The 57,671-nt window shown below is 48.9% G+C and carries 46 protein-coding genes, 1 tRNA gene and 1 riboswitch (1 of these 48 running past the window's edge); of the genes, 11 read left to right on the forward strand and 36 right to left on the reverse strand.

What is annotated here, in order from left to right; translation table 11 throughout:
• Nucleotides 1–111 precede the first annotated feature (111 nt).
• The 4 genes from lysA to Q4A89_RS00020 form a co-directional block, all read right to left on the reverse strand.
• On the reverse strand, nucleotides 112–1,272 hold the full coding sequence (gene lysA / locus Q4A89_RS00005) for a diaminopimelate decarboxylase (RefSeq protein WP_303182713.1): 1,161 nt from the start codon (nucleotides 1,270–1,272) through the stop codon (nucleotides 112–114).
• Between the two features lie 21 nt (nucleotides 1,273–1,293).
• Complete coding sequence (locus Q4A89_RS00010) at nucleotides 1,294–2,625, reverse strand: aspartate kinase (protein WP_303182715.1); 1,332 nt, start codon at nucleotides 2,623–2,625, stop codon at nucleotides 1,294–1,296.
• Between the two features lie 42 nt (nucleotides 2,626–2,667).
• A complete protein-coding gene (locus tag Q4A89_RS00015) occupies nucleotides 2,668–3,366 on the reverse strand; it encodes a cell division ATP-binding protein FtsE (RefSeq protein ID WP_303182866.1) in 699 nt (232 codons plus the stop codon).
• Nucleotides 3,367–3,659: 293 nt separating this feature from the next.
• Nucleotides 3,660–3,733 (reverse strand) — tRNA-Met (locus tag Q4A89_RS00020).
• A 165-nt stretch (nucleotides 3,734–3,898) separates the two neighbouring features.
• Here Q4A89_RS00020 and Q4A89_RS00025 point away from each other — a divergent pair.
• From Q4A89_RS00025 to Q4A89_RS00040, 4 genes are all read left to right on the forward strand, one after another.
• Nucleotides 3,899–4,579 carry a response regulator transcription factor gene (locus tag Q4A89_RS00025; RefSeq protein WP_303182717.1) on the forward strand — a complete coding sequence of 227 codons (681 nt, stop codon included), beginning with the start codon at nucleotides 3,899–3,901 and terminating at the stop codon, nucleotides 4,577–4,579.
• 24 nt (nucleotides 4,580–4,603) lie between these two features.
• Complete coding sequence (locus tag Q4A89_RS00030) at nucleotides 4,604–5,899, forward strand: cell wall metabolism sensor histidine kinase WalK (protein WP_303182719.1); 1,296 nt, start codon at nucleotides 4,604–4,606, stop codon at nucleotides 5,897–5,899.
• Nucleotides 5,900–5,971: 72 nt separating this feature from the next.
• Nucleotides 5,972–6,403, forward strand: a complete 432-nt coding sequence (locus Q4A89_RS00035) for a PepSY-like domain-containing protein (protein ID WP_303182720.1) — start codon at nucleotides 5,972–5,974, stop codon at nucleotides 6,401–6,403.
• 51 nt (nucleotides 6,404–6,454) lie between these two features.
• A complete protein-coding gene (locus Q4A89_RS00040; protein ID WP_303182722.1) occupies nucleotides 6,455–7,300 on the forward strand; it encodes a PepSY-like domain-containing protein in 846 nt (281 codons plus the stop codon).
• 84 nt (nucleotides 7,301–7,384) lie between these two features.
• Here Q4A89_RS00040 and Q4A89_RS00045 read toward each other — a convergent pair whose 3' ends face one another.
• Nucleotides 7,385–7,510 carry a LuxR C-terminal-related transcriptional regulator gene (locus Q4A89_RS00045; RefSeq protein WP_303182724.1) on the reverse strand — a complete coding sequence of 42 codons (126 nt, stop codon included), beginning with the start codon at nucleotides 7,508–7,510 and terminating at the stop codon, nucleotides 7,385–7,387.
• Between the two features lie 263 nt (nucleotides 7,511–7,773).
• On the opposite strand from Q4A89_RS00045, the gene Q4A89_RS00050 reads away from it, so the two are divergent.
• From Q4A89_RS00050 to Q4A89_RS00065, 4 genes are all read left to right on the forward strand, one after another.
• Nucleotides 7,774–8,583 (forward strand): hypothetical protein, encoded by an 810-nt coding sequence (locus Q4A89_RS00050; RefSeq protein ID WP_303182726.1) that lies wholly within the window; start codon nucleotides 7,774–7,776, stop codon nucleotides 8,581–8,583.
• A gap of 12 nt (nucleotides 8,584–8,595) precedes the next feature.
• A complete protein-coding gene (locus Q4A89_RS00055) occupies nucleotides 8,596–10,665 on the forward strand; it encodes a helix-hairpin-helix domain-containing protein (RefSeq protein WP_303182728.1) in 2,070 nt (689 codons plus the stop codon).
• Nucleotides 10,666–10,735: 70 nt separating this feature from the next.
• Nucleotides 10,736–11,518 (forward strand): radical SAM protein, encoded by a 783-nt coding sequence (locus tag Q4A89_RS00060; protein WP_303182730.1) that lies wholly within the window; start codon nucleotides 10,736–10,738, stop codon nucleotides 11,516–11,518.
• 39 nt (nucleotides 11,519–11,557) lie between these two features.
• Nucleotides 11,558–11,974: a secondary thiamine-phosphate synthase enzyme YjbQ gene (locus Q4A89_RS00065; RefSeq protein WP_303182732.1), complete on the forward strand. Its 417-nt coding sequence runs from the start codon at nucleotides 11,558–11,560 to the stop codon at nucleotides 11,972–11,974.
• A gap of 582 nt (nucleotides 11,975–12,556) precedes the next feature.
• Here the strand turns inward: Q4A89_RS00065 and Q4A89_RS00070 are convergent.
• The 10 genes from Q4A89_RS00070 to Q4A89_RS00115 all read right to left on the reverse strand — a co-directional run bounded on the left by Q4A89_RS00070 (nucleotide 12,557) and on the right by Q4A89_RS00115 (nucleotide 27,619).
• On the reverse strand, nucleotides 12,557–14,206 hold the full coding sequence (locus Q4A89_RS00070) for a SusD/RagB family nutrient-binding outer membrane lipoprotein (RefSeq protein WP_303182734.1): 1,650 nt from the start codon (nucleotides 14,204–14,206) through the stop codon (nucleotides 12,557–12,559).
• A gap of 14 nt (nucleotides 14,207–14,220) precedes the next feature.
• Nucleotides 14,221–17,343, reverse strand: coding sequence for a SusC/RagA family TonB-linked outer membrane protein (locus Q4A89_RS00075; protein WP_303182737.1), 3,123 nt, complete (start codon nucleotides 17,341–17,343; stop codon nucleotides 14,221–14,223).
• Between the two features lie 136 nt (nucleotides 17,344–17,479).
• Nucleotides 17,480–19,198, reverse strand: coding sequence for an FAD-dependent oxidoreductase (locus tag Q4A89_RS00080; RefSeq protein ID WP_303182738.1), 1,719 nt, complete (start codon nucleotides 19,196–19,198; stop codon nucleotides 17,480–17,482).
• A 13-nt stretch (nucleotides 19,199–19,211) separates the two neighbouring features.
• Nucleotides 19,212–20,618, reverse strand: a complete 1,407-nt coding sequence (locus Q4A89_RS00085; RefSeq protein WP_303182740.1) for a sugar porter family MFS transporter — start codon at nucleotides 20,616–20,618, stop codon at nucleotides 19,212–19,214.
• 3 nt (nucleotides 20,619–20,621) lie between these two features.
• Nucleotides 20,622–21,731 carry a DUF4434 domain-containing protein gene (locus Q4A89_RS00090; RefSeq protein ID WP_303182741.1) on the reverse strand — a complete coding sequence of 370 codons (1,110 nt, stop codon included), beginning with the start codon at nucleotides 21,729–21,731 and terminating at the stop codon, nucleotides 20,622–20,624.
• A gap of 527 nt (nucleotides 21,732–22,258) precedes the next feature.
• Nucleotides 22,259–22,717 carry an anaerobic ribonucleoside-triphosphate reductase activating protein gene (nrdG, locus tag Q4A89_RS00095; RefSeq protein ID WP_303182743.1) on the reverse strand — a complete coding sequence of 153 codons (459 nt, stop codon included), beginning with the start codon at nucleotides 22,715–22,717 and terminating at the stop codon, nucleotides 22,259–22,261.
• A complete protein-coding gene (nrdD, locus tag Q4A89_RS00100; protein WP_303182745.1) occupies nucleotides 22,711–24,846 on the reverse strand; it encodes an anaerobic ribonucleoside-triphosphate reductase in 2,136 nt (711 codons plus the stop codon). The genes nrdG and nrdD overlap by 7 nt, the downstream gene beginning before the upstream one ends.
• Nucleotides 24,847–24,918: 72 nt before the next feature.
• A riboswitch (cobalamin riboswitch) is annotated at nucleotides 24,919–25,128 on the reverse strand.
• Nucleotides 25,129–25,395: 267 nt separating this feature from the next.
• Nucleotides 25,396–25,797: an HIT family protein gene (locus tag Q4A89_RS00105; protein WP_124751380.1), complete on the reverse strand. Its 402-nt coding sequence runs from the start codon at nucleotides 25,795–25,797 to the stop codon at nucleotides 25,396–25,398.
• 13 nt (nucleotides 25,798–25,810) lie between these two features.
• Complete coding sequence (gene greA, locus Q4A89_RS00110; protein ID WP_303182749.1) at nucleotides 25,811–26,281, reverse strand: transcription elongation factor GreA; 471 nt, start codon at nucleotides 26,279–26,281, stop codon at nucleotides 25,811–25,813.
• A gap of 177 nt (nucleotides 26,282–26,458) precedes the next feature.
• Nucleotides 26,459–27,619: a TlpA disulfide reductase family protein gene (locus Q4A89_RS00115; protein ID WP_303182751.1), complete on the reverse strand. Its 1,161-nt coding sequence runs from the start codon at nucleotides 27,617–27,619 to the stop codon at nucleotides 26,459–26,461.
• Between the two features lie 83 nt (nucleotides 27,620–27,702).
• Here Q4A89_RS00115 and Q4A89_RS00120 point away from each other — a divergent pair, with 83 nt between their 5' ends.
• Nucleotides 27,703–28,332 carry an SIS domain-containing protein gene (locus Q4A89_RS00120; RefSeq protein ID WP_303182752.1) on the forward strand — a complete coding sequence of 210 codons (630 nt, stop codon included), beginning with the start codon at nucleotides 27,703–27,705 and terminating at the stop codon, nucleotides 28,330–28,332.
• Complete coding sequence (locus Q4A89_RS00125; RefSeq protein WP_303182753.1) at nucleotides 28,320–29,246, forward strand: carbohydrate kinase; 927 nt, start codon at nucleotides 28,320–28,322, stop codon at nucleotides 29,244–29,246. The genes Q4A89_RS00120 and Q4A89_RS00125 overlap by 13 nt, the downstream gene beginning before the upstream one ends.
• Before the next feature lie 31 nt (nucleotides 29,247–29,277).
• On the opposite strand, the gene uvrA is transcribed toward Q4A89_RS00125, so the two are convergent.
• Nucleotides 29,278–32,085: an excinuclease ABC subunit UvrA gene (gene uvrA / locus Q4A89_RS00130; RefSeq protein ID WP_303182755.1), complete on the reverse strand. Its 2,808-nt coding sequence runs from the start codon at nucleotides 32,083–32,085 to the stop codon at nucleotides 29,278–29,280.
• A 72-nt stretch (nucleotides 32,086–32,157) separates the two neighbouring features.
• Complete coding sequence (locus tag Q4A89_RS00135; RefSeq protein ID WP_303182757.1) at nucleotides 32,158–33,627, reverse strand: aminoacyl-histidine dipeptidase; 1,470 nt, start codon at nucleotides 33,625–33,627, stop codon at nucleotides 32,158–32,160.
• A gap of 267 nt (nucleotides 33,628–33,894) precedes the next feature.
• Between Q4A89_RS00135 and Q4A89_RS00140 the strand changes: the two genes are divergently transcribed.
• Complete coding sequence (locus tag Q4A89_RS00140) at nucleotides 33,895–36,120, forward strand: polyribonucleotide nucleotidyltransferase (RefSeq protein WP_303182758.1); 2,226 nt, start codon at nucleotides 33,895–33,897, stop codon at nucleotides 36,118–36,120.
• 311 nt (nucleotides 36,121–36,431) lie between these two features.
• Here the strand turns inward: Q4A89_RS00140 and Q4A89_RS00145 are convergent, their stop codons facing one another.
• From Q4A89_RS00145 to coaD, 19 genes are all read right to left on the reverse strand, one after another.
• Complete coding sequence (locus tag Q4A89_RS00145; protein WP_303182760.1) at nucleotides 36,432–38,894, reverse strand: hypothetical protein; 2,463 nt, start codon at nucleotides 38,892–38,894, stop codon at nucleotides 36,432–36,434.
• Nucleotides 38,895–38,939: 45 nt separating this feature from the next.
• Nucleotides 38,940–39,710, reverse strand: coding sequence for a glycosyltransferase family 2 protein (locus Q4A89_RS00150; protein ID WP_303182762.1), 771 nt, complete (start codon nucleotides 39,708–39,710; stop codon nucleotides 38,940–38,942).
• 3 nt (nucleotides 39,711–39,713) lie between these two features.
• Complete coding sequence (locus Q4A89_RS00155) at nucleotides 39,714–40,961, reverse strand: glycosyltransferase (protein WP_303182764.1); 1,248 nt, start codon at nucleotides 40,959–40,961, stop codon at nucleotides 39,714–39,716.
• A gap of 1 nt (nucleotide 40,962) precedes the next feature.
• Nucleotides 40,963–41,682, reverse strand: a complete 720-nt coding sequence (locus tag Q4A89_RS00160; RefSeq protein WP_303182765.1) for a bifunctional 2-polyprenyl-6-hydroxyphenol methylase/3-demethylubiquinol 3-O-methyltransferase UbiG — start codon at nucleotides 41,680–41,682, stop codon at nucleotides 40,963–40,965.
• Nucleotides 41,679–42,887: a glycosyltransferase gene (locus tag Q4A89_RS00165; protein WP_303182767.1), complete on the reverse strand. Its 1,209-nt coding sequence runs from the start codon at nucleotides 42,885–42,887 to the stop codon at nucleotides 41,679–41,681. The genes Q4A89_RS00160 and Q4A89_RS00165 overlap by 4 nt, the downstream gene beginning before the upstream one ends.
• Nucleotides 42,888–42,890: 3 nt before the next feature.
• Nucleotides 42,891–44,048, reverse strand: a complete 1,158-nt coding sequence (gene wecB / locus Q4A89_RS00170) for a non-hydrolyzing UDP-N-acetylglucosamine 2-epimerase (protein ID WP_303182868.1) — start codon at nucleotides 44,046–44,048, stop codon at nucleotides 42,891–42,893.
• 4 nt (nucleotides 44,049–44,052) lie between these two features.
• A complete protein-coding gene (gene wecC / locus Q4A89_RS00175) occupies nucleotides 44,053–45,258 on the reverse strand; it encodes a UDP-N-acetyl-D-mannosamine dehydrogenase (protein WP_303182769.1) in 1,206 nt (401 codons plus the stop codon).
• A 30-nt stretch (nucleotides 45,259–45,288) separates the two neighbouring features.
• Nucleotides 45,289–46,485 carry a glycosyltransferase family 4 protein gene (locus tag Q4A89_RS00180; protein ID WP_303182770.1) on the reverse strand — a complete coding sequence of 399 codons (1,197 nt, stop codon included), beginning with the start codon at nucleotides 46,483–46,485 and terminating at the stop codon, nucleotides 45,289–45,291.
• A 15-nt stretch (nucleotides 46,486–46,500) separates the two neighbouring features.
• On the reverse strand, nucleotides 46,501–47,445 hold the full coding sequence (locus tag Q4A89_RS00185; RefSeq protein ID WP_303182772.1) for an FkbM family methyltransferase: 945 nt from the start codon (nucleotides 47,443–47,445) through the stop codon (nucleotides 46,501–46,503).
• Nucleotides 47,442–48,578 (reverse strand): glycosyltransferase, encoded by a 1,137-nt coding sequence (locus Q4A89_RS00190; RefSeq protein ID WP_303182774.1) that lies wholly within the window; start codon nucleotides 48,576–48,578, stop codon nucleotides 47,442–47,444. Before Q4A89_RS00190 ends, Q4A89_RS00185 begins: the two co-directional genes overlap by 4 nt.
• A gap of 67 nt (nucleotides 48,579–48,645) precedes the next feature.
• Nucleotides 48,646–49,398, reverse strand: coding sequence for a DUF6261 family protein (locus Q4A89_RS00195; RefSeq protein ID WP_303182775.1), 753 nt, complete (start codon nucleotides 49,396–49,398; stop codon nucleotides 48,646–48,648).
• Nucleotides 49,399–49,490: 92 nt separating this feature from the next.
• The gene (locus Q4A89_RS00200) at nucleotides 49,491–49,712 is read right to left on the reverse strand and encodes a hypothetical protein (RefSeq protein ID WP_303182777.1); all 222 of its coding nucleotides are present in this window, start codon (nucleotides 49,710–49,712) and stop codon (nucleotides 49,491–49,493) included.
• Nucleotides 49,709–50,716 carry an FkbM family methyltransferase gene (locus Q4A89_RS00205; RefSeq protein ID WP_303182779.1) on the reverse strand — a complete coding sequence of 336 codons (1,008 nt, stop codon included), beginning with the start codon at nucleotides 50,714–50,716 and terminating at the stop codon, nucleotides 49,709–49,711. The genes Q4A89_RS00200 and Q4A89_RS00205 overlap by 4 nt, the downstream gene beginning before the upstream one ends.
• A gap of 32 nt (nucleotides 50,717–50,748) precedes the next feature.
• Nucleotides 50,749–52,200 carry a lipopolysaccharide biosynthesis protein gene (locus Q4A89_RS00210; protein WP_303182781.1) on the reverse strand — a complete coding sequence of 484 codons (1,452 nt, stop codon included), beginning with the start codon at nucleotides 52,198–52,200 and terminating at the stop codon, nucleotides 50,749–50,751.
• A gap of 7 nt (nucleotides 52,201–52,207) precedes the next feature.
• Nucleotides 52,208–53,182 (reverse strand): hypothetical protein, encoded by a 975-nt coding sequence (locus Q4A89_RS00215; RefSeq protein WP_303182783.1) that lies wholly within the window; start codon nucleotides 53,180–53,182, stop codon nucleotides 52,208–52,210.
• 27 nt (nucleotides 53,183–53,209) lie between these two features.
• The gene (locus Q4A89_RS00220) at nucleotides 53,210–54,247 is read right to left on the reverse strand and encodes a Gfo/Idh/MocA family protein (RefSeq protein ID WP_303182870.1); all 1,038 of its coding nucleotides are present in this window, start codon (nucleotides 54,245–54,247) and stop codon (nucleotides 53,210–53,212) included.
• Between the two features lie 259 nt (nucleotides 54,248–54,506).
• Nucleotides 54,507–55,751: an SO_0444 family Cu/Zn efflux transporter gene (locus tag Q4A89_RS00225; protein WP_303182784.1), complete on the reverse strand. Its 1,245-nt coding sequence runs from the start codon at nucleotides 55,749–55,751 to the stop codon at nucleotides 54,507–54,509.
• Between the two features lie 38 nt (nucleotides 55,752–55,789).
• The gene (locus Q4A89_RS00230; RefSeq protein ID WP_303182786.1) at nucleotides 55,790–57,388 is read right to left on the reverse strand and encodes a S41 family peptidase; all 1,599 of its coding nucleotides are present in this window, start codon (nucleotides 57,386–57,388) and stop codon (nucleotides 55,790–55,792) included.
• Nucleotides 57,385–57,671, reverse strand: the 3' portion of a protein-coding gene (gene coaD / locus Q4A89_RS00235) for a pantetheine-phosphate adenylyltransferase (protein ID WP_303182787.1). The gene runs 193 nt beyond the window's last position; 287 of the gene's 480 nt are visible here — the last part of the coding sequence; the start codon falls outside the window, past its right edge; its stop codon occupies nucleotides 57,385–57,387. The genes Q4A89_RS00230 and coaD overlap by 4 nt, the downstream gene beginning before the upstream one ends.

Consider the following 57,671-nt stretch of genomic DNA (forward strand, 5'->3'; position numbering starts at 1 on the left):
TCCGAAAGCACGAAAAAGTTCATCGGGAAGGTTTCGGAACTTTCCGAAAGTATAAAAAAGTACTCGGACAAGGTTTCGGAACTTTCCGAACACTTCGCCCGATGTGTATTTTCAACCCAAACGGTCGGAAAAGAAGGCTTTCGGCAACGACCGACAATTGTACTGCATGGCCATCACTTCGCCATACGCTCCCGCCGAACGGAACGCGATCAGGTCGTTACGACGCACTTCGTTCAGTTCAACGTCTTTGCCGAATACGTCGGACGATTCGCAAACCGGCCCGACGACGTCGTAACGCTCCGTCTGCCCGTCGCTCGTGATATTTTCGATACGATGGTAGGCGTCGTAAAAAGCCGGGCGCAGCAACTCGGTGAAGCCGGCATCGAGCACGGCGAACTTCTTCGCCTCCCCCTCCTTCACATACAACACCCGCGAAATCAGCGAGCCACACTGTCCGACGACCGACCGTCCCAGCTCGAAATGAATCTGTTGTCCGGGACGACGGCGAACGAGTTTGTGAAACACCGCGAAATAACTCTCAAAATCGGGCACATCGAGATGATTCGGATGATGATAGTCGATACCGAGACCACCTCCGAAGTTCACATTGTCGACCACGATACCCTGCGCTTCCAGCTCGTCCTGCAACTCGTTGCTGCGGATGCACACGTCGCGAAACGCCGACATGTCGGTGATCTGCGAACCGATATGAAAATGCAACCCGGTGAAACGAACATGCTTCATCGCGCGTATCTCGGCGAAGACGCCGGGCAGCAAACTCAGGTTGATGCCGAACTTGTTCTCCTGCAAACCGGTCGTGATTTTGGCATGTGTACGGGCATCGACATCGGGGTTGACACGCAGCGCGACCCTCGCCGTCTGCTTGCGTTCGGCCGCCAGCTCGTCGATGATCCGCAGTTCGGCCAACGACTCGACGTTGAAACACGCGATGTCGTGTTCCAGCCCCAGCCGAATCTCCCAATCGGCCTTTCCCACACCGGCGAAAACAATTTTCGATGCCGGAAAACCGCAGGCCAGCGCGGCCTCGATCTCTCCGCCGCTCACGCAGTCGGCGCCGAACCCACGCGCCGCGATCGCCGACAGGATGCGCGGGTTAGCGTTAGCCTTGATGGCGTAATGTTGATGATAGCCGTATTTTTCGGTCTCTGCCGTCAGCGCGTCGAGCGTCTTCTGCAGCAAAGCCATGTCGTAATAATAAAACGGGGTGTCCCACTGCCGGAACCGCGCTACCGGAAAAACTCCTTTGATCATGTTACGTCGCTTGTCCGAAAGTTAAACCTCCGACGCGTTTTCGTTAAACAGATGGTCGCTCAGCGCCTGCAACGCCCGTTGCTTATCCGACGCTTTGATGATGAGCGACACGTTATAGTTGCTTCCTCCGTACGAAATCATCCGGATCGGAACATCTTTGAGAGCGTGGATGATCCGGGCCTCGAACCCGACATTGTCCCACTCCAAATCACCGACCACGCAAACGATGACAAGGTCTTGATCGACCGTCACGGTACCATACTTTTTCAGATCGTCCACGATTTCTTCCAGATGTTTCGTGCTGTCGATCGTCACGGACACCCCGACTTCCGAGGTCGTTACCACGTCGATGGGCGTGCGATGGTTCTCGAACGTTTCGAACACTTTCCGCATGAAACCGGTGGCCAGCAACATTCGCCCGCTTTTGATCTTGATCGCCGTGATATGATCCTTGGCGGCAACGGCTTTGATTTTGCCCTTCTCCGTCACGTTCGAGATCGTCGTGCCCGGCGCATCGGGCTGCATCGTGTTGAGCAGTCGCACGGGAATGTTATTCTGCTTGGCCGGTAAAATACACGTAGGATGCAGAATCTTGGCGCCGAAATACGCCAGCTCGGCGGCCTCGTCGAAGTGCAACTGATGCACCGGCGCCGTATGTTCCACCATGCGCGGGTCGTTGTTGTGCATCCCGTCGATATCGGTCCAGATCTGAATTTCTTCGGCATGGATCGCCGCCCCCACGAGCGACGCGGTGTAATCGCTTCCGCCCCGTTGCAGGTTGTCGATCTCGCCATACGCGTTGCGGCAGATGTACCCTTGCGTGATGAACAGATTTACGTCGGGATATTGCTCCAGTAAGCCGTTCAATTTCTCGCGGATATAAATCGGATCGGGGTCTGCGTTCTTATCCGTGCGCATGTAATCGAGCGCCGGAAGCAAGGCGGACTTCACGCCCTGCTCTTCGAGGTAAAGACTCATCATCCCGGTCGACATCAGCTCGCCCTGCGCCAGAATCACCTTCTCCTCGAACATGGTAAACAAGTCTTTGATCAACGAGCGGATCTCGTCGAAGTGCGAGGCGACCAGTTCCAGCGCCTTCTGCTTGTACGGCTCGGTGCGATACAGTTCGTCGATGACGCCCGCATATTTGAGCGAGAGCATATTGATCACTTCGTTGGCACCGTCGGGATTCTTTTTGTAGAGGTAATCCGCGATTTCGACCAATGAGTTCGTCGTACCCGCCATGGCCGATAGAACGACGATCTTGGGAGTCCCGTCGCAGATTAGTCGGGCAACATCCTTGATCCGTTGCGCCGAACCGACGGAAGTGCCGCCGAATTTTAAAACCTTCATTTGCGTCGTGTTTTTATGCTGTTATTTGTTGATGTAATTCATTTACGAATGATGAAGCTCGTGCGGATTCGTTACGTCGTGCAGCCTTGCTTGTTCGCATTTGACGACACGTGCCGGAAAACGCTCCACGATGTTGTAATTATGGGTCGTCATCATCACGGCTGTGCCTCGTTTGCAGATGTCGTGCAGGAGTTGTACGATCTGTCCGCTCGTTTCGGGATCGAGGTTGCCCGTCGGCTCGTCGGCCAGAATGATTTCCGGCGTGTTCAGCAGTGCCCGCGCAATCGCCACGCGCTGCTGCTCTCCGCCCGATAATTCGTGAGGCATCTTGTAGCCTTTGTTCGGAATGCCCACCTGATCCAAAACCTCTTGAATGCGCTTGGCGATGTCTTGTTTTTTGCGCCAGCCCGTGACTTTGAGGACGAACTCCAAGTTCTTGAAGACCGAGCGGTCCGTCAGCAACTGAAAATCCTGAAAGACGATGCCCAACTTGCGACGCAGATAAGGGATATCGCGACGTCGCATGTTGCACAAGTCGTATCCCATGATCGTCGCTTCGCCCTCCGAGACGGGAATCTCGCAATACAAAGCCTTCAGCAGGCTGCTCTTCCCCGAACCGACCTTGCCGATGACATACACAAATTCGCCGTTGTGTAGCGTCAACGATGCGTTGCGCAAGACGATATTCTCCTCCATGCACAACATCACCTCTTCCAAGCGGACTAATGTTTTACGTTCCATATGCTCCCCGGTCTCTTTTTCCGCATCTTTCGCCATGGTTCCCCATGTGTTGCATGCAAGATGTTCCGACCTTCTCTTATCTGATTTGTTGCCAGTCGGCAAAGGTAATAAAAACTCGCAGGAAACGAAATCTTTCGACCGAAAATATCCTTGAAACCTCGCTCTGTTATGCTCGGAAACCGTCATGGAAAAACCTTGTTCGGCGTCACTCTTTTTCTCGGCAAAAAGATTTTACGCAAAAAATAAAATGATCAATGGAAAAAATAGATGGCTGCAGGCCGGAGGGGAAAGGGTAGCGAGACCCGGGATTGAACCGGGGACCTCATGATTATGAATCATGCGCTCTAACCAGCTGAGCTATCTCGCCATCGATGAAAAACGGTGCAAAGATAGTAAAAAAACAATTATCCGCAATCGAACGATGTTTTTTTTCGGGTCTTGTTTTTTTTCCCTACTTTTACCGCTGGCAAAAAGCATTTTCAGTTCTGTTTCAGAATCTGCGACTTCTTTTGCACCCCAAACAAACGAACCGATGAAGATACTTGTCATAGAAGACGATCCGTCGTTGCGCGAGCTGATCGTCAAGTCGCTGGAAAAAGAGCGTTATGTAGCCGAAGTAGCCGATAACGTACGCACGGCGCTGTTTAAAATCGAAGATTACGACTACGATTGCATCCTGCTCGACATCATGCTGCCCGATGGCAACGGATTTGACGTACTCGAACAGCTCAAGGCGATGAAGAAACAGGAAAGCGTGATCATTATCTCGGCCAAAGATTCACTTGATGATAAGGTCGAAGGACTTGAACTCGGCGCCGACGACTATCTGGCCAAGCCGTTCCATCTGGCCGAACTGCACGCACGTATCCGCAGCGTGATCCGCCGCAAGCAACATCACGGCAATACGGAGATCGGGCTGGGCAACGTGCGCATTATTCCGCAAACGTTTCAGGTATTTGTAGGTAATCAAGAACTGATGTTCGGACGAAAGGAATACAATATTCTGTCGTACTTCATCAATCGTCCCAACCACCTGATCAGTAAGGAAACCTTAGCCGAAGCCGTGTGGGGCGATCATATCGATCAGGTGGACAATTTCGATTTTGTCTACGCTCAGATGAAAAACATCCGTAAAAAGCTGAACGATGCAGGGGCGACCCTCGAAATCAAATCCGTCTATGGGTTCGGGTACAAGCTGGTCGTTCATGACTAATCTGCCTTCTTCTCCCACGTTCCGATGAAACTGATATACCGTATTCTGCTCCGCCTATCCATCGTCCTGTCGATCTTACTGACGGGATGGGCGGTTTATTTTTACGTGAATATCATCAACGAAGTAAATGACGAAACGGATGATTCGCTCGAAGACTTCTCCGAGATGATCATCAAACGGGTGCTGACGGGCGAAGACTTACCCGTGTACGATAACAGCACGAATAACAGTTTTCATATCAGCGAGATCGACGACGAATACCTCCGCAGCCACCCGATGCTCGAATACCTCGACGAGATGATTTTTATCCCCGAAAAGAACGAAACGGAGCCTGCACGCACCCTCAAAACCATCTTTAGAAACCGAAGCGGCCATTATCTGCTGCTCACCGTCTCTGTCCCGACGATCGATAAGGACGATTTGAAAGAGGCTGTGCTTTACTGGATCGTTCTTCTCTACATTATATTATTGGTGACGATTCTGGCGATCAATATATGGGTTTACTATCGCAGTATGAAGCCGCTGTACACGCTGCTGGACTGGTTCGATTCTTATATGATCGGCATGAAAAACCGCCCGTTACAAAACGACACCAACGTACAGGAATTCCGCCAACTCAACGAGGCCGTCACGCGGCACACGAAACGTACCGAAGCGGCATTCGAATTGCAGAAACAGTTTATCGGCAACGCCTCGCACGAGCTTCAGACACCGCTTGCCATCTGCCAAAACCGACTCGAAATACTGGCCGACAGTTCGCCGCTGACGGAAGAGCAATTGGGCGAAATCATCAAGACCCAGCAGACGATTCGGCAGGCTTCGCGCCTGAACAAGTCGCTGCTGTTCCTTTCGAAAATCGATAACCGGCAGTTTCCCGAAAGTACCCGAATCAGTATCCAGCAGCAGATCAAAACGCTGCTGGAGGATTTTGAGGAAATCTACGCCCACCGCAATATTTCCGTCATCTTATCTGAACATGCTCCTCTGCACGTCTTCATGCACGAAGCGCTTGCCTCGGCACTCGTCTCAAACCTGCTGAAAAACGCGTTCGTACATAATACGGAAAACGGCAAGATCATGATCGATATCACCGAAAGCCAATTATCCATCCGCAATACAAGCGACGACCATCCGCTCGATGGTACGCAAATCTTCGAACGTTTCTATCAAGGGAATAAAAAGAAAGGCTCGAGCGGTCTCGGACTCTCCATCGTCGATGCGATCTGTAAGATGTATCAAATCGCCATACGATACGACTTTCGCAACGGTCTCCATACATTTATTCTGACTTTTCCGAAAAAAAATCGCCCTTTCCGGTAAATTTCAAATTCATTTCAGATTTGCATCTCATCTTTGCATCGGATTAATAACAAGAAAGAATATTATTTTAAGATGAAAAAGATGATTTTATTCGTATGCTTCGTTGCCGTAACGGCCATGGCATACGCAGGGAACGATAAACCGATTCAGACGAACGAGCTGCCTAAGAATGCGCAGCAATTCATAAAACAACACTTTACGAATGTAGAAGTCTCCTATGCCAAAATGGAAAATGAACTGTTCGATAAGAATTACGAAGTCGTATTTGTAGACGGCAGTAAAGTAGAGTTCAAAAAAAATGGAGAATGGAAAGAAATCAACTGCGGCAATACGAAAGTACCTGATGCGATTGTACCGAAAGCTATTCTGGACTACGTAGCCAAGAAGCACGTATCACAGAGTATTACGAAAATCGATCGGGATAGCCGTGACTATGAAGTCAAACTGAACAACGGCCTCGGACTCAAGTTCGATTTGAAAGGAAATTTCATCGGACTGGATTAACCGACACACAAAGCTTTTCAGTTTAGTTTTAACATTTAAATAACAAAGAAGATGAAAACAAAGATTTTATTTGCTTTAGCAGCCGGAATGTTTATGATGCAGAGTTGTAACAACGACGACCATCCTTTGGCGCAGACCGACAACGTAGAAGCTGTTTTAGCAGCCAAGTACCCGTCAGCCAAAAACGTGGAGTGGAAAACGCAAGGCTCTTACAAAGTAGCCGATTTCAAATACGAAAACACCTCGACCGTTGCATGGTTCGACCAGTATGCCCAATGGCAGATGACCGAGACGGATATACCGTACAGAAGTCTTCCGGCAGCCGTCAAGAAAGCATTCGAATCAAGCGAATACGCGACTTGGAGAATCGAAGATGTCGATAAGATCGAACGCCTGAATATGGAAACGGTATATGTGATTGAAGTAGAAAAGGCCAACAAAGAAGTAGATTTGTATTATTCGCCGACGGGCGTACTGGTGAAAACCGTCGTAGATACGGATAATGATCAGGATGACAGCGATGATTACATCCACTATATCCCGCAACAGCCTACGACCGGTATAAACAAGATCATCGCACAAAAATATCCGAAAGCGAAGATCGTAGAAGTAGATCATGAGAATGGGAGAATCGAAGTTGAGATCGTAGACGGGAATGTTCGTCGCGACGTGTATTTCGATCATTCGGAAAAATGGCTTTATACCCAAACAGATGTGCGTGTATCTTCGCTTCCGCAGCTTGTCGTAAAAGCCATCTCCACCTCCTATCCGGGCTACCGGATCGACGATGCGGAGTATTGGGAGACGCCTGCCGGCAACTACTTCCTGCTCGAGATCGAGAGAGGAAAATCGGAAATGAAGGTAAGAGTAAGCCCTACAGGACAGATTATCCGATGAATCTATAAAGAATAATAGAGAAGACGGTGTGCTCAGAACGGAATCGAAATTCCTTCGTGAGCACACTTTCTTTTTTATTTTGATTCAAATCCATTTTTCTTCCATCGCTATTTTCACGAGTACCATCGAATTCTTCGCATCCAGTTTTTGGATCAGGTTCTTGTGGTAGGTCTTAATCGTTTCGATGCTCAGAAACGTTTTGCCTGCCACCCGACTCGATGCCTTGCACGACCTCTTTCGAGAGAGCGTTTTTCAGTCTCTTGTAAGCCCGAACAGGGGCTTTTGGTATTTTTTCGGGTATTTGAAGTCTGTTTGTTGAGTCGCTGATGGCTGATTGTCGAATGCTAACTAATAATTAACCATCAAATTATGATGAACGCTAAAAAAAGAATCCCTAAGGAACTAAACCTTTTATATCATTTAATTGTTTTTGTAAAAAGAGTGTATGGTGTTCTTATCAGACGGGCTTTATCATGAAAAAGGGAATGCTGATCATTGTTTTGGGAGCTGCTTGCTGCTTTGCGGAAGCGACCGACCGGCTCCGTCCGTCCGATACGCGTACCGCCGGCATGGGAGGACAAGGTGTCACCCGCGCGGCATTGCTCAATCCGTCGTTGTTGGCCTTGATGCCGAGACGCGAAGTACGAGCCGATTACCTCAACCGTTATGGGATCAAAGAGCTGGGTACGCTTAGCGGCGGACTGTGCTATCCGAATACGTTGCTGCCTTTCGGCACTCATCTGACGTCGTTCGGCTATGACGCGTACCGCGAGAGCCTGTTCCGCTTTTCGGTCGCGAGGCGGCTGAGTCGTCTCTGGTCGCTCGGTGTCAGTTTGCAATATGTCCTTTTGCAGTCGGAGTTGTTCGAGCGCGATGTGGCGCGAATAGCCGTCGATGTGGGGGCGACCTTTCATCCGTCCGACGACTGGCTGATCGCTTTGTCGGTTATCAATTTCCCGTCCGTTTCGCTTGGAGATCGTGAGACGAACGGCACGTATCTCGCGACGCGAAGCGTTTTGTTGGGAATGAATTATTGGGTGGCAGAGAAGGTGCTGCTAACCGTCGGGGCGGAGACTTGTGAAGAGACGCCGTTTTCTTTTTCCGCGGGTATGGAATATGAGGCGTTCGCTGATTTCCGGATCCGTAGCGGAATAAAGACTCATCCGCTTCTTCCTTCGGCCGGTGTGAGTTATACGCTCGTCGGTCTGACGGCCGATGTGGCCTTTTGGTATCATCCCGTACTGGGCGCGGGCTCCGGTTTCGGACTTTCTTTCTCGTTCTGAATATGACAGGCTATGGGACAACGAGGACTTATTATTGGACTGATCTTTCTCCTGATTCCCTGTTTCTGTGCCAACAGTCAGGATGATCGATCGAACGAGCGATGGCAGGAATATATTCGGCTGTGGGCCGAAGACGAAGAAGACGGCGATCGGTTTGAATCATTGTACTCCGAACTGTCTTATTTGTCCGAACATCCGATCGATCTGAATACGGCTACGGCTGAGTCTCTGCGACGACTACCCTTCCTTTCCGATACACAGGTGGAAGCGATCCTTTCTTATCGTCGGAGATACGGTGCGCTGCTGACCGTCTACGAACTGAAAAATATCGCGGCGTTAGACTATCGGACGATCGAATGGATGGTGCCTTTCGTGTACGTCAGCGAGGTCGGCCGGCCGCGACGCGCCATCCATGGCCGTAACCTCTGGAAATACGGTTCGCATCAATGGATTGCCCAGTATCGTCGCACGCTGGAGCAGAAGCAAGGCTACCGCTCGCAGCCCGACAGTGTATTGCAGCGTTACCCCAACCGGGTGTATCTCGGCGAGCCGTTTTACCATTCGTTGCGTTACTCTTATACGTTCGATGAACGTATTCAGGCCGGATTCGTTGCGGAGAAAGATGCCGGCGAGCCGTTTGGAAATGCCCGTCACAAAGGATATGACTACTATTCGGCTCATCTGCTGTTGCACGATATGAAGAAATGGTTCAGCACGTTTGCGGCGGGTGACTATAAAGCGTCTTTCGGTCAGGGATTGGTGCTGAGCCATGATTTCATTCCCGCGCGCAGCACCGTATGGTCTTCGTCCGGCTACCGCAACAACGGTTTCAGACGTCATTACTCGACGAACGAGCACGATTTCTTTCGTGGTGTAGCCGCTTCCTTCGTGTGGAAAAACTGGACAGCCCACGTGTTTTATTCACGCCGTAAGACAGATGCTTCGACCGATAGCACCATCATCACCTCCTTCAAAACCGACGGCTTGCATCGCACGGAAAGCGAACGTGGCAAACGGCACACGGTGACCATGCAAACCTTCGGTACGAACATACGCTATGCCGCATCCGGCTCTCATATCGGACTGACGGCGCTTACGTACGACTTCGGGCATCATACGGTTGAGCTTCCGGCGAAGCCTTACAATCGCTATCTTTTTCGCGGAAACCGGAACGTGAATGCGAGTATCGACTACATGCTTCGCCTCAATACATTGAGATGGTACGGCGAAACGGCCTTGTCGCGCAATGGCGCCTGGGCGACGCTGAACGCGTTGCAATGGACGCCGAATTCCTCCGTTAGGGGAGTTATTCTCTACCGCCGCTACGCGGCCGATTATCAGGCTTATTTTGCGCATGCGTTTTCGCAGAGCAGCGCCATACGCAACGAGGAGGGCGTGTACATAGGCTGGGAGCTTACGCCATCCGTCGGGTTCTGGAAGATAACAGGCTACGCGGATTTCTATCGTTTCCCGTGGATGAAGTTCGGGGTCGACGCGCCTTCGTCGGGTACCGATTGCCTGTTGCAGATCGATTATGCGAAGTTCGAACATCTGGACTTTTATGTACGTTATCGCTACCGGCGACGCGAGTCGAATCATACGGCCGATGGGCATCCCGAAACAAAAATCCTCCCGGCGCGCCACCATCGCCTGCGTGCCCAGATGTTGTATTATCCGACTCCCGAATGGTCGTGGAAAGCAGCCGTCGACGCTTCGTTTTTTACTCCCGAAGCCCAAGCAACGAGCCACGGCTGGATGATCTCGAATGCGGTCGGGTGGAAGCCTCAAAGACTCCCCATTCAAGCGGATTGGTTTATCGCTTGCTTCCGCACGGACAATTATCAGAATCGTATCTATGCGTACGAAAAGAGTCTGCTTTACGCCTTCCACAGCACTTCGTTTTACGGAAAGGGGATGCGCCTGTCGACCGTCTTACGTTATTCGGTAGGATACCGTTTCGTTATCGCTGCCAAAATCGGGTGGACGCATTATTTTGAAGGCGAGCATATCGGCTCGGGACTCGAAACGATCGACGGCCGGAACCGTACCGACGTTCATGCCATGATCCGCTGGAAATTCTGATGAAAAAACTTGCGTATATGCCTCCTATTGCTGAAATTTGCGCAATGTACAACCTGTAAAAGAAAGAAATTTGTCGACGATATTATTTCAACAGATCGTATATGGCCCGGTACATAGCCGGCGCTTGGGCGTCTCGCTGGGGATCAATGTGTCGCCTCTCGACGGAAAGCGTTGCTCGTTCAACTGTATCTACTGCGAATGCGGGCTGAATGAGGACTTCCCGGCGAAAAGACCGGCTCCCAAACGTGAAGACGTGCGGAATGCGCTCACGGCCAAGTTGCAGGAGATGGCTACAGAAGGCGTGCGACCTGACGTGATCACGTTCTCCGGTAACGGAGAGCCGACGATGCACCCGGAGTTCGCCGGGATTATCGACGATACGCTTGCCGTGCGCGACGCGCTCTGTCCGCAGGCCAAAGTGGCAGTGCTTTCGAACTCGACCATGCTGCACAAAGAAGACGTGATGAGCGCGCTGCTGAAAATCGACGAGAGCATCATGAAGCTCGACTCCGTCAACGATGAGCGCATGCGGCAGATCGACGATCCCGACCGGCGCGACTTCACCTGCGAAAAACTGATTCGTCAGTTGTGCCGCTTCGACGGACGACTCGTCATTCAGACAATCTTCCTGCGCGGCCATCGCGATGGCGTGGCCATCGACAATACGGGCGATGAGGAGGTGACGGCATGGATCGAGGCACTGAAGCAAATCCGTCCGTACAAAGTGATGATTTATACGATCGACCGGGAGACTCCGGTACGTACCCTCGAAAAGATTCCGAAAGCCGAACTCGACGCAATTGCCGAACGCATACGCGAAGAAACGGGAATCGAAGTTTCCGTATCCTACTGATATCGGCTTTTATATTACCAACAAACGGATAGAAAGAAGATGAAATCGTACAGAAAAGAATTATGGTTTGAGACACCGACACGCCGGGCGTTCGTGAATATCACGTCCGAAATCGAGCAATGCCTCGCTGAAAGCGGCATACGCGAAGGGCTGCTGCTCTGCAATGCGATGCACATCACGGCCAGTGTGTTTATCAATGATGACGAGAGCGGCCTGCATCATGATATGGAGCTGTGGCTTGAAAAACTTGCTCCCGAAAAGCCGTATAGCCAGTATCGGCACAACGGATACGAGGATAATGCCGACGCCCACCTGAAACGTTCGGTAATGGGTCGCGAGGTGGTCGTGGCCGTGACCGGCGGAAAGCTGGATTTCGGGCCGTGGGAGCAGATCTTCTACGGTGAGTTCGACGGTAAGCGGCGCAAGCGGGTGCTGGTAAAAATTATCGGAGACTGATTCCTCCCTCGCTCTTCCTTGATCGTTTTGCTTTCTCGGACATTTATGAGCAGAAACGATACGTTCGGAACGTAGTAAAATCACGTTCCGAACGTAATAAAGGTATTTCCGAAGTGGTCATCGGGTATTCAAGAACATATTATCGGGTGTTTCCGAACGTCGTCTCGAGTGTTTTGGAACGTATCGACGGGTAATACAGAAATACGCGCCAGGTATTCCCGAACCTGTCGGTGGCTACTTCAGAACGTATCATCGGGTATTACCGAACTGGGTAGAATCAGGCTCGGAACGTATCATAATGGATATCCGAAGTACTTTGAATACGTTCCGAACCACCCTAAATACTATCCCGAATCTATCGGAATATGGTTTCTGATGTATTACAGCGTAAAAAAATGGCGGTGTGTCATAACGGGCAAACTGCTTCGTTGCTTGCGGAATGAGAGCTCGGTCACATACCTTAGTATGCTCCCTCACCCTCATCCTTAGCGCCTTGCTTTTTACCCATTCTTACACACCTAAAGAGGGTGTGCCCAAACATTGCATTATGACACACCTCCTTTTTATTTGTGCTTCGTCGTATTATTTATATCGTCCTGTATCCCACCAAACACGAACATTCATGCTCTTCGGATCAGAGTTCTGTTTGTTATTGAGTGCAGGCTCGGACGCATGAGGATTGAGTTTGATTTCGTCGTCGAGGTAGCGTAGTCGCTTTACGAACTGTCCCTGCGGGATGGTCGTGCTGTTATTCACCTCGATCGGACGGATCCCTTGACGTTTTCCATCATACAACGGATAGCCTGTACGACGGAATTCTGTCCATGCTTCAATAGAATTGGGATAGATACCGATCCATTTCTGTGTAATGATCTTACGGAAATTATCTTCCTTATCCGTGCCCCACTTCACCTCTCCTCCGGCAATGTATTCGTCGTCTTTATCTTTCGAGTAGAAAGCGGCATCAACACCGCTGCGCGCTTCGGCAAACGAGGCTCGGATTCCGGCTTCGTAGTTCGCTTTCGCATCGCCTGCGCCGTTGTAGCCGAACAAGGCCGCTTCGGCTTTGAGGAAACATACTTCGGCATAATTAAAGATGATCATGGGGATGACTACTGTCGGTGATTTTCCGTTGAAGTCGGCAGCCGTGCTTCCGCTCTTCACCGTTCCCGCCTCCGATTTGTTCCATCCGGGATATCCGCGCGAACCCCATACACACGAGTTATTCAGGTAGTGATACTGATTCACGAACGTGTTACGTCCGTTGGGAACGCCCTGCCACTCGGCCACAGGTATTTTGTTTTCCGAATCCTGAAATTTAGTCCCATAGAGCCAGGCCTGTGTCTTGCCGAACCACAGTGAGATACGGGGGTCGGTCACGGAACTTTCATAAAGCATCATGTCGATCATCGTTTTGCTGACACGAAACTCATTCCAAAAAGCAATCGTGTATAACGAATGTCCACTGTTTGTTTTTGCCTGTGCTACTCCGGCATTGTCCTGGTTCCCTTCAAACAGGGGAGCTTTCAGTGCAGCTTCGGCCTCGGCTTTCGACTTCTCCGGGTCGATGTAACGCAGACGCATCGCAAAACGCAGGCGGCAAGCATTGGCCAACTTGATCCATTTTTTCACGTCACCTTTATAGATGATATCGTTCGCACCCGGATCCAGTTGGTTCGTATTGCTTGCCAACAAACCGGATGCTTCAGTCAGTTCCTTAAATATATCGTAATAGATATCCTTTTGCGAATCATATTTCGGGGTGATTTCGCCTGTTGCTGCCTTGAAATAAGGCACATCCCCGAACATATCGGTCGTACGCGCCGCTCCCATTGCCGAAATGATACGCATCATCTGATAAATATTGCTGTATTCGGGATGTCGATCCAGCATGGCTTTCGTCTCGTTTAAAGGTTTAGCCAGATACGTATAGTACGATTTCCAGAAACCGTCGTTCGCCCAGTTATCTTTCCATTCGTAATTTGCGGTGGCAAAATAGGTCGCTGTATTGGATACGTATTGCGCATAATCATTGGTGTATAGGTTATTCCCCACCTGATACTCCCATGAACGGCAATTGAAGCCGTATTCTTCCATCTTAGTCAGCAGCAAGGAAGGCGTTACTTCGGTAGCGGCCAAGGGGTTTTTATTCATACTGTCGAAGTTTCCGGTACAACCTGCGATCATTCCGGCCAGTATGCAAATGAAAATTATATTCTTTATTCGTTTCATAATCGTAAATACCATTAAAATTTAACATTAAGAGAGAAGCCCAAAGTGCGCGTCGGAGGCATCGCGGCATATTCGAATGCTTGTGCATAATCGGCACGAGAGAATGCAAACTCCGGATTCATCGGGGCTTTTTTGTAAAGATAAAACAAATCGCGTCCTACGGCCGAGATTTTCACACTCGATACCGGCAATCCCGAAAGCCATGCTTTGGGCAGCGTATAACCGATGGCCACTTCACGTACCTTCACGTAGGTTTTGCTGTAGAGATGCGCTTCACCCAGCCCGTAAGAGCCGCCAAGTCCCTGATAGTACTCTTCCAGTCCGATCTTCGTTGTGTTCTTTTTTCCGTTTTCGTTAATTCCGTCTACGATGATATGTCCTGTCGGGAAATCGGCCGAGACATTATCACGTTGTCCTGCACGTTCGGAATTCCCATAGAAATCGGCATAGGAGCTGGTAGCCGAAAGAAAGCTCCCTCCGTAATTGACATCAATCAAGGCATTTAGAGAGAAACCTCTCCAGGTCAGCAACGAAGCGAATGAGCCCGTCCAGTCCGGAGTCATATTGCCGAGTACCTGATTCGATTCTTTCTGCGGTAGTCCGCTCTTTTCGTTCACGATGATATTCCCGTTTACATCGCGTTTATACGCAGTCGAAACAATATCGCCGTAGCGACTGCCTTCACGAGCTACGACCTTACCCATACGTGTTTCGCCAATCACGAACTGGGTCAGTCCATCGGCCAGCTCAACACACTCAGTACGATTCTGTCCCCAGTTCAGCGTAACATCCCATGAGAAATCTTTCGTTAGCACGGGTGTACCGGTCAACATAATTTCCCAACCTTTACTGGTCATCTTACCGGCATTGATCAGTTTCGTGGTATACCCCGACGATCCGGGCATGGTAACGGAGAGTATCTGGTTGGTTGTGTTCGACGAATAATACGTCAAATCAAGTCCCAACCGGTTATTGAACATGCGCAGTTCGGTACCCAATTCCCACGATGTTGTATTCTCGGGTTTCAGATCGAACAGCGGGAAGGTAGAAGAAGAATTGGCATTGATGATGTTGCCGTTCGTCTTATTCAGTTCATAAGTGTTTACCAATTTGTACGGCTCGGTATCATTACCTACCTGTGCCCACGATCCTCGCACTTTCCAATACGAAACGGCTTCAGGAAGATGGAACATCTCAGACAAGATTCCCGACAGGCTGACTGACGGATAGAAGTATGAACGATTATCAGCCGGAAGCGTCGAAGACCAGTCGTTACGTGCCGTCACATCAAGATAGGCCATGCTCTTGTATCCTACGGTAGCATTTCCTAACACGGAATTTACGCGCTTTTTAGAGTAATTCTCCGACGTGGTCTGATTATTACCGTTGGCCAAAGCAGCCAGCCCGGGCAACGTGTAATATCCTGACGAACCGTTCAGTGAGCTGAGTTTACGACTTGTCGTTGCGGCACCGAAGTTCGCCAAGACACTGAAATCACCGAAATGTTTGTCGAAATTGAGGATCAGGTCTGCATTAAACTCTTCATAGTTGATCATACCTTTATGATATCCAGTCTCTGTAATCGTGTAATTATAGGATGTCTGACTGGTTGATTCGTCGTTATACCAGTCTAATCCCACACGGCCGGTCAGTCTCAGGTAATCCGTGATTTTTGCTACGGCCTGTACCTTTCCGAGTAAACGGTTACGCTGTTCTTTTGCCCCATTCTCCGGCATCACCAATGCGTAAGGGTTGAAAATCGTCGTACTCGTACCCGACCAGTTCGCCACATTGTTATTTATAATGCAATCTTCCAGATCCTGTAACCGGACATTGCGTGGCATAAATACAAACTGTTGCATCACCCCATATTCGCCCAGACGTGGCCGGTTCAACGCTTTCTGGCGCATAAAATTTACTTTGGCGCTCAGGTCAATGTACTTGCTGCTCCATTGCGAGCTCAGGTCGTAATACTGACGGTTTAGCGAATGATTGGGCGTGATGCCTTCATTGCGTGAGTCGGTAAACGAAAAGCGGGACTGCATTTTTTCCGTACCTCCGGACGCAATGATTGAGTTCGTATAATTCACGCCCGTACGGTAGAACTTGTCGATGTAGTTGCCTTGTGATTCGAGTGTGTAATCCGGGGCATCTGCTTGTCCATAAAGTGTTTTTCGCCAGTTCTGGACCATCTGACCTTCCATCTTTGGCCCCCATGAGCCTCCCACCGCTGCCGGATCATATTTTCCGGCCGAACCTTGTCCGTATGTATTTTGATACTTGAATGCATCATAAGCAGCAGAGAAGGTCAAGTTACCGTTGTATTCGATTCTCAGATCGCCGGATTGCCCTTTCTTTGTCGTTACGATGATAGCACCGTTCTGTGCACGTGAACCGTACATGGCAGCCGCATTCGCACCTTTGAGAACCGAGATCGACTCAATGTCTTCCGGATTAATTTCGGAAGCACCACCTTCGGCGTCACGACCTCCCCACTGATCGGCTTTCTGGTTTACATCATCGCTGATGGGAATTCCGTCTACCACCCACAACGGCTGGTTGTTTCCACTCAACGATGTCGTACCGCGAAGAACTACACGGGTAGAACCGCCAACCCCTGTAGCCGATTGATTAATTTGTACTCCCGCCACTTTGCCTTGCAACATGTTGGCGACACTTACGGAACGGTTCTCCGTGAGCCCTTCCGTTTTAATCTCCTGCATCGCATAACCTAATGCTTTCTTTTCGCGCTTAATACCCAGTGCTGTTACAACGACCTCATCAAGTAACTCCGAGTCTTCAGCTAACGATACATGTATAACAAGTTGATCTTTTACCGGAACTTCAACATTTTTAAAACCGATAAAAGAGATAACTAGTATGTCGCTCGAGGATACCTGAATGGAAAAATCGCCATCCACACCCGTTACGACACCATTCGTCGTACCTTTTACATACACATTCGCACCGATAATCGGTTCACCCGAACGGTCTTTTACCGTTCCCTTGATCTCTTTTTGCTGAGTTACGACCGTTACTCCAGCAAACTTTTCCGCATGCAATATCGAAACAGGAACCCCCATCAGACACGATAGGAGTAATACGCTCGATAATCGCTTTTTTACATTCACATTCATTTTCAATTCTTTTGCTATTAGTAATTTAGTTTCTTTTCTGTTAACCAGACTATTTATCAGTTTTTTGACATACAAAATATTAGCCGAAAAACAAATCGTTCTTCGGCCATATCTGAAAATCTTTTATTTACCCTACTTACGCGCTACTGTCCTTCCAGCGGATTTCCGCGCCTTGCGCCTGTATCCGTTGCTGGAATTCGGAGAGAAGCGTTCTGTCTTCGCGGACAGCGCGCGGAAGCACTTTCTTTTCCTTCGCATAGGCGAGCAGCATTCCGACTGCTTCGCCGATACTCCATTCAACCGGATGCAAACGGTAACAACCGTTCGTGATATGGGTCGTCCCGATATTTTTGCAGGCTGGCAATACGTTATCGACCCGTTGCGGGATCAAAGCGCCCAATGGTATCTGGAACGGCAGCGAATCCACATCGATGTAATTATCTCCGCCGAACGACGGATGGAGATCGATGCGATAGTAGCCGATGCCGATACTGTCGTAGAATTCGGCGGCTTTTGTCTCGCCCGTAGCGAGCTTGCGGTTTTCCTTCCCGACATGCTCTTCCGTGACGGTAAACATGGCCTTGATGCGTCGTGCTTCACGGATATACGGATATTTGGCCATCCCGTCGTCCGTACCGAGCACGTCGCCGCGCAGGCGTAATCCGGGCCATCCCGTGCCGCCGTCAGGACGCGGAGCCTCAGTCTGCAACCAATAGAACAGCGATAAATTCAGCTGTTTGGCCTGAGCCACATGTTTCTCAAATTCCATGTCGGACACATCGAGCAGGTTCCCGAGCAGGTAATCGTTTTGAGGCCAGTTGACGATCGTGATGTCTCCGCTGTACAATCCCGGCGTAAAGTTTTTACGGGAAATGATTTTCCGGTAGTTCCAGAGGTTGAACACGCTGAGTTCGTTTCCTTCGGGATGGAATCCGGCCTGTCGCGTTTTCAGCGTAATCGGATCAGGATAGCTCAGATCGATCAGACGCCCAGACCAGGCAGGTTTCAACGACGGGATATAATCGCGCCAAAAAGCATAATCTGCGGGTTTGTCGATCGTCAGATTTGCCCCCGGCACATAATCCATCGCGAAACATACGGTAAACGCCTGGTTGTTCGTCGGCATTGCTTCGGCTGCGGCATGCAGCTCGTTCGTTTCCGACTTCGCTTCTGCACCGGTCACATATTCTGTTTTTGTCAACGGCAGCAAGTCGCCGCATTCGGTGGCATCCACAAAATAGGGGGCGGAGAGCGTCATGGAGTGACCCGTCTCCTTGCAATATACCTCAACGGCACGTACCGAGTCGCCTTTTACTTCGGCTTGCCGTGCTTTGTAGCCAAGCAAGATTTTGAGTTTGCCGGCGCTCAGGTAAGGCAATAGCATCTCCGTCAGCACAGCTACTGACACGATGGGTTCGTGGCAGAGGTGGGACACGAGTCCGTCGCCGGGATTGAGGAATTGGCGGGCACGCGCTTCGTCGGTCAACGGGTAATTGCGCCGGTAGTATTCACGGACTTTATTCCGGAAGGTACGATACGAAGCCGGTGCGCCGTGCGTCTCGATCCACGGATGCTCATCGGGAGGAACGCCTTGTTGCGATACCTGTCCGCCGATCCAGTCGGTCTCTTCGGTCATGACGACGTTCAGTCCGTTGCGACATGCGGCCAGTGCCGCGGCACAGCCTCCGAATCCTCCGCCGATAATAACGATATCCGTTCGTTGCTCCTTCGTTGCTTCTTCGTTCGCCGGAAAATACGTTTTATTACTAAAATTCATTCCTCCCGCATTCGATAGAGACCATAAGCTACTGCCTCCGGCCAATGCGGCGTATGTCAAGAATTGTCTGCGTTTCATGAAATCTTTTCTATTATTTTTTCCAATATTTTTCAATTTCTTCCAGTGTTTTTCCGGTTGTTTCCGGAACCAGTTTCCATATAATTAAAATATAAGGTACACACATGATGGCGAAGAGGAAGAATGTCCCCGCCGGTGTCAGATTTTGCAACATCCACGGTGTCAGCTGTCCGATCAGATACGTCCCGATCCACAAGGCAAAGCCTGCTATCGACATGGCCAGCCCGCGTACTTTCGTCGGGTACATCTCGGAAAGTAAAACCCATACAACGGCACAAATCGAAACGGCACAACAGAAAATATACAGCAGAAAGAACGTCAGCAGGAAGAGGCTCGAAATGCCGAGCGCTTCACCGTAAATAAAATACAGCCCGATTAGCAGCAACGAACCGATCATTCCCGATACCCCATAATAAACGAGCTTCTTGCGTCCGACCCGGTCGATGATCACTAAAGCCAGCACGGTCGTCAGCATATTCACCAGACCTACCAGTACCTGATAGAACAACGAGTCGCCGCCGGACAAGCCCGCATTTTCAAAAATCGTCGGGCCGTAATACAACACGGCATTGACGCCCATAAACTGTCCCAGAATGGCAATGCCGACACCGATAACGACCGCTTTGAAGATACCCGGCGTAAACAGTACCGACCATTCGGACTTCCCTTCGGAGGCGACGGACTGTTTCGTTTCGCCGACCTGCATCCGCACATCTTCTTCCGAAACGTATACTTTCCGCAAAATGCCAGCGGCACGCGCCTCGTCCCCTTTCAGAATGAGCCAACGCGGACTCTCGGGGATCAGGAAAATGATCACGAAGAAAAGTGCGGCGGGAAAGGTTTCCATTCCCAACATGCCACGCCATACTTCCTCGATGAAAATCTTACCGAAAAACGTCCCGGACGACGTAGCCTGCAAATAGGGATTCTCCGCATATCCGAGAAGTCGGAAGTTAACTAAATAAGCAGCCAAAAATCCGACCGTGATGGCCAACTGATACAGTGAGACAAGCCTCCCTCGATATTCGGCAACGGCCAGCTCCGAAATGTATAACGGCGAAATAATCGACACCACACCGATCCCCACCCCTCCGATAATCCGGTAGATCACCAGCTGGTTGAAGTCGGCACAGACGGCACAGCCAATGGCCGAGACCGTAAACAGTACGGCGGCGAGCAACATCGTCTTTCTTCGTCCGATCGCGTCGCCCAATACTCCTGCGAATGCGACGCCCGTAATCGAACCGATCAGTGCGCAGCCTACATACCAGCCCTGCTGAATGGCATCGAGCCCAAACTGAAGGCTTACCTGCGAAACGGTACCGGAGATTACGGCCGTGTCGTACCCGAACAGAAAACCGCCGAGCGCCGCGACGACAGAGAGAAAAATCAAATATCCGAAATGAACGTTCGATTTCATGGCTTATCCGATCTCAAAATATTCCTTGTAACGGTTATACAGGTGTCCGGCTTGCAGATAGGCCGACTGCGGACTCATGAAATGAGAGAACTCGAACGTAATGGCCTTGTCGTATCCGGCGCGCGCTGCCGCTTCGAGCTTCATCCGCAACTTATCGAATTTGATCGGTAAGAAGCGGATCGGCATGTCACGGTCGAACGATTCGGCGTTCGTCCAGCACTTCATGCCGTATTTGTCAGCCATCTTTTTATTGACCTCAAAAAATGCGTCCAGTTCGTCGTAATCGATATGTCCATCCTGAAAGGCGCATGCGTCTACTACATCGCAGATACCGGAGAAAATCTCACTCCACTCTTTTTCATGCTCCTGTACCGAAACAGCGTCCGCCTTCGTCAGCTTGCCTCCACTGGCCATGACGGCCTTCTTTCCGTCGATCCATGGTGAAATAAACGTCGGCAGTCCGCCCGAAACGTCCTTACACTGCTTACCCATGGCATGAAACGCGTCGATTGCTCCTTTCGTCTGACGGCTGATTTCTCCGCTGATATACCAGCCGCCGAAACTTTTATATTTCCCGTAGTTTTGCCAGACTTCGTCAATCACATATTTATTGTCTTCGATCTCCCAACTCAGGTCGCCCGTATCCCAGTACCGTCCGGAGTCGTACAATCCGAAATAATATTTCATGCCGTACTTATCGGCGAGTCGCAGAAACATGTCCACCAGATCGACCGAAGGCATATAACAGCCTTTGCCCAGCAAGTATTTTGAGGGATAGGTGATAAACTTGCGATAACCGGAACGTATTTGAATGACGGTGTCGATTCCAATTTCCTTCATGTGGCGGAAATCTCTGTCCCATTCTTTTTCTCCCCAGTTTTGGTGGGGGATGTCATGCGAAATCTCGTCCAAAAAGGTACCTGTGATTTTTAACCCCTGCCCTTTCGGAACAATCAGACGGCTCTCAAGTGCTGATGTCTGTTCTTCATGATATTTATGGGATGATTCACTCTGCGACTGTTTTGTACATCCCGACAAAGCCGGGACGGCCATCGCCGAAGCTCCCGCTACAGCGGCCTGCTTTAAAAATTCTCTGCGATTATTTATCTTCATTGCTTTTTGTTTTTAGCGCAAATATAAATACTTTTTTATTAACCCCAGTCGAAATAATAAACAGGATTTCTATTTTTCAGATATAAAAATAAAATAATTTATTAACCAAGCCTTCATCATTAAGCTGTATCTCCTTTTAATGTTATGAACAAGACTTTTCCGGCACAGGTTAAGGCTCTGTTTGCAACGTAGAACAACTCGTCGCTGCTCACGTACCTTGTGGTTTTGTTCTCTTTCCTTCCATATTCTCCACCATATTTCGGCGAAGTTGAGATGTGGAGAGAATGTTTATCGTCGGATTGTTTTCATTCACCGTCGAATGATTTTCATTCTTTTGAGCGTATATGACACAAAGGGGTTAAAGTAGAAAAACAGTTGAGAATATAACCAATGAAAACAGAGTCCTGAAAGGGCATGTTCATTCAGCCCAATGCGCATCCTTAGGAAAAAAGCAATCCCCTCGATAGAGAGCTGAAAGCCTGAAATCTATTTATGGTAAACGGTTAAGAGAAGTGTTTTTGTGAGTTCTACCGTGACGGATACATCATGGGGATCATTTCTCCATCGTCGGTGATTCGATAAAGTTTCTGGTTCGTTGTCGGTGAAGAAAGAGGGCCTAAACGCTCGATGTACGGCCCTAACTTAATGTATTGAAAGTGGTGAACGGGAAAGTCGGACGGCAGTACGGAACGTCCCGAATACCATCCGACTTTGATTGTTGTTGTTTGTTTTAGGAATGCCGCAAGCCGTGCCACTTCGTACGGTTCTGCATCACCGCCCATAAAGCACAAGCAGGTCACAGCGTTTCCGTAGCAGCCGAGGAGCCCGGCTAATGTTTCTTCCGTCAGCGGTTCGCCCCGATCTTCCTGAAGCCACCAGCTGTGGCAGCCCGGACAACCGTTCGGGCAGTTCGAAAGATTCAGGGCGAGCGTCGTCTCATCGGGTATTTCACGAAAAACGATATCGTAGCTAACGTATTTCAACATGACATCTCATGGACAACCGGCTTCTTTCCCACCGACTGTTTCGCGGCATTGATATTTTCGTAATATCGCCTCGAAGCCTCCTTCTGCCGGGCGAGCGAGAAGTTGCTCACACGTTTCATATAGCCGATAACGCGCGTCAGGTAATCCACTTGCTGACTATGGCAAACGGGACAGGCCTTAAGATGACGCTTATCGATATGACCGCATTCTTTGCACAGCGTGTTCGGAATGTTAAATGTAAAATAATTACACCCTTCGGCTGCGGCAACACGCAAGAGCTGGCGATATTGCGTTTGTGAGAGATGCTCGTCCAGATTGGCATGGAGCGCCGAACCACCGGTCAGATGCTCGATGTATTTGCGTCCGTGCAGACGGAATTTATCGATCAGGTTCAACGACTCGTCTTCGACAATGTAGAAGTAACTGTTATAACACTCGCGCGGAACGACGAAGCCGTCTTCTTTGTCCCACTTGGCATGTTTGACGCCTACATTCTCGGCCGGGATCATCTCGCAGTTGAACATCACTTCGTTCGTGCGGTACTTCTTATTGTAACGTTCGATAAGCCCGAGTACTTCCTGCACGAATGCCGTGTATTGCGGGTTATCGCTGATTTCGATACCGAGGTATTCGGCCGCTTCGACAAGTCCGTTCACGCCGATGGTCAGGTATTGCCGGTTCATATTGATATAACCCGCATCGAAGAGAGGCAACATACCTTTGGAGTGTAACATCTTGAGGTTCTCGTTGTAACCGAGCTGCACCTTGTGTACCAGATCGACGATGTCTTCGAGATACATCATATAAGGGAGGCTCCGTTGGTGGGCGTACTGTATGCAACGATTCAGGTTAATGGTCAACACGCTTTTCGAGCCGGTCGAGACGCCTCCCGCTCCGAGCGTATAGCTGAACCCGTTGTCTTGTATTTCGTTGCGTAGCCGGCAACAGCTCGAAAGCGAATCGGCATTGTCGCTGATATACGTGAAGAAGGAGTGTCCTTCGGCATACATCTCGGCCGTGAAATCGCCGTATTCCTTATCTTTTACATCGCCATTTTCGGTAAGTAACGCCATCGTTTCGACGGGGAATGTCAACACGGTCTTGGTGCGTTCTTTATTGAACCATTTCATAAAGCGCTTCTGTAACCAACTGAGCGACTCCCAGTGCGGGCGGCTGCCGTCGGGGAAGACGAACTCACCGAAGAGACTCTCGAAATAGTACCGGTCGTAGTAGGCCACGTTCCAGAAAACAGCCTGAAAGTTACGCGCTCCCGTCGGCTGATTGATCGAATAGACGACCTGCTCGAAGCAATCGGTAATCACTTTGTCGATGCTCCGCCGTTTGAGCGACAAATCGGCATCGCGGTCGGGATGCAGGTAATAATCTTCGCCATATTCCTTTTGGATGAAATAGTTCATATACATCAGGAATTCGGGTGTGGCACACGCTCCGGAAAGCATGCTTGAGACGATGAAAACCATATTTACGAAGCCTCCGCAGAACGATTTCAGATTGCTCGGAGCCGTTGAGTTCCCATCGATCGATTTTGTGCCGCCGATCAGCCACGGATACATCGTGATACTCGCGCAGTAGTTGGCAAGGCTCGTTTCGTCGTTCTTGTAGATGAAATGACGGTTGAGCAACGAGAGGTATTTATCCGAAAGCTCTTTGCCGTACATCTCCTTGAGACGGTCGGTCAGCAGGCGGCGATTCAGGCGGATGAAGTTCTGCTTGGGCAGTTCGCCGATCAGCGTGGCGATGTTCTTGTGCTCCACATTGGCGTTGGCGTCGAACTTACTCCCTGTGGCGGCGTTTTTCGCGTCGCAGTAGTTCATCAGAAAAGCCAGCTTGTCACGCACTTCGCGGTCCTCAAGGTGTTTCTGTCGATAAAGGATATACGATTTGGCCACTTTATAGTAGCGTTCACACATAAGCGCCGTTTCGACTTGGTTCTGAATTTCTTCGACCGACATGCCGTCTTTGATCTGTACATGTCCGAGTATCGAGGTCAAGTCTTCGTCCGACGGGAAACAGCCGACCGAGAGGAAAGCCTTGGTCACAGCGTTCTTAATCTTGTCGATGGAGAAAAGCTCTTTTTTCCCATCACGTTTCGTGATAAATGTTTCCATCTGTTCCTGTATTATATAATGTATGCAAATTCTGCCTCTCTTTGTAAGTCCTTCCACCCGAGAACTTCCATATTTTGTTTCGTGTATCACGGCAGGTCTTCTGACTTGTTCCGGGCGGCACGCCTTCCCGCTCCGTCGCCGACGAGAGCAGTGGCCTTAGATGGTGCCGTCCGCGTATGGCGGAACTTACAGCTACGGGGATAGTTCCGGACTTGCACCGGATTCCCATTTTCATTCCTTGTTGCGTCGTGCAACGCGGAAACCGTTTACGTGTACAAAGATAGAAAATTACCCATAGCTCCTTTACAGTAGCTGCCGAAAAAGTTTTCAACAAATCCACAATCAATGTATTGATGCAGCTTCTAACGATTTTTTGGAGAATAAAGCGGTGCAGACAGAGGGTTACAGTAGGCAAAGAACAAGAGAATCACGGGTATTTTTGATCGAAGGTGCCCCAAATAACAATTCCTGCCCTAAGCCCTTCGAAGGCTTTAGACAGGAATGTTTTCTCGCGCCTGACAGGCGGGCGCGTGTAATTTTTCAGAGGGGTTATACTCCGCTGAGCTTCGAGCGGATTCGTGCAGCCACTTCTGCCAACTGTTCGGATGTCGGTTCGAGCTTTTCCTTCCCGAAGTGCATGTCGGACTCTTTCTGCATAGGTACCAGATGGATGTGCGCATGCGGCACTTCCAGTCCGATAACGGTCACCCCGATGCGCTTGCAAGGAATAGCCTGTTTCTGCGCGGATGCGATTTTCTTGGCGAAAGCCATCATGCGTCCCAACCGTTCGTCGTCGATATCGAAAAGATAATCGATTTCTTCCTTGGGGATGACAAGCGTATGTCCTTCGGCCAAAGGACGAATATCGAGAAAAGCGAAAAATTCATCGTTTTCTGCGATCTTGTGGCACGGTATTTCACCGTTGACGATTTTGCTGAAAATAGTAGCCATAATGGATGTCTTATTAAATCGATATTTCCATGATTTCAAACTTCATCATGCCCGAAGGGACTTGGATTTCGGCGATGTCGCCTACTTTCTTTCCCATCAGTCCCTGTGCGATGGGTGTACTGACGGCGATTTTGTTCTCTTTCAAGTTGGCTTCCGAATCGGATACGAGCGTATAAGTCATGACGGCTTTGTTTTGCAGATTTTTGATTTTCACCTTGTTCATAATCTGTACAACATCCGTCTTGATCTGTGCTTCATCGATAAGCCGCGCGTTGGAGATCAGCCCTTTGAGTTGAGCAATTTTCCCTTCCAAAATACCTTGCGCTTCTTTGGCGGCATCGTATTCCGCATTTTCGGAAAGGTCGCCTTTGTCGCGTGCCTCTGCGATCTGTGCTGATATCTCAGGACGTTTGACGCTTTCGAGATAATTGATTTCGGCCAGAATCTTGTTGTAGCCTTCTTCTGTCATGTACGTAACAGCCATTTGTATGTCCTCCCTCGTCGTTTAATTAAAAGATAAAAAAAGAATCCCGGTCAAGAAAGGCTCTGACCGGAATCCAAATGTTTATTACTTATTACTCGGGTGCAAAAGTAACGGATATTTTACAGATATGCAAATCTTGAAATGCTGCTTTATAACATCATACCGGATTCCTTTTCTTTACAGGAGAGCTTCGATTTCTTTCTCAAGAGCGTCCAGATCATCGATGCGCTTAACTAAAATGCCTCGCCGGTTAAGTAAAAAGATCGCCGGAAGTTGTTTGACATTATAGAGTGCCGCAGCCTGCGAGTAAACGGACTGGGGATCGCGGACGCATGTCCAGCCCATATTGGATGCCACGTTTTTCCAGTGATGAAGATCCGTATCTAAGGAAACCTGATAAATTTCGAGTCCTCTGGCATGATATTTTTCGTAGAGCGATCCCAGCGTAAGGTTAAGCGAAGGTGCCCATTCCGTTTCATAAGCCGTGAAATTGAGAATCGTCACTTTGTCTTTTGCCGTGTCCGATAATTTTACGGCAACACCCCGGAGGTCGGGCAGATCGATATCCAGCATATCGATCTCTTTCGTTTCCATCTGGTTTAAGTCGAGGGTCTGCCGGCTACGGATTACTTTCAGCGACTGTAATGCCAGATTATAGAGATGCTTGGCACGCGGACTTTCCGGATACAAATGATTGTAGCTTGTTGCTACGGCGCCGAAGGAGCGGGAATCGGCTTTGTCGTAGAGGTCGAAGAACAGGAGACCGTCGACTTGCTGGAAAAGGGCGTAGTATGCGGCAGTAGACATCGGGTTGGCGTAGATGTGTTTGCGTGCCACTTCCTTGTAAGCTTCAGCCATGTTGAGAGTTCGACGACGGTAGGCTGTATCGGAAAGGACGCCGGAACGGTACTCGCTGCGTATGCGATTGATTTCCTGATCGGCATCTAACTGGGCGAGTGTAATCTCTTTGATGGCGATGCAGTTCTCAGAGCCTTCCACGGTGTAGGACGTGGCGAACGTCGCGGCATCGGCCGTGAAAGTAACCGTCTCGGTTGAGTCAATGGCAAAATTAATCCATTGTTTTTTTAGCCTTAACCGATAGAAGTCCGGATATTTAGGCTGTTCGATTTTGAACGTGAATTTACCGGATGAGTTGAGTTTGACGGAGTCGATCAGTTGGATTTCCGAGAGACCGATGTTTTCGATGTACATGGTTTGGCCATCGGCTCCGGCAACGATTCCTGTAACCGTAAATTCGGCTGTGCTTTGTCGGCAGGCGGGCAGTGTGAGCAAAAGACCGCACACAACTGCCCAATAGCGTATTTTATCGATTCTCATATAGGGGTATTTTTTTATTCAACGGATGCAAATATACGTTATTTTATAGTGGCTGAAAAAAAATATCACTTACTTTTGCAATTATGATGACGGAAGAGATACGAACGATTATCGAACAGGAGGCGGAGGCCGTTCGCCGGATTCCTGTAACAGAATATTATACGGAGGCTGTTGCCTTGATTGTAAAACACGTTCACGAACAGGGCGGGAAGTTGATTACGAGCGGTATGGGGAAAGCCGGCCAAATCGCGATGAATATCGCAACGACGTTCAGCTCAACAGGCACGCCGGCATTCTTTTTGCATCCCAGCGAGGCGCAGCATGGCGATCTGGGCATTGTCTGTCCGAACGACGTGATGCTGCTGATCTCAAATTCGGGAAAAACACGCGAACTGCTGGAACTCGTACAACTGACACGGGGACTGGTAGAAGACATGCCGTTTATTGTAATCACGTCCGACCCCAAAAGCCAGTTAGCCCAAGAGGCGGCCGTATGTCTCTTGACCGGAGCACCGAAGGAGGTGTGTGTGCTGGGATTGACGCCGACAACGTCGACAACGGTCATGACGGTAATCGGCGATGTGCTGGTGGTAGGGACGATGAAACACATCGGATTCACGAATGCCGATTATGCCAAGCGACATCACGGTGGCTATCTGGGCTCGAAAAGTCGTCAGCAAAGTAAAATGGAGGAGGAATCATGCGACAGGTGATCGGTATCGGCGAAACGATTCTGGATATTATTTTTCAGGATAACCAGCCCCATGCCGCGGTGCCGGGCGGCTCGACGTTTAATTCCATGGTCTCATTGAGTCGGGTCGGGATTCCCGTTGCATTCACGAGCGAACTGGGAAAAGACCGGGTCGGTGACATGATCTGCGACTTTATGAAATCGAACGGGATGACAACCGATTTCATGGATCGCTCTCCGGATATGAAAAGTCCGGTCTCTCTGGCTTTCCTGTCCGAAAGTAAGGATGCCGAATATCTCTTTTATACCCAGCACTCATCCAAACGCCCGAATGGTCATCTTCCGACCATTCGTCCGGACGATATTCTAATTTTTGGTTCTTACTATGCGCTGAATCCGAGGATGCGCGAGCGGGTGACGGAGCTCGTCGAATACGCCAAAGCACAACGGGCTATCATCTATTATGATCTGAATTTTCGTAAAGCGCATGCTCACGAGGCTATTCAACTCCGCCCGATGGTAATGGACAATTATGAATTTGCCGATATTGTCAGAGGATCGGACGAAGATTTTATGAATTTATACCGAAAGTCGGACACGGACGATATTTATCGGAACGAGGTGAAATTCTACTGTAAACGATTGATTACAACACATGGGAAGGACGGGATCAATCTATACACGGAAGATGGACGGACACATTATGATGTGTTGTCTCTGACGCCGGTCAGCACGATTGGCGCCGGCGATAATTTCAATGCCGGCATTGTCTACGGCCTCATCAAATACGGTATCGGTTATCACGATCTGCCGCAGCTGAGCGAGATGGCATGGAGCAAAATCATTCGTTGCGGTATGGAGTTCGCGGCCGATGTATGCGGGAGCTTTTCCAATTATATATCTCCCGAATTTGCGAAGGAGAGAAGGCTTGATTGAGATTTCTTTGCCAGTCAAGCCTTTCTCGACATTATTTTTTGAGCTTTCCTTTCAGGTATTTCCCTGTATATGATTGTTCGCAGGCCGCAATATCGTGTGGTGTGCCGGTGCAGACCACTTGTCCGCCCGCTTTCCCTCCTTCGGGACCCAAATCGATGATGTAATCGGCGCATTTGATGACGTCGGGGTGATGCTCGATGATCACAGCCGTGTGCCCCCGGTCAATTAAGGCGTTAAACGCTTTGAGCAGCGTCTTGATGTCGTGGAAATGAAGCCCCGTCGTCGGTTCGTCAAACACGAACATGGTGGGCGCCTGCTTTTCCTGACTCAGATAATAGGCGAGTTTGACACGCTGGTTTTCACCTCCCGAAAGCGTCGAAGAGGTCTGTCCCAGCTTGATATATCCCAGTCCAACTTCTTGCAGAGGATTTAGTTTCTTTACCACCTTTTTGGCCTGCGCATCTTTCTGAGCCCCGAAAAACTCGATCGCCTGACTTACGGTCATCTCAAGCACATCGTAGATATTCGCTCCGTGATATTCGACCTCCAGCGTATCGGCATTGAATCGTTTGCCGTGGCAGACCTCGCATTCGAGCATAATGTCGGCCATAAACTGCATCTCGACCGTGATCCGCCCTTCCCCCTTGCACTCTTCGCAACGACCACCCTCTTTATTGAAAGAAAAATGTGCCGCCTGATAGCCCATCTGACGCGCTAAGGGTTGTTCGGCAAAGAGCTTGCGTATCTCGTCGTATGCTCCGATGTACGTCACCGGGTTGGAACGCGAACTTTTGCCGATCGAGTTCTGATCTACAAATTCGATGGCTTTGATCCGGTGGATATCTCCTGTGATCGACGTACATTCGACCGATGCCGGCGCATCATCCAGCAAACGCTTCATGCCTTCGTAGAGGATGTCGCGTACGAGCGAACTTTTGCCCGATCCGCTGACTCCCGTGACGACGGTCATCACATGCAACGGAAACTTCACATCGACCTGTTTCAGGTTGTTCTTGCGCGCGCCTTTGATTTCGATATACTCATTCCACGGACGCGTATAAAGAGGCACTTCGATCTGCTCCTCCCCTGTCAGATAACGTACGGTATGACTGTCGGTCTGTTGCTGTAATCCGTTTACGACACCCTGATAGACGACCTCACCGCCGAGTCTTCCCGCCGCCGGGCCGATGTCGATGATATAGTCGGCCGCGCGGATAATCTCTTCGTCATGCTCCACAACGACCACCGTATTGCCCAGCGCCTGCAATTGGCGAAGCACCTTGATCAGCATATCGGTATTACGCGAGTGCAGCCCGATACTCGGTTCGTCGAGGATGTAGAGCGACCCGACGAGACTGCTTCCCAACGACGTGGCCAGACTGATGCGCTGGCTCTCGCCTCCCGAAAGGGTGGCCGACAGCCGGTCGAGCGTCAGATAGCCCAGCCCCACATCGAGCAGGAATTGCAGCCGGTTGTTGATCTCTGTCAGCAAACGTTTGGCAATGACCGCATCGGCTTCGCTCAGTTCCAATCGATCGAAAAAAGCTTTTACCTCGGTCACCGGCATCGTGACCAGCTCGGCCATATTCTTCCCGCCCACCTGCACGTGAAGCGCCGATGGCTTCAGCCGGCTGCCCTTGCAGACCGGACATGTCGTTTTGCCGCGATATCGCGCTAACATGACACGATACTGGATCTTGTACTGATTGCTTTCGACAAACTTGAAAAAGTCGTCGATGCCATGCACCCCGCGGGCTCCGTGCCACAATAGTTCTTTCTCCTTATCTGTCAGCTCGAAGTAAGGCCGGTGTATCGGAAAACCGTGTTTGGCTGCGGCATGGATAAAGTCGCGCAACCACTCGCCCATCACTTCGCCTTTCCAGCATACGACAGCGCCCTCGTAGACCGACAGACTTTTATCCGGCACAACCAAGTCTTCATCGATACCCAGCACTTTCCCGAAGCCTTCGCAGGTGGGGCAGGCTCCCAGCGGGTTATTAAAGTTGAACATCATCTCGGTCGGCTCCTCGAAAACCATCCCGTCAGCCTCGAAACGTTTTGAGAATTCAAACACTTTCGGCAATTCCGATAGATATACTTTCAGCCGACAAGTGCCGTGTCCTTCGTAAAAAGCGGTCTCAACGGAATCGGCCAGACGGTTTTTCAGCAGTTTGTCGTCCGATACCTCTAACCGGTCAATCAAAATCTCGGCATCTTTCGCTTTCATCAGTTCGGCATCGTCGAGCACTTCCTGTATGCGATAAATCTTCCCGTCAATTTCGAGCCGTGTATAGCCTTCTTTCCGAAGGATTTCAAATTGTTCTCTCAGCGTCCGCCCTTCAGGCAGAACGATCGGGGCATAAACGGCGAAACGTGTGCCGGTAGGGTAAGACAAGGCCTTTTTCACCACGTCGGATACCTGATGCTTCTTGACCTCCTGTCCCGACACGGGCGAAATTGTTCGTCCCAGACGGGCATATAGCAGACGGAGATATTCGTAAATTTCGGTCGACGTGCCGACCGTCGAGCGAGGATTGCGGACACTGACTTTCTGCTCGATGGCAATCGCCGGCGGAATACCTTTGATATAATCGCATTCCGGCTTGCTCATGCGTCCCAGAAACTGACGGGCGTAAGCCGAAAGGCTTTCCACATAACGACGCTGGCCTTCGGCATACAATGTGTCGAAAGCCAGCGATGACTTGCCACTCCCCGACAGTCCGGTAATTACCACGAACTTGTCGCGCGGAATCTTGACATCGATATTTTTCAGATTGTTGACACGTGCTCCCTTGATCAGGATGTACCCGTTTTCTTCTTTCACCGTCTTCTTTGCCATTCTGCGATCATTCAAATTGAACCGACAAAGGTAACGATTTTTCAAAAAACAGAGGAGCGCGTTTCAGGCCTCTTACGACGACGCATGTGGCGCATCCTCGAGCGTTGCCGTCAGCAGTCGCCACACTTTTTCGACCGAAGCGATGCGAACGGCTTCGTCGGGAGAATGCGGGAATCGGATATCCGGGCCGAACGAAATCATATCCATTTCGGGATACGCCTCCTGAATGATGCCGCATTCGAGCCCCGCGTGCATCACGGACACGGCCGGCTTTTTCCCGAACAGTTTTTCGTACGTCGTTTCCATTGTCCGCAGAATGGGTGAGTCGATGTTCGGTTGCCAGCCCCCGTAGGCGTTGCCGTATTCTACTTTGGCGCCGGCCATCGAAAAGACACTTTCAATCGACGAACAAACGGATTCCTTACGGCTTTCCGACGAGCTGCGCACCAGTATTTTGACGTCGATTGTTCCTTTGTCCGATTTTACGACCGCCAGATTCGAAGACGATTCTACCGTTCCGGGAAAATCGTTCAACATGCTGATGACCCCATTCTGGCAACCTTCTACGGCATTGATCAGATCGTCCTGCATCTCTTCCGGGATCAGTGAAGACGGTGCTTCGGTCATCTCGGCCGTGAGGCAGATACCTTCTTCGATTCCCTTATATTCGGAGCGGAACAAATCCTGATAGTCGGCAATTAATTCCCAAAGAGGTTCGACATTGTCGGCAGGTAAGGTGATCACGGCTGTCGCTTCGCGAGGGATCGCGTTGCGCAGCGAGCCGCCGTCGATGGTGGCCAGTCGTGCGCCATAATCGCATACGGCGATTTTCAGTAAACGGAACATCAGCTTATTGGCATTGGCCCGGCCGAGATGGATATCGACACCCGAATGACCGCCTTTTAGTCCCGTGAGCGAAATTTTTACGGCCACATCGCCTTCGATAAGAGGTGCTCCATCCTGATAACGGAACGAAATATTCAGGTCTGCACCGCCGGCACAGCCCACACATAACATTCCTTCCTCTTCCGAGTCGCCATTGAGCAGAATACGCCCTTTCAGAAAGCCGGGTTTCAAGCCGAATGCGCCATCCATGCCTACCTCTTCGTCGATGGTAAACAAGGCTTCGAGCGGGCCGTGCTTCAAGGTCTTGTCTGACAATACGGCCATGGCTAACGCCATCCCCATGCCGTTATCGGCGCCGAGCGTTGTTTCACGTGCCGTCACCCAATCGCCATCGACGTATGCATCGATCGGATCGGTCAGAAAATCGTGCTGTACCGAGGCATTCTTCTGGGGCACCATATCCACATGAGACTGCATAATAACAGTCTCGCGGTCTTCATATCCCGCGGTAGCCGGCTTACGTATCAGCACATTGCCTGTTGCATCCTGAAGCGTTTCCAGTCCCTGTTCTTTGCCGAACGTTTTCAGATATTCCGTCACTTGCTGGGTATGTCCTGTCGGACGCGGGATTTGCGTCAGGTCATAAAAATATCCCCAAACGGCTTGAGGAGAAAGTAATTTGATTTCTTCTGCCATGATTTTAGATATTAATGATGTATTTTCCTGCAAACGTAAATAAAAAATCCGAGATATGCTAACCAAGTCTTGATGAAGATTCTCATGGGTCTGCTTAATAGTCTTTTCGCGGCATATCATCCTCCATATTTCAACGAGAGAGAAGGAGGCTTTCAACTACTCTTTTTCTGAAAAAAACGGTGTGTTTACTATTAATTGTCAATAATTTTCTACCTTTGTCCGAATTTTAAGAAGTTAGATGTTTTTAGACGTAACGAAAGAAACAAGATGAATGTAATTGAAAAGACGATTGATTTGGGTGATGGAAGGATCATCACCATCGAAACCGGGAAGTTAGCCAAGCAGGCTGACGGTTCCGTAACCGTCCGAATGGGAAACACGGTGCTGTTGGCTACGGTTTGTGCAGCAAAAGACGCGGTGCCCGGTACGGACTTTATGCCGCTTCAGGTAGACTATAAGGAGAAATTTGCGGCATTCGGCCGTTTCCCCGGCGGCTTTACGCGCAGAGAAGGTAAGGCCTCGGACTATGAGGTGCTCACCTCGCGACTGGTCGACCGCGTACTCCGTCCGCTCTTCCCGGACGATTATCATGCCGAAGTATTTGTAAACATCATACTTTTCTCTGCCGACGGTGAAGATATGCCGGATGCGTTGGCCGGACTGGCAGCCTCGGCAGCCCTTGCCGTTTCCGACATTCCGTTCGGTGGGCCGATCTCGGAAGTGCGTGTAGCACGTGTCGACGGCCAATTTATCATCAACCCGACTTTTACGCAGCTCGAAAAGGCCGATATCGACATCATGGTCGGCGCCACGTACGACAATATCATGATGGTGGAAGGCGAGATGAGCGAAGTGCAGGAGAGCGAGATGCTCGAAGCCATCAAGGTGGCGCACGAAGCCATCAAGAAGCATTGTCTCGTCCAGAAAGAACTCGAAGCCGCATGCGGCAAAACGGTTAAACGCGAATATTGCCACGAGGAAAACGACGAAGACTTGCGCAAAAAAGTACACGACGATCTCTACGCCAAAGCGTATGCGATTTCCGTTTCGGGACAGGGTAAACACGAGCGTGCCGAAGCTTTCGAGAAGATCGTAGAAGAGTTCAAAGCGCAGTATACGGAAGAAGAACTGGAGACGAAAGGGGCACTGATCGACCGTTACTATCACGATGTGGAAAAAGAAGCCATGCGTCGGGCTATCCTCGACGAAGGCAAGCGCCTCGACGGTCGGAAAACAACCGATATCCGTCCCATCTGGGTCGAGACCGATTGTTTGGCCGGACCTCACGGAGCCGCCATCTTTACACGCGGAGAAACGCAGTCGCTCACAACCGTTACGCTGGGTACGAAGAATGACGAGAAAATCATTGACGATGTGCTGAATCAGGGACGTGACCGTTTCCTGCTGCACTATAATTTCCCGCCTTTCTCGACGGGTGAGGCCAGACCGCAACGCGGCGTGGGACGTCGCGAGATCGGACACGGAAACTTGGCCCATCGCGCGCTCAAACGGATGATCCCGAGCGATTATCCGTACGTGGTACGTGTCGTTTCGGATATCCTCGAGTCGAATGGCTCGTCGTCCATGGCGACCGTTTGCGCCGGAACGTTGGCGCTGCGGGATGCCGGTGTGCCTCTCAAGAAGCCCGTATCGGGTATTGCGATGGGGTTGATCTCGGAAAACAAAGGAACGAATTACGCGATTCTTTCCGATATTCTCGGCGATGAAGACCATCTCGGCGATATGGACTTTAAAGTGACCGGTACGAAAGACGGTATTACGGCTACGCAGATGGATATCAAGGTGGACGGACTCTCGTACGAAATTCTTGAAAAGGCGCTTGCGCAAGCCAAAGAGGGACGTATGCATATCCTCGGAAAGATGACCGACGCTCAGCCCGAAGCACGTGCCGAACTCAAGCCTCATGCGCCGCGTATCGAAACCCTGATTATCGGCAAAGAATTCATTGGTGCGGTAATCGGTCCGGGTGGAAAGATCATCCAAGGCATTCAGGAAAAGAGCGGAGCAACGATCTCGATCGAAGAAGTCGACAATCAGGGCATCGTTGAGGTCTCCGCGACGAATAAAGAATCGATCGACGCTGCGATGCGTGCCATCAAGGCCATCGTTGCCGTACCCGAAGTAGGAGAGGTGTATGAAGGCAAAATTTCGTCGATCATGCCGTACGGTGCTTTCGTCGAGTTCATGCAGGGCAAAGACGGTCTGCTGCACATCTCGGAGATCGATTGGAAACGGTTGGAAACAGTTGAAGAAACAGGGCTGCGTGAAGGTGATAGCATCACCGTGAAGCTGGTCGATATCGATCCGAAGACCGGCAAATTCAAACTTTCGCGCAAAGTGTTGATGCCGAAACCCGAGGGGTATAAGGAAGCGGAGCGTCCCGCGCGTCCGCCGCGTCAGAACAATAACGGAGGCCGTCGTGACAATGGAGGCCGTCCGCATCGCGAGAACCATCGCGGTGGCGACCAATAATCGCGATGGTTTTCCTGCAAATAACCAAAGAAAGAGGCCGTCTCCAAACGAGACGCCTCTTTTTTTCGATTAGACTAATCCGTCCGGATTTTTTCTTACAATCCGGCTCTGTACTTTTCTACCGACTTACGCCGGACAAACAACTAACGATTTGTAACCTTTTTGGTAACATGAGTAACCTTTTTGGTGACATATTACGGACTTGTGCCGGTTAGAGGATGTTCGTGCGGGGTGAACATAAAAAAATGAGGCTGTCTTTGCTTTTGAGACAGCCTCATTTTGGCTTAGAAAAGATTTCGTTCTATTGCGCGTTAAGCCTCGGGGATGACCGGCTTTTTCTTCCGAATAGCATCCCAAAGCGCAAAACCGAGCAGTCCGATCAGGACGATTCCCACCATGATGGAGCCGATCATGGAGATTTTCGCACTGCGAAGATATACTTCGTCAATACACTTGAATTCAATCTTGTGCTGACCTGCGGGCACTTTCAAGCCTCGCAGGATATAATTTACCCGCACCGGCGATACTTCCTGTCCGTCGATATACGCGCGCCACGTTTTGTAGAATACTTCGGAGAAGACGGCCAGACGAGGCTGCATGCTGTTGCTCTCGTAGAGCAGATGACCCGGGTTGACGTAGTCGGCCAGACGGATCGAAGCCGTGCTGTCCGTCGCATGTTGTAACTGCTCCCAATCGGTCAGTTTATCTTTCCAGACCATGTCGATCACCGCTTTCTGCGACGGATCGAAGTCGTTTAAGGCAACGATTTCTTCATCGGGCGAGTTCACCCACTGAATCTCGTTCACGAACCACGCATTACCTAACGCCCGGTCGTTCTTCTGCACCTGAGGCCCTTGCTGAGTCGGAACGATGATATAACGCGTATTGAGCATATTCAGCACATTCGGGTTAATGCCCTGTTGCGAAAAATGATAATCGATTATATCCTGATAACGGCGCAACTTGGCCGGGCTGTATCCGCCGACGGATTTATGGAAGTACGACGTCTCCGATTCGTTGAACGTGCTTTTCGTCAAGTTCAACACCCGATAGTTCGGGTCTTTGTCCTGCAAAATGAGTTTGTCGGCTTCCGTCGCCACGATCTCGCGCGATTTCTTCTTCGGCACGAAGCTGTCGTGATTCAGGAAACGCTTGTCGACGGTCCACGCATCGATAAAGATCAGTACGCCGAAGATGGCCAGCAGATACCCCATCTTGTACGATATTTTTATATACAGCCACAATGCCGCGGCTGCCAGCGCGATAAACACAAACGAACGCCAAGCGTCGGCCGACAGGAGGCTCTGACGGTCGGAAACCAAGGCCATCAGCAGGTCGGGATACTGACCGAAATTCTGCGTGTCAGCCTGACTTGTGAAGCTCATCACACTGCCGCCGAACAACGCGTACAGCAGACACAGTCCTCCCGTAATGCCGGCCGAGATGTACAACGGACGAAGCAGTTTCTTCCGGTCGTCTTTGTATTCAAGAAACGTTTTGACAGCGAGTACGGCCAGCGCAACCATCGATACCTCCGCGATGACGAGCGCCATCGAAGGGGTACGGAACTTGTTGTACAGCGGCAGATGGTGGAACAGAAACTCATTGATCCCCGCGTTTTTCCCCCACGAGAGGACGAACGAAATCAGGGTCACGGCAAGCAGCCACCATCGTTCGGGACCTTTCACGATAAGCAGCCCCAGCACAAACAGGAAACAGATGATAGCTCCCACATAAACCGGTCCGGCCGTAAAAGGTTGGTCGCCCCAATAAGCCGGAGCGTACTGACAGAATTGCTTGCCTTGTGCGGCCTGTCCGTTACGGCTGAAGAAATGGTAACACTCCGAATCCGTGCCGATATCGTAATGCGAGCTGGCTCCGTAGAAGTTTGGTATCAGCAGCGTCATCGTTTCTCCTTTGCCGTAGCTCCAGTTGAACGCGTAGTCGATGTCCAGCCCGGAGCTCTCTTTCTTTCCGTCGGGATTGGCTTTCAGAACAGCGCCGCCACGCATCGTCTCTTTGACGTAATCGGCCGAGTTCATCAACGAACCTAAAGCCGGAGCGATAGCCAGCAAACCAACGACCAGTAGGACAGCGGATGATTTCAGATAATCGGGCAACGTATGTTCACGGATGGCATAGATCAAATAGACCACAGCCAGCACAAGAATCATAATCAACAGATAGTAGCTGATCTGCTGATGGCTCCACAGTACGTTCAAGCCCGTAAAAACAAGGGTGACGATACTTCCCCAGAGATATTTCTTGCGGTAGCAGAGAATAATTCCTCCGATAACCGGCGCCATCGTAGCCATTACAAGGCATTTATTGACATGACCGGCATGGATGCTGATCAGGTTGAACGACGCGAACGCATAGGCGATCGCCCCGATGATACTTAACCAGTGCCTGCACCCCAAGGCGATCATAAAAATGTAAAAACCGATGAGAGAGAGGAAAACCACAAAGGCGTTTCCGGAAAGGAAGTAGAGCGAGAACACGCGGCTCACAGAACTGAATATGTTAAAGATCGGAGCGCTATACGCGTAGTTGTGCGGCATTCCCCCAAACATACGGTTCGACCAGAAAGCGTGCTCTCCCGTTTCTTTATAGTGATCGGCCAGGTCTTTTCCCCAACCTTGCGCACTCGTCACATCGCCCTGCATCAGCCCTTTATTGTCGAATACTTCCGGCGCGAAGTAAATGACGGACAGCCCTAAAAACAATAATACCGCCACGATATGCGGCAAACTTTTTTTCAATGTATCGCTCATGATGTTCTATCTTTTCAATTCTTACATTATAATAATATCGATTCGCTAATAATTGTTCCCGAAAAGCTTCGCCCGGTAGAAACGAAAGGCAAACCAAAGGTGTCGTATTTGTGTCGGGAACGTGCCGTAATAGTTGCACATGATCCGGTAGCGCTCTTTCAACGACGCCTTGCGGTTGCGGGTCGTCATCCCCTCCGCGAGATAATGGACGAGACGCAGATGCGAATGGACAATCGCCGCGGATTGTTTCATGCAACGGATGCACCAATCAAAATCGGCAGAAAAGCGGTATTGCAGATCGTACTCCGGCGCCGCCTCCCGCTTCATCACGAAGGCCTGATGACAGACGAGCATGCCCATACGGAAACTCTTCCATGTCAAATGCTCCGGCGCTCTCAACCGACGAGCCGCCAGATATTTCCCTTCTTCGTCCACCACGTCCGTCTCCCCGTAAAGGATATCCGGCAGATGATGCCGCTGCGCGACTTCTGCCAGACGAGCAACGGTATCGGGCGACTGCAACGTATCGCCCGCATTGAGAAACCATACGTAATCGCCTGTCGCCATCCGCAGTCCTTTGTTCATCGCGTCATAAAGCCCCTTGTCCGGCTCCGAAACAACTTCGAATCGCTTGTTTTGCGCCGTCAGACGATCGCGATACGGTGCAACAAGACCGATGGTTCCATCGGTGGATGCCCCGTCGACCAGAATATATTCGATATTCCTGTACGACTGATCGCAAACACTCCGCAACGTCCGCTCCAACACTCTCTCGGCATTGTAAGTGACAGTGATGATGGAAAAGAGAGGGGGCATATATTATGACAACAAGCTATGATATAATGCTATGTGTTGTTTGGCAACGACCTCTTCGCTATAGCTCTGCTCTACCTTCCTACGTGCATCCTTCGAAAGCGTTTCCGGATCGGCTTCTTCCAAAATCCAGCGGATGCCATTGGCCAAATCGTCTGCGTTCTTATATTCCGCTACATACCCGTTCTTCCGATGATCGATCATTTCGGGAATACCTCCCACATCGAACCCGACGCAAGGAGTCCCGCATGCCATGGCTTCCATGATCGTGTTCGGGAGATTTTCCTCTAGAGAAGGGGTTATAAACACATTTACTGCATTATATAAACAAACAATATCATCGGCTTGGCTCAAATACCCCATCGAATATACAGGGATTTGAATGAGACTTATAAACTCTTCTTTTGCTTGTCCAAATACAACTAAGCAAACGTCCTTTAGTAGATTCAATTTTATAATCGCATCTACTAAATAAGATAAGCCTTTTCGTTGATCTGTGAGATTTGCAGCACCAAAAAGCAACATCTTTTTATCTTGGGGCAGACCAAGTCTTCTTCGACTGTCAATTTTATTGTTTGATTTAAATATAGAAATATTAATCGGATTAGGAATGGATAAAATACAATGATTTATTGAGAGGTTACTACTTTGAGCTTTTTTCAACAACCAGTGGCTACATGCAATCAATCTTATGTTGCTATTCGAAAAAATAAGCTCTCTTTTTTCTATGAATTTTTTTTCAGACAGATCATGTTTCTTTTTTTGTAGAAAGAAACATTCGGAGCACCTGCTCATGAAATGATTGCAATGTCGAGCATGATGACATATTCCCGTAAAAGGCCACATGTCATGCATCGTCCAAACAATCGGTTTGTCTAATGAAGATAGTTTGGCTATGCTACCCAAGGATAGAAACCCCTGATTGGTCCAATGCAGATGAATAATATCCGCCCATTTCACAAGAGGGTGCCGGTCGATACGGTATCCTGTATTGGCAATCGATACGGCAAATAAGTTCTCACGAGAGAAACCGTTATGTAACCAGATAACAAAACGCTCCCATAAGAATCGAAGCTTGCCAAGCCACTTGGGCTCCTTCTCATAGATACTGTATACGTGTTCGTCGTCCGTCTGCTTATCACGTACCAGCATCTTTACTGATATCCCTTGTTTCTCCAATGCTTGCTGCAAACGCTTGCAAGCGATGGCGGCGCCTCCTTGTAACTCAAATGTGCTAAGCAGAAGAATATTCATCTTATTTTCGTGCCGCGATCACAATATAGGGAGAAAGCCACCTGCCCTTGATAGGGAACAGTTTGATGGCATAACTTATGAACTTGATGAACCGTCGTATTATGGGAGATGTTTTAGCCTTAGGTTCTAACCATACGATCGGTTTTCTCGTGTATTCGACGCGCAAATCTTTCAGGGAGAATGTTGCCATGATTTCCTTCAATCGATCGATCTCCATCGACTTTAAATTGTGTGCGTCATAATTTTCTTTATCGAATCGGCGCTGTATCCATCCGTTCAACCCCAATAAGTTGGGCAAGGTGATTAATAACACTCCATTCGGAGCAAGTAAGTCGACATGTCGTCTGATTACATCTTCCGTATCATGAAAATGCTCGATGAAGCCTAATGAGAACACGAAATCGTAGCTGTTTTCGGTCGAGAAGTGAAAGAAATCCTGCTCGATGCAAGAGGCGGTATGGGGCTTGATACTGTTGATACGTTCTGTTTCTCGGACCATCTCTTCGTCGATATAGAAATCCAGCAAAGATACAGAGCATCCGTATTTTTTATGAAAAAATACAGACATCGTTCCCGGGAAACCTTCGATTTCGATGAATGATTTATTTTTTAAATCTTTGGGAAGAAAACGATCAAAAAACATTTTCTGCGGAACTTTTCCGTATTGATAATTTTTCCAGTATATTTCCCAAAAAGAGCGATCAGTCAGATTGTTATTCATCGTTGTTTACTTATTACATAAGTAAATGCATCTATGTACCGCTGACTAACGGTTTCTAAATTAATTTTTTCTTTGATCACCCGATACGAAGCCTCTCCCATAGTTTTTGCTTTTTCTTTATCTGATAGGACCAAGTCAATTTTATAAGCGAGGCTATCAACGTTACCTTCTTGAAAGATGTACCCATTTACACCATCCGTTATCAGGTCTTTCTCTGTTCCGTCACAAACGGAGCAAATTACGGGCAAAGAAAAGCACATCGCATCATTAATTGAAAGGCCTCCCATACCCGCTAACACATATACACTCGATTCGTGCATATATTGCCCTAATGCCAGAGGATCATAAATCGCTCCCGTAAAAACAGTTCTGTCTTTTAATCCGAGTTTCAGAACTTGTTGTTCCAGTGTTTCTCTTTCAGGGCCATCGCCGATAATGACCAGTTCGGCATCCGGATATTTATCGGATATTTTCTGAAAAGCCTCAACCAGTAAATCGACCTTCTTCCATTTCACCAATCGTCCGATATGAAGAATACGCGGACATATTTTGAGTATTGGAGGGGTTGATAGAACTTTTTTACGCTGCTCAAATAATGTATCCGTATCCGATGTGTTATAGCGAACAAAAATGTCTTCTCTTTTTACTCCGTAAGAAGGAAGAATATCGTATGCACAAGAAGCATAGTTGACCGTTGCATCTGCCTTTTTATAGATATACCGCCGTATCCACATCGTTAACATGGCACGGAGATAAAACGATAATCCCTGACTTTGTAGTTCCATGTTTTCATTGTATACCGGATGCTTCTTGAAATAGCCCAACTTTCCGAAAGGAGGGGTTTGAAAAGGGATCTCTTGTATAATCAGGCGGATTTTATTTTTTTTTATCAATTTGAGAATGCTCCGATCAAAAAACAAATGCAAAAAATAAGGCCATCCGATCATCAGAATATCCGGCTTCTCCTCTGATAAAATGCATTTCAGATCAATCAAAGCAGGCTTACCGTACCATTTGGTCTTTGAACGACTATAACAAATCCGATAAGACGTTTTTTTTGCCTCAGCGCGTTTTACTCCCGTCCCGACTGTCTTGTCATCATTCTGCGGTAACAACATCACTAACTCACAGCCTTTAGATACAAGACGCTCAATTAGAGGATGAGTGTAGGAGGTTATCGTTACGTTTACGTAGATGACTTTCATTTTTTAAGAAAGCAGGAAGGAGTCAACAATCCGTTCACAGGCCTTTCCGTCGCCATACGGATTGACTGCCTGACTCATTCGTTTGTAACATTCGGTATCATCTAACAATGACGATACTTCCGAGACAATCTTATCGTAATCCGTGCCGACCAGCTTGACTGTTCCGGCTTCCAGCGCTTCAGGACGCTCTGTCGTATCGCGCATAACGAGTACCGGCTTACCCAGCCCGGGAGCTTCTTCTTGTATCCCTCCGCTGTCGGTCAAGACGATATGGCTTTTTTCCATCAGATACACGAACGAGAGATATTCCAGCGGCTCGATAAAGAATAAGTTGGATTGACGATTCTCTCCGAAAATCTCTTTGATTGGTTTCCGAACATTCGGGTTCAGATGCATTGGATAGACAAAGTCCACATTCGGATATTTCTCGCTCAACGTTTTAATCGCCTGGCAGATATGTAGGAACCCATCACCAAAGTTTTCACGTCGATGGCCGGTGATAAGCACAAGGTGACGTCCCTCTTCCACTCCCAATCGGTCTGTATCATAGCCCGCGGCCTTCAGCTCTTTCCCGAGTGATAATTGTAAAGGAACGTCGTTTTTGATCTTATTGACAACGGCATAGAGCGCGTCGATTACGGTATTGCCGGTGACGATGATACGGCTCTTGTCGATGCCTTCGCGCAGCAGATTCTCCCGGCTCAACGGCGTAGGAGAAAAATGATGTGTTGCAATCCGGCCCGTAATCTGTCGATTCATCTCTTCCGGCCATGGACTGTAAATGTTATGTGTCCGAAGTCCGGCTTCCACATGCCCTACCGGTATCTGACGATAGAAAGCTGCTAAAGCCACAGCCATCGAAGTAGTCGTATCGCCATGTACCAATACGATTTCAGGCTTGGCCTCGGACAACACGTCGCGCATGCCGGAAAGGATTCGGGCGGTGACATCGTACAAATCCTGCCCCGGCTTCATGATGTTCAGGTCGTAGTCCGGAACAATCCCGAAGATGTTTAGCACCTGATCCAGCATCTCCCGATGTTGGCCCGTTACGCAGACCAACGTTTCATATTGATCGGGGTGTTTTCGGAACTCCTGCACGAGCGGAGCCATCTTTATCGCCTCGGGACGTGTCCCGAAGACTAACATTACTCTTTTCATCATTTTATTTTTTGAATATCCCACAGAAGTCTAAGATCACTTTCTCTTCTTGCCAAGGCAATGTTTTAAATTCATTGTGAGCCACCAAGAAAGCGACAATATCGGCCTTCTCATACGCTGTTTGATAGTTGGTCAGTTTGAAAACGGGATGCTCCTCAATGTTGGGTTCTACGACTAATAGATTCTCCGGCTCCGATTGCAATACTTTTTGCGTGATGTATTTAGCCGGGCTTTCCCGCAGATCGTCAATATTCGGTTTAAAGGCCAGTCCCATAATGGCTACGACAGGTTTCCGCGAGCGTTTCATCTCATATTCCAGCATGGCGTTTTTGATTTTTTCCGCACACCAGAAAGCTTTATAGTTATTGAGCTCTCGCGATTTGGCGATTAACTGAGACTCTACCGGGAATTCCGAAGTCAGAAAGTACGGATCGACTGCGATACAATGTCCGCCGACACCACAACCCGGCTGCAAGATATTCACCCGCGGATGCTTATTGGCCAACTCGATCAGCTCCCAAACATTAATTCCGGCCTTGTCACAAATCAGAGACAGTTCGTTGGCAAAAGCGATCTGTACATCGCGCGACGAGTTCTCCGTCAGCTTACACATCTCGGCCGTCTTGGCATTCGTCTGATGCAGATCTCCTTTCACGAAGAGCGCATAAAACTCCATGGCCTTTTGTGTCGAAGCCTCGTCGATTCCTCCGATCACCCGGTCGTTATATTCCAGTTCATAGAGGAGATTGCCGGGCAGTACTCTTTCCGGACAATAGGCCATGTAAATGGCTCCTTCCAATTCCGGACGTTCGGAGTAAACGAGATGTTTCATTTTATCGGTTGTCCCTACCGGCGAGGTCGATTCGATAATCAGCAGACTGCCTTTCTTCAGCAAGGGAATAACCGAGCGGATAGCTGTTTCGACATACGAAATATCCGGCTCATGATTACCTCTGAAAGGTGTCGGAACGACAATCAGGTATACATCACCCTCTTCGGCCTGCGTAGTTGCACGCAAATGTCCGCTTCGCACGACCTGTTCAACCACTTCCGACAATCCCGGCTCTACGATATGCGTCTCACCTTTATTAACCGATTCGACCACCCGTTCATTGATATCGACACCGACGACCGTGAGTCCCTTTCCGGCCAGCATCGCCGCCGTCGGGAAACCAATATATCCTAAACCGATGCAAATAATTTTGTTCATTGTTAGTTGCTATGTTGCATGAAAGTTCTTTTACATCAATTTCTTGAAGAAATAAAACAGATAAGGCACCAGATTGTACTTACCGTTTTTCTTCCGCTCGTATTGCTTTATTCTATTTGCCAATGCTTTATCGAATGGTTTTGCTTTCACTTTTTTGAGTATTGTGCAAATCATCTCCGAGCGGTCTCCCCAATCATAATCTTTAACCGCGCTTAAACGTGCCTGTTCCTGAAATATATCCAAGTCTGAGAAATGTTTTATATAGTACATCATCTGCTCTACGAGCGAATCTGTAGAGACTTTACATTGTGGCCAAAAATATCCGTCACTTCTGGAGTAGAGGTATTCAATATCGACTAATTTTCCGTTTACTCCGTCTTGTATGAATTCATTCATAGGGGCATGATTCGATACGATACAAGGCAGTCCGCAAGAAAGGGCTTCGACCACGGTCAGTCCTAATCCATCTAAGATGGACGGATATACGTAGACGTCTCCTAAGCCGTAAAGTCCCGGTGCGGGAATGGTTGCTGTTCTAATTTCAATGTCAGGATGATGATAAATGGACGGATCGAAATGTTCGAGGCACGTCTCTAATTTGCGTTGTGTATGAATAAGCAGTTTCGCTTGATGTCCTTTCGGCAATCTTAAAAATGCGTTAATGACGGTATCTGTCCCTTTCCTTTTCGGATTCATTCCCGCGGAGTGAAAGAAAGTGAGGTAATCATTCTTTTGACGTTTTACGTTGAATACGTCCGTTTCCGTTCCCCAAGGGATGAAATAGGTTTGCGGTATATCTTTAAACAGCAGGTAATGGCGGCGAGTATTGCAAAATATATAATCGTACATTGCAAAGAAAGGGACGGTATCTTCCTTGTAATAGTCGACGTATGTTCCTGTCTTAATACCGAGTTCCTTACACCATACGACAGGGGGCCACCAGTTTTGCTCATTAAAGAGGACGATATCGATACGATTCTTCGTCAGCCACCGCGTAAAATCTTTTTTTACCATCAACCCGATGTCTCCACTATAATATCTCTTAGATATCTTTCCCCATGTAACAAACTCTTTATCCCAGTCGGACTGATTTTTACCGTACGATTCTCCGCTACGGGCATAGACAAAGACTTTGTTATCCGGATCGGTCTGTATGGCTTTCATATATTGTCGCGAAACGTATGCCGCGCCTCGCTCGAACCATGTCGATACAATTCCTACGTTCATATCATCAACGAGCGATTAGTTTATGACCATAGCAAACAGTTTGTGCCTGAGATGTACGACCGTGTAATGGGGATTGGCTTCCAATATCAGGGATTCGAGCACTTGCGGGTCGTCCGGGAAATGATAGGTACAAATTGCGAGTTTGGGCGCCAGTTTCTTCAAGGTTTGTTGTGCTCCTCTGAGCAAATTACGTTCGAAACCTTCAATATCGGATTTGATATAATCGATTTTCGTGATACCGTTTGCTTCGACAAAGGCGTCCAAGGTTGTGATTTGAACGGTTTCGTAGCGATCGGTGTATACGGCTTGTCTTTGGGTGTCGAAATTTTCACTCACCAACGAATTAGATCCCGAATTCTGATCGCAAATATTGATTTTCAACTCTTCTTTTTTATCGCCTAATCCGGATTTAACGGGAATGATATACGGACTGTTCAGGCGCGCTGTTTCGCAAAGCCAGTTGTAGGTGCTATCGGTTGGTTCGAAGGCATAACTTGTAGCTCCTTTCGAGGCTGCATAAGCGCTGAAATCGCCCAACCATGCGCCGGCATCGATCACGATATCGCCCGGTTTTACGGTAACATCGAAGACTCCGTCAGTATATCCGTATGGGCCTTCGACCATGCTTTTATCAAGCTTCTCGACGAGATGTTTGTGATAGTTTTCGCCATAATGGCAGGAGAACAATAATACATCTTCAAACACGTGACGTAATACATCCAATTTCTCAGGATCGTGAGAGATGTCGGGGATTTTCGCACCGTTGAAATTAAAGCATTTTTCTACCGGGTCGAAATATCTCATGACCGATTGATGTTTGGCTTTACGAAGACGTTTCTCAAAGAAAGGATATGCAATCTTTGTTTTTTCAGAAATCCGGCGCAGAAAATAGCTGGCGGTTTCTGCTTTTGTCCATTTCAGGCGGGTATATCCGTTCCAAGTATTTGATAGCAGCTTCATGACCTTGTATGATGTCTTGTATGATGCAGTGACATGGCTTTAAACACGTCGTTAAACCGGTTGATCCATGTATGCTCTTGTTCGGCTCTTTTTCGCGCGTTTATCTTCATGTTCATTCTTTCATTGCTTTTATTGTTTTGTAAATAAAATTTAGCTTTATCGATATATTCTTCTTTTGTACGGTAGAGTACGATTTCCTTTCCGTCCTCAAAATATCCGGCCAATTCGTCGATATAAGGCGCGAATTGCAGGCCGCCGCACATGGGTATCTCGAAGGTGCGCAGGTGGATTTTGTGTACCGGTGTACGCAGCAGATAGGTATCCCACACTTCGGTAATGCCGAGCGAAAGAGCGAAGTCGGAGTAGAGGCGATTCATCTCTTCGAAAGAGACGGACGGATGAATGTGTAAATGGTCCGATTCGAGCAGTTGCGGACGGGAAGTGAATTTCTTTTTTACCTTGCTCCAGAGAATTCGTCGGCCGATCGGGAATTTCATCAAATCCAAATCGCCCCGGTCGATTCGGACGAGGGGCTTGTTTTGGCTCGGCGTTCGGATGGCTTGACCGGATGGGGGACCATTCAGTAAATGGTCTGAATAGAGACTGCACGGTACGCCGCCTTTCAGCAGATCGTTGATTTTCATCACCCGTGTTCCGTAGGGTGTACCAATAAAGCCTACGGTGGGGATTTCGGCCGTGAAGCGGGGACGAAAAACGTGCGGATTGGCAGCGTAAGGCAGAAAGATACATGTACAGCCCCAGCTTTTAAACAAGGGCATGGTTTCGAACGAGGTGAGCCAGACCAAATCGAAGAGAGGAGCTATTTGCCGTTGCATAAAGGGCGCTTGCAGGTTATCGGAGCAAAGCAGCAGGGTAGGTATACCTCGCTGTTTGAACCGTCCGACGGTCTCGGGTTTCACCAGCTCGTCTCCGTGAAGACTGACCATCAGGTCGGCCGATACTGCGCCGGCAGCTTTTGCAAGTGCTTCGTTGAATTGCTCCACATCGGAATATGCGAGTGGGTTGAAGACGGTAAGGGTATGTCCGGCGCGCTTCAACTCATCCAGAAAATGGATGCGTGGGACCGAACGCATGACAGACCCGTCGTCTTCGTAGATAAATAACAGATGCATTTCTTATTGCCGTGTCTTTATATCTGTTTGGGGCGACGGCTCCTCTCTCGCTTTTTCACGTTTTTTTCTACGGTATGGGTGAATCGGCAGGAGGAGTGGGTGTTGTGCCCTTCTTTTTTTCGCCCAGCGTATGACGCAGCGAGACAAGTTCGTTTTGTTCGTTGACGGCCTTCTCTACTTCGGTGGCGAAGGCTTCGTATTTCGCGGCGTCGACTTCTTTCATGATGTCGAGGTATTTGATCAGTTTCGAGTTGATGGTTCGCAAGAGTGCCACTTTGATGCTGCTGGCGCTGGGCAGATTTTTCTGCTGTGCAAGTTCGCGGAGATATTCCACCTGAGTAGTTGCGAAGTCTTGCTGTGCTTCGCGCAGGGCTTTGATGGCGTCGTAAACTCCGGGCAGGGCCGTGATGTTGGGTTCGAGCGATGCGTCGGACAAGTCGCGCAGCAAGGATTCGATGAGCGACGTTTCGGCGTCGTAATTTTCAGAGACGATGGACATCGTATAGTTGTCGAACACGCGTTTGAGTGCCGGCGCATGCTGTCGTGCGAATTCGGTCGGCATGTTGGCGTAGCCGTTGAGTACGTGACCCAAGGCGCGTACGCAACGGTCACGTACCCCGTCGCGGTCGTCCAGCTCATTCAGTACTTTCAGGCGTTTGATGGCTTCGGTAATTTGTTCGGACTGTAGTTTCATCGTATCCATCGTGGCAACGAGAAACGGGTCTTGGGTCAACTCGGGGCGAGCATGATACAAGGCAATGATTTGATCGGATACGGCATCCACTTCGGTGGTGCGACTGGCTGTTTTCAGGTAGTTCATGTGTTTTATTTTTTATGGGTTATATAATGAAAATTACTGTGCATGTTCGGAAAATATGGCTGCCAAGCATCGTTACGGTGACGAGTCCCGACTCAGTGACGTATCAGTCCGATGTTACGATGACGACGATCGTTGGGATTTATCGCCGTCGTTCGTCGCGGTAACGTTGTCCGAGCGACTGTCTGGATAGACTTTGTCAGGGTGACGAAGAGCGTTTTCATGCTTCGTTGCGTCTCGTTACGGTAAGTATTATAGTGGGACGAGACACTTTCGTAATACAAAAAGGGTACGAATTGCGTGTGGAAGAAATTCATGAGCGTGTATTTCGTTTTGCCGGACTCGTAAAGCGTATGACTCCCGGACGAAGTTCCCGGCTCATATACAGATAGCCGGGAGTCTGTTCGAATGTCATGCCCGTATCGGTTAATATCTGCCCGATGACTTGCGGGTCGTCTTTCTTATGATAGATGCAGACCGCTCCGGCAATAGACTCAGCCGTTGCCAGCAAATGTCTTGCCCCGTTTAGTGCTTTCCGTTCGTAGCCTTCAATATCCATTTTCAGAAAAAGATGGTCTGTTGGTTTGTCACGGAAAAAAGTATCCAAACATAGATTCTGTTCATCATCCGTATCGCTCACGTATTTTTTCACGATGGTGATTTTCTCTTTCCATGGTTCAAACGTCGCATGAAGTGCTTCGATCCACATATCTTCACTCTCGAAAAGGTAAGCATGGCGGATATGTTCAATGGTGTCGAGCGTAAAAATGCCTTCTGCGCTACCTACATCGAGTAATGTTCTTCCTTCCATTTCGGCATAATCGTTCACATAACAATGTGCTGAACGCTTATCCTGTTCGATGAGTAGACCCAGATAGTTTTCGCGTACCAGTTTGGCGCTCATTCCTTTTTTGAAGAAAAGCCTTTGCCCCTTGTGCAATACATAAGGCAAATTGTTTTGATAATACACATGAGCATCTTTCAACCCTCTGTTTTTCAGATGTTTACCCCCCCCCTCCATTAAGTGAAATTCTTTACTGGATGCCAACAAGTTACTGCTTAATGCAAATGCCCGCCCATTTCTGTATTCTTTCACCCACAGGTAAGGGTAGGGACAAGGGCCCACAATTGCCCATTCATGGAGAGCTTTTTCTTCCTCATTACGAGGCTTTCTAAAGAAAAAAAGGAGAGTGTAATATTTTGCTTTCAGCGGCTCGGTCACATAGTTACGTAACGTCAGCAGCCATTTACCCAGAAAAGCGCGATAGATGTTTTTACGAATATTTTGGGGAATGAATTTGCGGTAAAGTTTTGCAAGCATGATATTTTATATGCGTCTTATATGTTTTTATATTATCGTTGAATCTTTACTTTCAAGAATACGACAGCCTCTTTCAACATGGTAGATCCTGCCAACCACAATAGGGTGATATAAATCGTTGTCATAGCAATTACTTTTATCGCGAGACTTAAATATACATTACTCATTCCTATTGTCGCCCCCCAAGCCCCTCCGATAGCCAGGGCGGTTACGGCGACATACGGAAAAATATCTTTCACCACGTCACTTATTCGCAGACCGATAAGTTTATGCGTGTACAGATGCCAAAAAAACGTACTGCAACAAAATACCCCCACATAAGTCGATACCATGACGAAAATATTCCCCGACAAATAATAACACACCAGCAACGACAGCAGCTGGGCGGCAAAAAGTATCGTCATAATGTTCATATAGAGATATGACTTTCCGTGCGAAAAAGCGAGCGACATGTACAAAGCGATCAAATAACTGTTCAGTCCCCAAATGCAAAAAATCTGCAGAAAAGGAATGCTGGGTCTCCACGTCGGGCCCAGTGCGATAAGAATAAATTCCTTTCCGGCGAAAGCTAATCCCAACAATGCCGGAAAAGTAATAAAAGCTCCGAAACGAAGCATCTTGCGGAAAACGTTTAGCTGACGCTGCCTGTCCGACTGAGCTTCTACCAATACCGGCTGAGCAATGTTATTAAGCGTCGAAACAATCATATTTCCTCCCATGATGGCCCATTTGTTGCCTTGAGAGTAATAACCCGTCATCGTTTCGTGGTACGCTTTCCCTAAGATGACCGTCATCAGATTATATGTGATCTGTGAAAAAACTCCCGTAACAAAGACCTTGACTGAAAACCCGAACATCTCTCTGAGCGGAGCCCAGTCAAATTCAAATGTCGGCCTCCATGGCGATAATCGCCAGCGAAGCACGACGATGATCAAGACCTGAGAAAGTTGCTGAATGACCAGCCCCCAAAAGGCAAAACCGTTTAACGCCAGAATTAACCCGATAGCCCCCGATCCGAAAACAGCGGCCATATCGATGACTCCCCGCTGCTTGGCCATGATTTTTTTTAGCAGCAAAGCGTTATGCGCTACACCTGTCGCCGAAATAATAAACGTCAGAAACAAGACACGCGAAAGGGAAACCAGCACCGGTTGGTTATAAAATCGAGCGATCCACGGCGCGGCAAAGAAAAGAAGAACGTATATCCCGAAGGCTACGAATACATTGAACCAGAAGACCGCATTGTAGTCCTTATGTTCGATGGTTTTTCGATTGACCAGCGCTGTGGTAAAACCACTGTCCATAACGGTATTCGCTACGGCTGTGAAGATAGCCAGCATCGCCACCAGCCCGTAATCGTCGGGCGAAAGGATCCGGGCGATCGCTATACCAAAAGCCATGCCGATCACTTGCTGGACGAAATTGCTGATTCCGCCCCAGAACAAACCTTTGGCTGTTTTTTCTTTCAGTGTAGCTTCTGGCATTAGGGAGTTATTCTCCTTCTTTTTCTTTTACGTAGCGAGGTGTTGAAGCGTTCTGAATCGCCTTCAATGCAATATCTTTTACACTGGCTTCAGCACGAAGAGCCTTATCGGCATACTCTTTTACCTGTGCTTGCAGTTCTTTTATTTTTTCCTGTAGAGAATGTATTTGCTGGTCCTTCAGACGAAGCTCTGCCGCATTCTGCTGCTCGGAAAGTTTATTTTTAAACTCATACTCCGTCTTCAGGCTCTTTGTGATTTCCGCTTCCTTATCAATCAATGCTTTTTCTAACAACTGAGGATATTCAGCATGATATTTGCGTAACTCCACCAATTCTGTTTCTGCAGTTTTCAGGTTGGTTTCACGTTCCATCATTTCCTGCTCGAACTTTGCCTTCCGCTCTTGGAGCTCTCTTTCGAGCTGCTGTACTTTGACTTTATACTCATCTGTATCTTTTTGTCTTGCAGTTTTCAGATTGTATGCATACTCTTCTTCTTCACGCTGACGTTGCTTGGCTACCTCGTTGAGATGCTCCTCCTGTGTCGTTTTGTGTTTTTGCTTCTCTGTCTCCCATAAAAGTCTCGCTTCAGCCATTTCTTTTTCAAATGCCTCTTTTTTCTCTTTCTGCACAAGAAGCATGGTCGCCAATGAATCGGTATTGGCGGTGAGTGAGTATAAGTCTTCGAGCTTTTTTTTCTCAACTTCAATGGCCATCTTTATATCGGATAATTTCTTGTATTCCATAGAAAGTTCTTCCAATAACCCGTTTAATGAACCATTCAAACTTATTTTTAAGTTTTCGATGCTTTTTCCGATATGGTCTTTCGACAAGTCCGAAACGCGATCACTTATCTCTTTATTTTGCTTCTCTTCCTGTTCTAATTTAGGATGATTGGCCTTGGCTTTCTGCACTTCTTCCAGAAGACTTTCGTATGCTTCGAGAATCTCTGTCTTGGTGTTTTTGGATGATACGACGGTTGCCATAATTATTGATCTTAATTTGTTATTTAATCATTTTTTGTCCGGATCTTTCTTCAACGCATAAATCCGCTCGATCATATCGACGACTTTCATGCCTTCAAGCACATTCGTCGTTATCGTATCGGAAGTGTTCCCGGAAAGGACATTCACCACGTTGCGGATTACGAGGTGATGGTTCTGTGCCGAGCCTTTGTAAGCGCCGTAGTCGTTGCCCGGATTCGTAGGTGGAAGAGTCGGCATCTCGTAGTCTCGGATATGGCAATACTCGACTTCGTTCATGTATTGTCCCCCGATTTTCACACTTCCGTTTTCCGCCACAATCAGCATACTGCTTTCGAGGTTTTTATTCCAAACGGCGGTCGAGTAGTTCAATGACCCCATGCCTCCTCCGTTCGTAAAACGGAAGTGAACGACACCCGAGTCTTCGAAGGCGGTTGTATCGTGGTGGTTGAAATCGTCGAATCGCGCCTGTATGTCGGTAATGTCGCCGAAAAGCCAATACATCACGTCGATAAAATGCGAGAACTGCGTAAAGAGCGTGCCGCCGTCCAAATCGGCCGTTCCGTGCCAGCCGCCGGCTTTGTAATAGCGTTCATCGCGATTCCAGTAACAGTTGAGCTGAACCATGTAAATCTGCCCCAAACGTCCTGACTCGATCATCTCTTTGATCCATACCGAAGGCGGAGAATAGCGGTTTTGCATCACACAGAAGACTTGCCGATGGTGCTTCAAGCCAGTATAGACGACCTTCTCGGCATCGGCCACAGAGAGAGCCATCGGCTTTTCGATGACGACATGATAGCCAGCCTCCATCGACCGAATCGCCATCGAGGCATGCAGGCCGTTCGGCACGCAAATATTTAATACGTCGAATGGGATACCGCTTTTTAGCAATTCGTCGAAACTGCGGAAGAAAGGTACTTTATATGCCTCGATACCCAATACGAGTTCAGGTCGGATATCGCAGAGCGCGACCAGTTCGGCGCCCTCTTCACGCGAAATCATTTCCGCATGGCGTTTGCCGATATGTCCGCAACCGATCACGGCAAAACGAACCGGTTTGATCATTTCGTTTGTTGACTTCTTCATACAACAAGTCCACGTCACTCCCATCATGCGGGGTGACTCAAAAAGCGTTGCAAAGATACAAAACTTATTCTATACAACGTGTCGTGAAGATCGTTATTGCAAGCAATATCCGTAGCTCACGAGGGGTAATCTTCGTTTTCGTGACCGATGTTTGTCTGTCATCATGCTTCAATTTCTCCCCTCGATTCGCTCGTGTAACGAACAAATTAATCCTCTCGTGGGAAATTTCGCTTTGCTTTTAAGCTTTTCCGCCGTACCCGAAGCCAAGATCGTCAATCACGGCTTTGACTTCGGCTTCCGTAGCGGTACCTTCGACAAAGGCCGTCCCGCTGTTCAGATCAACGCTTACGGAAGTAACGCCTGCCAATTTGCCAAGACCCTTCTCCACACTTTCCTTGCAATGGTTACAACTCATGCCGGTGATTTTATATTTTGCTGTCATATCGTTTGTTTGTATAGGTTTTTGTTTGTATTTCAAGAAAAAAGCATAGATGAGCAGCAGTACAAGCAAGATACTGCACGACGTTTTGAACCAGGGCGTATCCGGCTGGCAACAGGCCGCAGCCGTCGCAGTAATCGGCGCCGCAAACCATTCGGCAGGCAATAGATAATCGATTGCCAATCCGAATCCGACTGCACCGGTAATAATGGCTGCAAGATACGTAACAAGTGTTTTTACCCCCATCACTTTACGTATAACGAGAATAGCCGCCATGTTCGTTGCCGGTCCGGCCATCAGCAGGACAAGTGCCGCACCGGGCGACATCCCTTTCAACATCAATGCTGCGGCAATCGGGATAGACCCCGTGGCACAAAGATACATGGGGACAGAGAAGAGCAGTACGAGCAACATGTTCTTTATCGGAGTGTCGGCGTACTGCTCGAAGAAGGTCGTTGGTACGAAAACGGTAATCAATCCCGCAATCACCAATCCGATTACTAACCATTTGCCGATATCTTGAAGCATCTCCACATATCCGTAGCGCAGTGCTTCGATCAGACGGTTTTGCCGTTTCGGACGGACGGTTTCATCAGTGCATCCGCAGGTGGAAGTGCATGGTTCGCTCGACTTTTCTTCATCTCCGGCAGCAAAGCGGTTTACCGCTACCCCACCTACCATGGCGGTCACCAGTGCCACGATCGGACGGATAATCGCAAACGGAAGTCCCAACAGCGAATAAGTGGCCATGATCGAGTCGACTCCCGTTTGTGGCGTAGCGATGAGAAAAGAAGTGGTTGCCCCCTTGCTCGCCCCTTCGTTGCGTAACGACATCGCCGTAGGGATCACGCCGCACGAACAGAGAGGTAACGGGATGCCGAATAAGGCGGCCCACAATACCGACCGGAAATCGTTATGCGAAAGGTAACGCGTGTAAATCCCCTGCGGCACATACACATGCAGCAGTCCGGCAAAGAGGAAGCCCAGCAACAGATAGGGCGACATCTCATTCAACAAATTGACAAAAGCATTCCAAGATTCCATACACATTATCTTTTATTGCCCGACACGGTTTTTCTGCGTCATCGACTTTGTCGGAGTACCTTGCGATAGGCTGCTTCGTCATTGATGATGCGCAGGGCTTCTTTCAGGCTTTCGTTATCGTCGTTAATGGTTTGAAAATATTCGTTCATATCAAATAAGTCGCGTGCGATAAGTGCTTTGAGCTGAAGCGAGATCAGTGGCTTGGATCGATTGTATTGTTCTTCGTTAAATTCGATCTTCTCGTCAGTCGCGAGCTTCTGAAGTTCTTGGAGTATTTCGTCCGTCACCTCGAACTTCGCCTTGTATATCTTGAATGCCGGATATTTTTTACCCAACTCCTTGCGATTCTTGTCGAGGTAGTTCATCGCTACACGGTTCACGATTCCCATTCCGGCCACTTTCCGGTGATAGTCTGTGTAACGTGTCGAGTCGAAAGGAATAAAGATATCGGGCATGATTCCGCCACCGCCGTAGACCGTACGTTTGTTCAGCAGGGTACTGAACTTCAGCGAATCCGGAAAATGGATACTGTCGGCATTCATCAACTCACCGCGGTTGTACCGTTCGATCAGGTCGCGATTATACTCTTTGGCCTGACCATTCTTATAGGGCTTCTGAATATACCGTCCCGAAGGCGTGTAATAACGTGCGACGGTGAGGCGGATCATCGAACCGTCGGGCATCGGGATCGGTTTTTGTACAAGCCCTTTCCCGAATGTGCGTCGTCCGAGAATGACACCTCTGTCCCAGTCCTGCACAGCTCCGGACACGATCTCACTCGCCGAGGCTGAAGCCTCGTCGACCATAATGACCAATCGTCCGTTCTCGAATCCGCCTTTTTCGGTGGCGTCGGCTTCCTCGCGTGGCTGTCGGTTCCCTTTTGTATAAACAATCAGCCTGTCTTTTCCGAGGAATTCGTCGGCCAAAGCACATGCCACATGGAGATAGCCTCCGCCGTTGCCCTGCAAATCCAGAATCAGGTGCTTCATACCCTGTTGGCGGAGTTTGACCAACGCCTTGTTAAACTCTTCGTGCGAAGAAGCGGCAAAGCGGTTCAGGCGGATGTAACCGGTCGTTGCATCGGCCATATAGGCTGCGTCCAGACTGTAAACGGGTATTTTTCCACGGATAATTTTAAATTCGAGTAACTCGGTGGAGATACCACGCTTTACTTTTACGCGCACTTCGGTACCTTTTGGGCCTTTCAGCCGTTTCATGATGTCGCTCGTTTTCATCTTCACACCGGCAATTAGCGAATCGTCTACCATGATGATCCGGTCGCCGGCCATCAGTCCCACTTTTTCCGAAGGGCCTCCGGAGATGACCTGAATCACGTAGAGCGTGTCGGTAAGCATATTGAACTGGATACCGATGCCGTCGAAATTACTATCTAACGGCTCCGTCAACTCCTTCGTCTCTTCCGGATCGGAATAGTCGGAGTGAGGGTCTAACTTTTCGAGCATCCCGACGATTGCGTCTTCTACCAGCTTCTTCTCATCCGTCTTATCTACGTATAAGTTACTGATGGCATACAATGCCATGGAGAGTTTTCGGGTTTCCATATCGGTTCGCTGCTGCGCGTGAGCCGATGAATAAAGCAATGTGCAGACTATAAAGATCGATAAAATTCTGTTCATGATTTTCGTTGTTTTAATGTATATTGCACTTCTTGAGGAACAAAACGGGAAATATCTTTGCCGTATTGTAACAGTTCGCGCACGATGCTGGAACTGATATGCGTATATTCGGGTTCGGTAAAAAGAATGAACGTTTCGATACCGGTGAGTTCCCGGTTGACGTCCGCCATATGCTTTTCGTATTCAAAATCGCTCATGGTTCGGATACCGCGCAGAATAAATCGGGCATCAATGCGTTTCGCAAAATCGACGGTCAACGAATCATACAGCATGACTTGCACGC

This window comes from Tannerella sp., assembly GCF_030528505.1.
Lineage (GTDB): Bacteria > Bacteroidota > Bacteroidia > Bacteroidales > Tannerellaceae > Tannerella.

Excerpts from the sequence above, each read along its gene's own strand:
- lysA (WP_303182713.1), bottom strand. The coding sequence starts at position 1,272 with ATGATCAAAGGAGTTTTTCCGGTAGCGCGGTTCCGGCAGTGGGACACC.
- Q4A89_RS00010 (WP_303182715.1), bottom strand. The coding sequence starts at position 2,625 with ATGAAGGTTTTAAAATTCGGCGGCACTTCCGTCGGTTCGGCGCAACGG.
- Q4A89_RS00015 (WP_303182866.1), bottom strand. The coding sequence starts at position 3,366 with ATGGAACGTAAAACATTAGTCCGCTTGGAAGAGGTGATGTTGTGCATG.
- Q4A89_RS00025 (WP_303182717.1), top strand. The coding sequence starts at position 3,899 with ATGAAGATACTTGTCATAGAAGACGATCCGTCGTTGCGCGAGCTGATC.
- Q4A89_RS00030 (WP_303182719.1), top strand. The coding sequence starts at position 4,604 with ATGAAACTGATATACCGTATTCTGCTCCGCCTATCCATCGTCCTGTCG.
- Q4A89_RS00035 (WP_303182720.1), top strand. The coding sequence starts at position 5,972 with ATGAAAAAGATGATTTTATTCGTATGCTTCGTTGCCGTAACGGCCATG.
- Q4A89_RS00040 (WP_303182722.1), top strand. The coding sequence starts at position 6,455 with ATGAAAACAAAGATTTTATTTGCTTTAGCAGCCGGAATGTTTATGATG.
- Q4A89_RS00050 (WP_303182726.1), top strand. The coding sequence starts at position 7,774 with ATGAAAAAGGGAATGCTGATCATTGTTTTGGGAGCTGCTTGCTGCTTT.
- Q4A89_RS00055 (WP_303182728.1), top strand. The coding sequence starts at position 8,596 with ATGGGACAACGAGGACTTATTATTGGACTGATCTTTCTCCTGATTCCC.
- Q4A89_RS00065 (WP_303182732.1), top strand. The coding sequence starts at position 11,558 with ATGAAATCGTACAGAAAAGAATTATGGTTTGAGACACCGACACGCCGG.
- Q4A89_RS00070 (WP_303182734.1), bottom strand. The coding sequence starts at position 14,206 with ATGAAACGAATAAAGAATATAATTTTCATTTGCATACTGGCCGGAATG.
- Q4A89_RS00075 (WP_303182737.1), bottom strand. The coding sequence starts at position 17,343 with ATGAATGTGAATGTAAAAAAGCGATTATCGAGCGTATTACTCCTATCG.
- Q4A89_RS00080 (WP_303182738.1), bottom strand. The coding sequence starts at position 19,198 with ATGAAACGCAGACAATTCTTGACATACGCCGCATTGGCCGGAGGCAGT.
- Q4A89_RS00085 (WP_303182740.1), bottom strand. The coding sequence starts at position 20,618 with ATGAAATCGAACGTTCATTTCGGATATTTGATTTTTCTCTCTGTCGTC.
- Q4A89_RS00090 (WP_303182741.1), bottom strand. The coding sequence starts at position 21,731 with ATGAAGATAAATAATCGCAGAGAATTTTTAAAGCAGGCCGCTGTAGCG.
- nrdG (WP_303182743.1), bottom strand. The coding sequence starts at position 22,717 with ATGTTGAAATACGTTAGCTACGATATCGTTTTTCGTGAAATACCCGAT.
- nrdD (WP_303182745.1), bottom strand. The coding sequence starts at position 24,846 with ATGGAAACATTTATCACGAAACGTGATGGGAAAAAAGAGCTTTTCTCC.
- Q4A89_RS00105 (WP_124751380.1), bottom strand. The coding sequence starts at position 25,797 with ATGGCTACTATTTTCAGCAAAATCGTCAACGGTGAAATACCGTGCCAC.
- greA (WP_303182749.1), bottom strand. The coding sequence starts at position 26,281 with ATGGCTGTTACGTACATGACAGAAGAAGGCTACAACAAGATTCTGGCC.
- Q4A89_RS00115 (WP_303182751.1), bottom strand. The coding sequence starts at position 27,619 with ATGAGAATCGATAAAATACGCTATTGGGCAGTTGTGTGCGGTCTTTTG.
- Q4A89_RS00120 (WP_303182752.1), top strand. The coding sequence starts at position 27,703 with ATGATGACGGAAGAGATACGAACGATTATCGAACAGGAGGCGGAGGCC.
- Q4A89_RS00125 (WP_303182753.1), top strand. The coding sequence starts at position 28,320 with ATGCGACAGGTGATCGGTATCGGCGAAACGATTCTGGATATTATTTTT.
- uvrA (WP_303182755.1), bottom strand. The coding sequence starts at position 32,085 with ATGGCAAAGAAGACGGTGAAAGAAGAAAACGGGTACATCCTGATCAAG.
- Q4A89_RS00135 (WP_303182757.1), bottom strand. The coding sequence starts at position 33,627 with ATGGCAGAAGAAATCAAATTACTTTCTCCTCAAGCCGTTTGGGGATAT.
- Q4A89_RS00140 (WP_303182758.1), top strand. The coding sequence starts at position 33,895 with ATGAATGTAATTGAAAAGACGATTGATTTGGGTGATGGAAGGATCATC.
- Q4A89_RS00145 (WP_303182760.1), bottom strand. The coding sequence starts at position 38,894 with ATGAGCGATACATTGAAAAAAAGTTTGCCGCATATCGTGGCGGTATTA.
- Q4A89_RS00150 (WP_303182762.1), bottom strand. The coding sequence starts at position 39,710 with ATGCCCCCTCTCTTTTCCATCATCACTGTCACTTACAATGCCGAGAGA.
- Q4A89_RS00155 (WP_303182764.1), bottom strand. The coding sequence starts at position 40,961 with ATGAATATTCTTCTGCTTAGCACATTTGAGTTACAAGGAGGCGCCGCC.
- Q4A89_RS00160 (WP_303182765.1), bottom strand. The coding sequence starts at position 41,682 with ATGAATAACAATCTGACTGATCGCTCTTTTTGGGAAATATACTGGAAA.
- Q4A89_RS00165 (WP_303182767.1), bottom strand. The coding sequence starts at position 42,887 with ATGAAAGTCATCTACGTAAACGTAACGATAACCTCCTACACTCATCCT.
- wecB (WP_303182868.1), bottom strand. The coding sequence starts at position 44,048 with ATGAAAAGAGTAATGTTAGTCTTCGGGACACGTCCCGAGGCGATAAAG.
- wecC (WP_303182769.1), bottom strand. The coding sequence starts at position 45,258 with ATGAACAAAATTATTTGCATCGGTTTAGGATATATTGGTTTCCCGACG.
- Q4A89_RS00180 (WP_303182770.1), bottom strand. The coding sequence starts at position 46,485 with ATGAACGTAGGAATTGTATCGACATGGTTCGAGCGAGGCGCGGCATAC.
- Q4A89_RS00185 (WP_303182772.1), bottom strand. The coding sequence starts at position 47,445 with ATGAAGCTGCTATCAAATACTTGGAACGGATATACCCGCCTGAAATGG.
- Q4A89_RS00190 (WP_303182774.1), bottom strand. The coding sequence starts at position 48,578 with ATGCATCTGTTATTTATCTACGAAGACGACGGGTCTGTCATGCGTTCG.
- Q4A89_RS00195 (WP_303182775.1), bottom strand. The coding sequence starts at position 49,398 with ATGAACTACCTGAAAACAGCCAGTCGCACCACCGAAGTGGATGCCGTA.
- Q4A89_RS00200 (WP_303182777.1), bottom strand. The coding sequence starts at position 49,712 with ATGAATTTCTTCCACACGCAATTCGTACCCTTTTTGTATTACGAAAGT.
- Q4A89_RS00205 (WP_303182779.1), bottom strand. The coding sequence starts at position 50,716 with ATGCTTGCAAAACTTTACCGCAAATTCATTCCCCAAAATATTCGTAAA.
- Q4A89_RS00210 (WP_303182781.1), bottom strand. The coding sequence starts at position 52,200 with ATGCCAGAAGCTACACTGAAAGAAAAAACAGCCAAAGGTTTGTTCTGG.
- Q4A89_RS00215 (WP_303182783.1), bottom strand. The coding sequence starts at position 53,182 with ATGGCAACCGTCGTATCATCCAAAAACACCAAGACAGAGATTCTCGAA.
- Q4A89_RS00220 (WP_303182870.1), bottom strand. The coding sequence starts at position 54,247 with ATGATCAAACCGGTTCGTTTTGCCGTGATCGGTTGCGGACATATCGGC.
- Q4A89_RS00225 (WP_303182784.1), bottom strand. The coding sequence starts at position 55,751 with ATGGAATCTTGGAATGCTTTTGTCAATTTGTTGAATGAGATGTCGCCC.
- Q4A89_RS00230 (WP_303182786.1), bottom strand. The coding sequence starts at position 57,388 with ATGAACAGAATTTTATCGATCTTTATAGTCTGCACATTGCTTTATTCA.